The 55,287-nt window shown below is 71.8% G+C and carries 54 protein-coding genes and 2 riboswitches (2 of these 56 running past the window's edge); of the genes, 28 read left to right on the forward strand and 26 right to left on the reverse strand.

Going from position 1 to position 55,287, the window contains the following annotated elements; all coding sequences use genetic code 11:
- The 3 genes from ACFV9T_RS15765 to ACFV9T_RS15775 form a co-directional block, all read right to left on the reverse strand.
- Positions 1 to 643 carry the start of a hypothetical protein gene (locus ACFV9T_RS15765; RefSeq protein WP_385440407.1) on the reverse strand. The gene continues 2,138 nt to the left of window position 1, outside the view, so only the first 643 of its 2,781 coding nucleotides appear in the window; it begins with the start codon at positions 641 to 643; its stop codon lies beyond the left edge, outside the window.
- 188 nt (positions 644 to 831) lie between these two features.
- Entirely contained in the window at positions 832 to 1,794 is a 963-nt protein-coding gene (locus ACFV9T_RS15770) for a zinc-binding dehydrogenase (RefSeq protein ID WP_385440408.1), read from the reverse strand.
- Positions 1,795 to 1,938: 144 nt separating this feature from the next.
- Positions 1,939 to 3,171 carry an NADP-dependent malic enzyme gene (locus ACFV9T_RS15775; protein ID WP_385440410.1) on the reverse strand — a complete coding sequence of 411 codons (1,233 nt, stop codon included), beginning with the start codon at positions 3,169 to 3,171 and terminating at the stop codon, positions 1,939 to 1,941.
- Positions 3,172 to 3,684: 513 nt separating this feature from the next.
- Here ACFV9T_RS15775 and ACFV9T_RS15780 point away from each other — a divergent pair.
- Genes ACFV9T_RS15780 through ACFV9T_RS15790 form a run of 3 tightly spaced genes read left to right on the forward strand, consistent with a single transcriptional unit; the run spans position 3,685 to position 6,392 of the window.
- On the forward strand, positions 3,685 to 4,647 hold the full coding sequence (locus ACFV9T_RS15780; protein WP_385440411.1) for an ABC transporter substrate-binding protein: 963 nt from the start codon (positions 3,685 to 3,687) through the stop codon (positions 4,645 to 4,647).
- Positions 4,648 to 4,696: 49 nt separating this feature from the next.
- The gene (locus ACFV9T_RS15785; RefSeq protein WP_385440412.1) at positions 4,697 to 5,626 is read left to right on the forward strand and encodes an amino acid ABC transporter permease; all 930 of its coding nucleotides are present in this window, start codon (positions 4,697 to 4,699) and stop codon (positions 5,624 to 5,626) included.
- A 4-nt stretch (positions 5,627 to 5,630) separates the two neighbouring features.
- Entirely contained in the window at positions 5,631 to 6,392 is a 762-nt protein-coding gene (locus ACFV9T_RS15790; protein ID WP_385440415.1) for an amino acid ABC transporter ATP-binding protein, read from the forward strand.
- 86 nt (positions 6,393 to 6,478) lie between these two features.
- Here the strand turns inward: ACFV9T_RS15790 and ACFV9T_RS15795 are convergent, their stop codons facing one another.
- The gene (locus tag ACFV9T_RS15795; protein WP_385440417.1) at positions 6,479 to 7,255 is read right to left on the reverse strand and encodes a class I SAM-dependent methyltransferase; all 777 of its coding nucleotides are present in this window, start codon (positions 7,253 to 7,255) and stop codon (positions 6,479 to 6,481) included.
- Between the two features lie 101 nt (positions 7,256 to 7,356).
- On the opposite strand from ACFV9T_RS15795, the gene ACFV9T_RS15800 reads away from it, so the two are divergent.
- A complete protein-coding gene (locus tag ACFV9T_RS15800; RefSeq protein ID WP_385440418.1) occupies positions 7,357 to 7,968 on the forward strand; it encodes a CGNR zinc finger domain-containing protein in 612 nt (203 codons plus the stop codon).
- Here ACFV9T_RS15800 and sodX read toward each other — a convergent pair.
- Positions 7,890 to 8,336: a nickel-type superoxide dismutase maturation protease gene (sodX, locus tag ACFV9T_RS15805; protein WP_385440421.1), complete on the reverse strand. Its 447-nt coding sequence runs from the start codon at positions 8,334 to 8,336 to the stop codon at positions 7,890 to 7,892. The two genes, ACFV9T_RS15800 and sodX, sit on opposite strands and share 79 nt — an antisense overlap.
- Positions 8,337 to 8,513: 177 nt before the next feature.
- Here sodX and sodN point away from each other — a divergent pair, with 177 nt between their 5' ends.
- The 3 genes from sodN to ACFV9T_RS15820 all read left to right on the forward strand — a co-directional run bounded on the left by sodN (position 8,514) and on the right by ACFV9T_RS15820 (position 12,709).
- Entirely contained in the window at positions 8,514 to 8,909 is a 396-nt protein-coding gene (gene sodN / locus ACFV9T_RS15810) for a superoxide dismutase, Ni (RefSeq protein ID WP_385440423.1), read from the forward strand.
- 86 nt (positions 8,910 to 8,995) lie between these two features.
- Positions 8,996 to 11,377, forward strand: a complete 2,382-nt coding sequence (locus ACFV9T_RS15815; protein ID WP_385440534.1) for a SpoIIE family protein phosphatase — start codon at positions 8,996 to 8,998, stop codon at positions 11,375 to 11,377.
- Positions 11,378 to 11,497: 120 nt separating this feature from the next.
- Positions 11,498 to 12,709 (forward strand): serine hydrolase domain-containing protein, encoded by a 1,212-nt coding sequence (locus ACFV9T_RS15820; protein ID WP_385440425.1) that lies wholly within the window; start codon positions 11,498 to 11,500, stop codon positions 12,707 to 12,709.
- 63 nt (positions 12,710 to 12,772) lie between these two features.
- Here ACFV9T_RS15820 and ACFV9T_RS15825 read toward each other — a convergent pair whose 3' ends face one another.
- On the reverse strand, positions 12,773 to 13,804 hold the full coding sequence (locus ACFV9T_RS15825) for a LysR family transcriptional regulator (RefSeq protein WP_385440427.1): 1,032 nt from the start codon (positions 13,802 to 13,804) through the stop codon (positions 12,773 to 12,775).
- Between the two features lie 261 nt (positions 13,805 to 14,065).
- Between ACFV9T_RS15825 and snpA the strand changes: the two genes are divergently transcribed.
- Both snpA and ACFV9T_RS15835 read left to right on the forward strand, forming a co-directional pair.
- Positions 14,066 to 14,734 (forward strand): snapalysin, encoded by a 669-nt coding sequence (snpA, locus tag ACFV9T_RS15830; protein WP_385440429.1) that lies wholly within the window; start codon positions 14,066 to 14,068, stop codon positions 14,732 to 14,734.
- Between the two features lie 241 nt (positions 14,735 to 14,975).
- Complete coding sequence (locus tag ACFV9T_RS15835; protein WP_385440430.1) at positions 14,976 to 15,170, forward strand: hypothetical protein; 195 nt, start codon at positions 14,976 to 14,978, stop codon at positions 15,168 to 15,170.
- 4 nt (positions 15,171 to 15,174) lie between these two features.
- On the opposite strand, the gene ACFV9T_RS15840 is transcribed toward ACFV9T_RS15835, so the two are convergent.
- Complete coding sequence (locus ACFV9T_RS15840) at positions 15,175 to 15,639, reverse strand: STAS domain-containing protein (RefSeq protein WP_385440432.1); 465 nt, start codon at positions 15,637 to 15,639, stop codon at positions 15,175 to 15,177.
- A gap of 222 nt (positions 15,640 to 15,861) precedes the next feature.
- On the reverse strand, positions 15,862 to 16,254 hold the full coding sequence (locus ACFV9T_RS15845; RefSeq protein ID WP_385440434.1) for an STAS domain-containing protein: 393 nt from the start codon (positions 16,252 to 16,254) through the stop codon (positions 15,862 to 15,864).
- 300 nt (positions 16,255 to 16,554) lie between these two features.
- Between ACFV9T_RS15845 and ACFV9T_RS15850 the strand changes: the two genes are divergently transcribed.
- From ACFV9T_RS15850 to ACFV9T_RS15860, 3 genes are all read left to right on the forward strand, one after another.
- A complete protein-coding gene (locus tag ACFV9T_RS15850; RefSeq protein WP_385440436.1) occupies positions 16,555 to 17,193 on the forward strand; it encodes an HAD family acid phosphatase in 639 nt (212 codons plus the stop codon).
- Between the two features lie 143 nt (positions 17,194 to 17,336).
- Entirely contained in the window at positions 17,337 to 18,287 is a 951-nt protein-coding gene (locus ACFV9T_RS15855; RefSeq protein WP_385440437.1) for a beta-ketoacyl-ACP synthase III, read from the forward strand.
- Between the two features lie 66 nt (positions 18,288 to 18,353).
- Positions 18,354 to 18,725, forward strand: a complete 372-nt coding sequence (locus ACFV9T_RS15860) for a VOC family protein (protein ID WP_385440438.1) — start codon at positions 18,354 to 18,356, stop codon at positions 18,723 to 18,725.
- A gap of 5 nt (positions 18,726 to 18,730) precedes the next feature.
- Here the strand turns inward: ACFV9T_RS15860 and ACFV9T_RS15865 are convergent, their stop codons facing one another.
- The 3 genes from ACFV9T_RS15865 to ACFV9T_RS15875 form a co-directional block, all read right to left on the reverse strand.
- Positions 18,731 to 19,465, reverse strand: coding sequence for a helix-turn-helix domain-containing protein (locus tag ACFV9T_RS15865; protein WP_385440441.1), 735 nt, complete (start codon positions 19,463 to 19,465; stop codon positions 18,731 to 18,733).
- An 11-nt stretch (positions 19,466 to 19,476) separates the two neighbouring features.
- Entirely contained in the window at positions 19,477 to 19,701 is a 225-nt protein-coding gene (locus ACFV9T_RS15870) for a hypothetical protein (protein WP_385440443.1), read from the reverse strand.
- An 85-nt stretch (positions 19,702 to 19,786) separates the two neighbouring features.
- Positions 19,787 to 20,698 (reverse strand): glutaminase, encoded by a 912-nt coding sequence (locus ACFV9T_RS15875; protein ID WP_385440445.1) that lies wholly within the window; start codon positions 20,696 to 20,698, stop codon positions 19,787 to 19,789.
- Positions 20,699 to 20,868: 170 nt separating this feature from the next.
- Here ACFV9T_RS15875 and ACFV9T_RS15880 point away from each other — a divergent pair, with 170 nt between their 5' ends.
- Complete coding sequence (locus tag ACFV9T_RS15880) at positions 20,869 to 21,459, forward strand: N-acetylmuramoyl-L-alanine amidase (protein ID WP_385440447.1); 591 nt, start codon at positions 20,869 to 20,871, stop codon at positions 21,457 to 21,459.
- Between the two features lie 39 nt (positions 21,460 to 21,498).
- Here the strand turns inward: ACFV9T_RS15880 and ACFV9T_RS15885 are convergent, their stop codons facing one another.
- On the reverse strand, positions 21,499 to 23,109 hold the full coding sequence (locus tag ACFV9T_RS15885) for a Na+/H+ antiporter (protein ID WP_385440448.1): 1,611 nt from the start codon (positions 23,107 to 23,109) through the stop codon (positions 21,499 to 21,501).
- 61 nt (positions 23,110 to 23,170) lie between these two features.
- Between ACFV9T_RS15885 and ACFV9T_RS15890 the strand changes: the two genes are divergently transcribed.
- From ACFV9T_RS15890 to ACFV9T_RS15905, 4 genes are all read left to right on the forward strand, one after another.
- On the forward strand, positions 23,171 to 23,431 hold the full coding sequence (locus ACFV9T_RS15890) for a UBP-type zinc finger domain-containing protein (protein ID WP_385440450.1): 261 nt from the start codon (positions 23,171 to 23,173) through the stop codon (positions 23,429 to 23,431).
- A 101-nt stretch (positions 23,432 to 23,532) separates the two neighbouring features.
- Positions 23,533 to 24,072 (forward strand): GNAT family N-acetyltransferase, encoded by a 540-nt coding sequence (locus ACFV9T_RS15895; RefSeq protein ID WP_385440453.1) that lies wholly within the window; start codon positions 23,533 to 23,535, stop codon positions 24,070 to 24,072.
- Positions 24,073 to 24,318: 246 nt separating this feature from the next.
- Entirely contained in the window at positions 24,319 to 24,732 is a 414-nt protein-coding gene (locus ACFV9T_RS15900) for an anti-sigma regulatory factor (RefSeq protein ID WP_009715155.1), read from the forward strand.
- 17 nt (positions 24,733 to 24,749) lie between these two features.
- Complete coding sequence (locus ACFV9T_RS15905) at positions 24,750 to 25,676, forward strand: RNA polymerase sigma factor SigF (RefSeq protein WP_385440455.1); 927 nt, start codon at positions 24,750 to 24,752, stop codon at positions 25,674 to 25,676.
- A gap of 337 nt (positions 25,677 to 26,013) precedes the next feature.
- Here the strand turns inward: ACFV9T_RS15905 and ACFV9T_RS15910 are convergent, their stop codons facing one another.
- On the reverse strand, positions 26,014 to 26,520 hold the full coding sequence (locus ACFV9T_RS15910; protein ID WP_385440457.1) for a hypothetical protein: 507 nt from the start codon (positions 26,518 to 26,520) through the stop codon (positions 26,014 to 26,016).
- A gap of 83 nt (positions 26,521 to 26,603) precedes the next feature.
- On the opposite strand from ACFV9T_RS15910, the gene ACFV9T_RS15915 reads away from it, so the two are divergent.
- Together ACFV9T_RS15915 and ACFV9T_RS15920 are read left to right on the forward strand one after the other, a co-directional pair.
- Positions 26,604 to 27,572 carry a diacylglycerol/lipid kinase family protein gene (locus ACFV9T_RS15915; protein ID WP_385440458.1) on the forward strand — a complete coding sequence of 323 codons (969 nt, stop codon included), beginning with the start codon at positions 26,604 to 26,606 and terminating at the stop codon, positions 27,570 to 27,572.
- A gap of 320 nt (positions 27,573 to 27,892) precedes the next feature.
- A complete protein-coding gene (locus ACFV9T_RS15920; RefSeq protein WP_003953983.1) occupies positions 27,893 to 28,150 on the forward strand; it encodes a WhiB family transcriptional regulator in 258 nt (85 codons plus the stop codon).
- A 136-nt stretch (positions 28,151 to 28,286) separates the two neighbouring features.
- On the opposite strand, the gene ACFV9T_RS15925 is transcribed toward ACFV9T_RS15920, so the two are convergent.
- The 3 genes from ACFV9T_RS15925 to ACFV9T_RS15935 all read right to left on the reverse strand — a co-directional run bounded on the left by ACFV9T_RS15925 (position 28,287) and on the right by ACFV9T_RS15935 (position 32,749).
- Complete coding sequence (locus ACFV9T_RS15925) at positions 28,287 to 29,759, reverse strand: sensor histidine kinase (protein ID WP_385440460.1); 1,473 nt, start codon at positions 29,757 to 29,759, stop codon at positions 28,287 to 28,289.
- Between the two features lie 287 nt (positions 29,760 to 30,046).
- Positions 30,047 to 31,117, reverse strand: coding sequence for an SIS domain-containing protein (locus ACFV9T_RS15930; protein ID WP_385440462.1), 1,071 nt, complete (start codon positions 31,115 to 31,117; stop codon positions 30,047 to 30,049).
- Between the two features lie 42 nt (positions 31,118 to 31,159).
- On the reverse strand, positions 31,160 to 32,749 hold the full coding sequence (locus ACFV9T_RS15935) for a glycoside hydrolase family 3 protein (RefSeq protein WP_385440465.1): 1,590 nt from the start codon (positions 32,747 to 32,749) through the stop codon (positions 31,160 to 31,162).
- Positions 32,750 to 33,103: 354 nt separating this feature from the next.
- Between ACFV9T_RS15935 and ACFV9T_RS15940 the strand changes: the two genes are divergently transcribed.
- The 3 genes from ACFV9T_RS15940 to mctP all read left to right on the forward strand — a co-directional run bounded on the left by ACFV9T_RS15940 (position 33,104) and on the right by mctP (position 35,954).
- Complete coding sequence (locus tag ACFV9T_RS15940; protein WP_385440467.1) at positions 33,104 to 33,877, forward strand: GntR family transcriptional regulator; 774 nt, start codon at positions 33,104 to 33,106, stop codon at positions 33,875 to 33,877.
- A gap of 182 nt (positions 33,878 to 34,059) precedes the next feature.
- Positions 34,060 to 34,323 (forward strand): DUF3311 domain-containing protein, encoded by a 264-nt coding sequence (locus ACFV9T_RS15945; protein WP_385440469.1) that lies wholly within the window; start codon positions 34,060 to 34,062, stop codon positions 34,321 to 34,323.
- Positions 34,320 to 35,954, forward strand: a complete 1,635-nt coding sequence (mctP, locus tag ACFV9T_RS15950; RefSeq protein WP_385440470.1) for a monocarboxylate uptake permease MctP — start codon at positions 34,320 to 34,322, stop codon at positions 35,952 to 35,954. The genes ACFV9T_RS15945 and mctP overlap by 4 nt, the downstream gene beginning before the upstream one ends.
- Before the next feature lie 90 nt (positions 35,955 to 36,044).
- Here mctP and ACFV9T_RS15955 read toward each other — a convergent pair whose 3' ends face one another.
- Positions 36,045 to 36,359, reverse strand: a complete 315-nt coding sequence (locus ACFV9T_RS15955) for a DMT family transporter (RefSeq protein WP_385440473.1) — start codon at positions 36,357 to 36,359, stop codon at positions 36,045 to 36,047.
- Positions 36,360 to 36,391: 32 nt separating this feature from the next.
- Positions 36,392 to 36,453, reverse strand: a riboswitch (guanidine-III (ykkC-III) riboswitch).
- A gap of 185 nt (positions 36,454 to 36,638) precedes the next feature.
- Between ACFV9T_RS15955 and phsA the strand changes: the two genes are divergently transcribed.
- Entirely contained in the window at positions 36,639 to 38,507 is a 1,869-nt protein-coding gene (phsA, locus tag ACFV9T_RS15960) for an O-aminophenol oxidase PhsA (RefSeq protein WP_385440474.1), read from the forward strand.
- Between the two features lie 70 nt (positions 38,508 to 38,577).
- Here the strand turns inward: phsA and ACFV9T_RS15965 are convergent, their stop codons facing one another.
- A complete protein-coding gene (locus tag ACFV9T_RS15965; protein ID WP_385440476.1) occupies positions 38,578 to 39,528 on the reverse strand; it encodes an IPT/TIG domain-containing protein in 951 nt (316 codons plus the stop codon).
- 396 nt (positions 39,529 to 39,924) lie between these two features.
- Here ACFV9T_RS15965 and ACFV9T_RS15970 point away from each other — a divergent pair, with 396 nt between their 5' ends.
- Together ACFV9T_RS15970 and ACFV9T_RS15975 are read left to right on the forward strand one after the other, a co-directional pair.
- Positions 39,925 to 40,212 (forward strand): hypothetical protein, encoded by a 288-nt coding sequence (locus ACFV9T_RS15970; RefSeq protein ID WP_385440478.1) that lies wholly within the window; start codon positions 39,925 to 39,927, stop codon positions 40,210 to 40,212.
- Positions 40,213 to 40,449: 237 nt separating this feature from the next.
- Positions 40,450 to 40,944 carry a GNAT family N-acetyltransferase gene (locus ACFV9T_RS15975; RefSeq protein ID WP_385440480.1) on the forward strand — a complete coding sequence of 165 codons (495 nt, stop codon included), beginning with the start codon at positions 40,450 to 40,452 and terminating at the stop codon, positions 40,942 to 40,944.
- Here the strand turns inward: ACFV9T_RS15975 and ACFV9T_RS15980 are convergent.
- The 3 genes from ACFV9T_RS15980 to ACFV9T_RS15990 are packed head-to-tail and all read right to left on the reverse strand — an operon-like array spanning position 40,941 to position 44,004.
- On the reverse strand, positions 40,941 to 42,503 hold the full coding sequence (locus tag ACFV9T_RS15980) for an FGGY-family carbohydrate kinase (protein WP_385440536.1): 1,563 nt from the start codon (positions 42,501 to 42,503) through the stop codon (positions 40,941 to 40,943). The genes ACFV9T_RS15975 and ACFV9T_RS15980 overlap by 4 nt on opposite strands.
- A gap of 47 nt (positions 42,504 to 42,550) precedes the next feature.
- Positions 42,551 to 43,330, reverse strand: coding sequence for a DeoR/GlpR family DNA-binding transcription regulator (locus tag ACFV9T_RS15985; RefSeq protein ID WP_385440482.1), 780 nt, complete (start codon positions 43,328 to 43,330; stop codon positions 42,551 to 42,553).
- Complete coding sequence (locus ACFV9T_RS15990; RefSeq protein WP_385440484.1) at positions 43,327 to 44,004, reverse strand: histidine phosphatase family protein; 678 nt, start codon at positions 44,002 to 44,004, stop codon at positions 43,327 to 43,329. The genes ACFV9T_RS15985 and ACFV9T_RS15990 overlap by 4 nt, the downstream gene beginning before the upstream one ends.
- A gap of 131 nt (positions 44,005 to 44,135) precedes the next feature.
- Here ACFV9T_RS15990 and ACFV9T_RS15995 point away from each other — a divergent pair, with 131 nt between their 5' ends.
- The 3 genes from ACFV9T_RS15995 to ACFV9T_RS16005 all read left to right on the forward strand — a co-directional run bounded on the left by ACFV9T_RS15995 (position 44,136) and on the right by ACFV9T_RS16005 (position 49,448).
- Positions 44,136 to 45,605 (forward strand): FGGY family carbohydrate kinase, encoded by a 1,470-nt coding sequence (locus ACFV9T_RS15995; protein ID WP_385440538.1) that lies wholly within the window; start codon positions 44,136 to 44,138, stop codon positions 45,603 to 45,605.
- 130 nt (positions 45,606 to 45,735) lie between these two features.
- Positions 45,736 to 45,876: riboswitch (cobalamin riboswitch) on the forward strand.
- A gap of 126 nt (positions 45,877 to 46,002) precedes the next feature.
- A complete protein-coding gene (locus ACFV9T_RS16000) occupies positions 46,003 to 48,399 on the forward strand; it encodes a ribonucleoside-diphosphate reductase subunit alpha (RefSeq protein ID WP_385440486.1) in 2,397 nt (798 codons plus the stop codon).
- A 17-nt stretch (positions 48,400 to 48,416) separates the two neighbouring features.
- Positions 48,417 to 49,448 (forward strand): ribonucleotide-diphosphate reductase subunit beta, encoded by a 1,032-nt coding sequence (locus ACFV9T_RS16005; protein ID WP_385440487.1) that lies wholly within the window; start codon positions 48,417 to 48,419, stop codon positions 49,446 to 49,448.
- An 83-nt stretch (positions 49,449 to 49,531) separates the two neighbouring features.
- Here the strand turns inward: ACFV9T_RS16005 and def are convergent, their stop codons facing one another.
- The 5 genes from def to rsrA form a co-directional block, all read right to left on the reverse strand.
- On the reverse strand, positions 49,532 to 50,164 hold the full coding sequence (gene def / locus ACFV9T_RS16010; protein ID WP_385440489.1) for a peptide deformylase: 633 nt from the start codon (positions 50,162 to 50,164) through the stop codon (positions 49,532 to 49,534).
- A gap of 135 nt (positions 50,165 to 50,299) precedes the next feature.
- On the reverse strand, positions 50,300 to 51,286 hold the full coding sequence (locus ACFV9T_RS16015; protein WP_385440491.1) for a tetratricopeptide repeat protein: 987 nt from the start codon (positions 51,284 to 51,286) through the stop codon (positions 50,300 to 50,302).
- 287 nt (positions 51,287 to 51,573) lie between these two features.
- Positions 51,574 to 52,896, reverse strand: coding sequence for an HD-GYP domain-containing protein (locus ACFV9T_RS16020; RefSeq protein WP_385440541.1), 1,323 nt, complete (start codon positions 52,894 to 52,896; stop codon positions 51,574 to 51,576).
- Positions 52,897 to 53,456: 560 nt separating this feature from the next.
- A complete protein-coding gene (locus tag ACFV9T_RS16025; protein ID WP_385440492.1) occupies positions 53,457 to 54,839 on the reverse strand; it encodes an HD-GYP domain-containing protein in 1,383 nt (460 codons plus the stop codon).
- Between the two features lie 183 nt (positions 54,840 to 55,022).
- A protein-coding gene (rsrA, locus tag ACFV9T_RS16030) for a mycothiol system anti-sigma-R factor (protein ID WP_385440495.1) crosses the window boundary here: on the reverse strand, positions 55,023 to 55,287 show its 3' portion. Its footprint extends 62 nt past the window's final position; 265 of the gene's 327 nt are visible here — the last part of the coding sequence; its start codon lies off the right edge, out of view — the gene reads right to left on this strand; it ends in the stop codon at positions 55,023 to 55,025.

Raw genomic sequence — 55,287 nt, forward strand, 5'->3', positions numbered from 1 at the left:
CGGCGAAGAACCCGGGCCCGCCCTCGGGCAGTTCGGCCCAGGCGCGGTACCAGCTGCCCTTGCGGGTCATCCGGCGGCCATGGCGCCGCCCGTACCACCAGCGCGGCAGCAGGCCGAACAGCGGGCGGCGCAGCCAGTACCAGGCGGTGCCCGGGATGCTCGGCGGCGGCTCCTCCCCACCGCTCACGGCCTGCAGGGCGCGCAGGAACACCGATCTGGCGCAGTGCGCCTCGTAGCTCCGGTTGCGCAGCTCGGTGGCCAGCGCGCCGGGCGGGCATCCGGCGAGGTCGGACTCGACGATGCCGCACATCAGCCGGAACTGGGGCAGCCGCAGTCGGCCGAAGCCGCCCGGCCGGTTGCGCAGCAGCTCTTCCTCGATCTTCTGGAACGTCACCCCCACGTGCTCCTGGCGCGGGGCCTCGGCCTCGCCCGCCACTTGCGCGAACGGAACGCGGGCGCGGCCACCCGCGCTGAAGCGCGCGCACAGGCCGTCCGCGATCCGCCCGGCCTCGGGCCCCTCGGCCAGCTGGGTGAGCAGGATCTGCGGCGCCGGGCCACGGCGGCCCGGCGGCAGGGTGACGAGCTGTTCGAACGCGTCGACCAGCAACTCGATTTTGGGCAAAGGCGGTACTGAAGCAGTCATGTGCATCCCCCTGGCCACGATTATCCGCGCCAACTCCGGAGAGCACCAGACCCTTTACTCAGAGTGATGGCAATGCGTCACTCTCGACCGTGAACGATCGAACCAGTGTGCACTTTGCACCAAAAATGACCGCCCGTCAGCCCACCCGTCAGCCCGAAAGCCCGACAGCCCGTCACCCCGCCCGGCGGTCAGACCGTCAGCACCACCTTGCCGAACAGATCCCCACCCGCCATCTTCTCGAACCCCTCGCGCGCCCGGTCCAGCGGCAGCACCGAGTCGATCACCGGCCGCACCCCTCGCGCGGCGCAGAAGCTCAGCAGGTCCTCCAGCTCGTCCTTGCCGCCCATCGTCGACCCGACGACCTTCAGCTCCAGGAAGAAGATCCTGTTCAGCTCGGTGGCCTGCGGGTTGGGGCCGCTGGTGGCGCCCGAGATGACGAGGGTGCCGCCCGGCTTGAGCGACTTCACCGAATGCGACCAGGTCGCGGCGCCGACCGTCTCGATCACCGCGTCCACCCGGCGCGGCAGCCGCTCCCCCGGCTCGTACGCCCCCTCGGCGCCCAGCTCGACCGCGCGCTTGCGCTTCGCCTCGTCCCGGCTCGTCGCGACCATCCGCAGCCCGGCGGCCGCGCCCAGCACGATCGCGGCGGTGGCCACGCCGCCGCCCGCGCCCTGCACCAGCACGCTGTCGCCAGGGCGTACACCCGAGTTGGTGAACAGCATGCGGTAGGCGGTCAGCCAGGCCGTCGGGAGGCAGGCGGCCTCCTCGAAGGACAGCTCCTTGGGCTTGGGCAGCAGATTCCAGGTGGGGACGGTGACCTTCTCCGCGAAGGTGCCCTGGTAGCGCTCGGTGAGGATGGTGCGGGGCTCATGCGGTCCGACGCCGTGACCGCTCTGGCCGATGACCGAGTGGAGGACGACCTCGTTGCCGTCCTCGTCGATCCCGGCGGCGTCACAGCCGAGAATCATCGGCAGCGACTCCTCGCCGAGTCCCACCCCGCGCAGCGACCACAGATCGTGGTGGTTGAGCGAGGCGGCCTTGACGTTGACGGTCGTCCAGCCGGGGCGTGCCTCCGGCTCGGGGCGCTCGCCCAGTTCGAGGCCGCTGAGCGGCTGGTCACGGTCGATACGTGCGGCGTAGGCAGCGAACATGATCCCGACCATAGGCCGCAGCACGAAGCGACGGAACCGTGCCGCGATGTGAGTCACACCGCCCGCCCCACGACAGCGGGCCGGGCCGCCCCGATGGACGACCCGGCCCGTACAGCTGCTCCTGCTCCCGGCGCTGCCGCTGGGTCAGCGGCGCGCCACGCCCTCCGCGCGGGCGGCGGCGGCCACGGCCGCGGTCACGGCCGGGGCGACCCGCTCGTCGAACGGCGAAGGGATGACCTTGTCCGCGCTCAGCTCGTCGGCCACGACGGAGGCCAGCGCCTCGGCGGCGGCGAGCTTCATGCCCTCGGTGATCCGGGAGGCCCGGACCTGGAGGGCACCGGCGAAGATGCCGGGGAAGGCGAGCACGTTGTTGATCTGGTTCGGGAAGTCGCTGCGCCCGGTGGCGACCACGGCCGCGTGCTGGTGGGCGACCTCGGGGTGGATCTCCGGGTTGGGGTTGGCCATCGCGAAGATGAAGGCGCCGGGCGCCATCTTCGCGACCGCTTCCTCCGGCACCGTGCCGCCGCTGACGCCGATGAAGACGTCGGCGCCGTCCATCGCGGTCTCCAGCGAACCGGTGAGCCCCGCCTTGTTGGTGAAGCCCGCCAGCTCGCGCTTGACCTCGGTCAGGTCCTCGCGGTCCGCGGAGACGACGCCCTTGCGGTCGCAGACCGCGACGTCCCCGATGCCCGCCTCGGTGAGGATCCGGGCGATGGCCACACCGGCGGCGCCCGCGCCGGAGATGACGGCGCGCAGCTGGCCGAGGGCGCGGTCGGTCAGCTTGGCCGCGTTGCGCAGCGCGGCCAGCGTGACGACAGCCGTACCGTGCTGGTCGTCATGGAAGATCGGGATGTCGACGCGCTCCTGGAGCTTGCGCTCGATCTCGAAGCAGCGGGGCGCGGAGATGTCCTCCAGATTGACGCCGCCGAACGAGGGCGCGAGCCGGACGACGGTCTCGACGATCTCGTCCACGTCCCGGCAGTCGAGCGCGATCGGCACCGCGTCCACGCCGCCGAACTGCTTGAAGAGGATCGCCTTGCCCTCCATGACCGGAAGGGATGCCTCCGGACCGATGTCGCCGAGCCCGAGGACGGCGCTGCCGTCCGTCACCACGGCCACGACCTGGGACTTCCAGGTGTAGTCATGGACGAGTTCCGGCTGCTCCGCGATCGCGCTGCAGACCTTCGCGACGCCCGGCGTGTAGGCGAGGGACAGATCGTCCCGGTCGCGCACGGGCACGGTCGCCTGGACGGCCATCTTGCCGCCGCGGTGCAGCGCGAACGCGGGGTCGAAGGGCTCTCCGTCGGTCACTCCGTCGGCTCCTTCGCCGCTGTCGCTTGCCTTGTCGCTGCGAGGATTCACCATCTCCGCTGCCACTTTTAGACCCCTTTGTCGTTTTCTGTCGAGGGTAACCGCCCCGGGTTGGGAGCGGGCGGGCACCGCGTCCGGTGCCGCGCGGCGGATATCCGCCACGCGGAATCAGATACGGACGCCGGGCGCGTCGCACTCGCGCCCTGAGCCCCGGATGAGGGGTGTAACCGTCTGTTCTACCGGAAGCGTGTGCCCATAACGAACGGCTTCCGTTGCGGTGGTGTTCGGAAAGTTCTCATAACCGTCGGAAGCGGTCGAAGCGGCTCCGGATATACATGCCGCCGTCACACGTCATTCGCCGCATGATCACAATTTCGTACCGCTCTCCGCACCTGGGCTGTACAGCCCGGTGTCCGTTTCCTGTGCACCACGGGGATCGCCCGTTATCCGATTTTGACACGGAAGCCCACCCGGGCGTGCCCGTCCAGATGGCAAGATGCCCCAATCACACGAGATCGCGACACTCACACGCGTGTTCCCGACCCTCGGACACCCCCTCACCCTGCCGGAGGAACCAGCATGACCGCCAGCTTCACGCGTCGCCGGGTCACCACGAAGTCCCGGACGGCCGCTGTCGGCGCAGTCGCGGTCGTGGGAGCCCTGTTGCTGACGGGCTGTGGCGACCAGACCGACCAGGCGAAAACGGGAGGTTCCGGCAACGCGGCCGAGAAGGGGCCGCTCTTCAGCAAGCTGCCGAAGAAGATCCAGGACGCGGGTGTGGTGAAGGTCGGCTCGGACATCAACTACCCGCCGGTCGAGTTCAAGAAGAACGGCAAGGTCATGGGGCTCGACCCGGACCTGGCGGACGCGCTCGGCAAGGTCCTCGGCGTCCGGTTCGAGTTCAACAACGCCACGTTCGACACCCTGCTGTCCGGTCTGCGGTCGCAGCGCTACGACATCGCCATGTCGGCCATGACCGACAACAAGGGCCGCCAGGACGGCGTCGACCCGGACACCGGCAAGAAGGCCGGCGAGGGTGTCGACTTCGTCGACTACTTCACCGCCGGTGTCTCGATCTACACCAAGAAGGGCGACGACCAGGGGATCAAGACCTGGGACGACCTCTGCGGCAGGAAGATCGTCGTGCAGCGCGGCACCGTCTCGCACGACCTCGCCAAGGCGGAGTCGAAGAAGTGCGAGCAGGGCGGCAAGAAGAAGATCGCGGTCGAGGCGTTCGGCAATGACACCGAGGCCCAGACCCGGCTGCGCGGCGGGGGTGCCGCGGCCGGTTCCAGCGACTTCCCGGTCGCCGCGTACGCGGTGAAGACCTCCGGCGGCGGCAAGGACTTCCAGCTGGTCGGCGAGCAGGTGGACGCGGCCCCCTACGGCATCGCGACCTCCAAGGACAACACCGAGCTGCGCGACGCCCTCCAGCAGGCGCTCGCCCTCATCATCGCGAACGGCGACTACGACAAGATCGTCGCGAAGTGGGGCGTCAAGGAGGGCGCGGTCACCAAGGCCATCATCAACGGCGGCAAGTGACCCCGGCCGACCCTGACGCTCGCGCGCTCGCGCTGAAAGGCACTCATCCGTGACAACGAAGCTCGACAAGACGGGGCCGGCCGGCGCCCCGTCTCCCGCACCGGAGAACATCAAAGCCATCCCGGTGCGGCACTACGGCCGCTGGATCTCCGCGGTCATCACCATCGCCCTGCTGGCGATGCTCGTCTACGCCTTCGCCAAGGGCGATGTGAACTGGGCCGCCATCCCGGACTACTTCTTCGACCAAGAGGTCCTCAAGGGCGTCCGCAACACCATCTGGATCACCATCCTCTCGATGGTGCTCGGCGTGGCCCTCGGCATCGTCCTGGCCGTCATGCGGCTGTCGAAGAACCCGGTGACGTCCTCCATCGCCTGGGGGTACATCTGGTTCTTCCGCGGCACCCCGGTCTATGTGCAGCTGCTGGTGTGGTTCAACCTGGGGCTGGTCTTCAAGTACATCAACATCATGCCGATCTACAAGGACGAGTGGTCGGACTTCATGACCCCGTTCCTGGCCGCCCTGCTGGGCCTCGGACTGAACGAGGCCGCGTACATGGCGGAGATCTGCCGGGCGGGCATCCAGTCGGTCGACGAGGGCCAGACCGAGGCCGCCCAGGCGCTCGGCATGAGCCACGCCAAGACCCTGCGCCGGGTCGTCCTGCCGCAGGCCATGCGGGTGATCGTGCCGCCGACCGGCAACGAGTTCATCAATATGCTCAAGACCACCTCACTGGTGATCGCGGTCCAGTACTGGGATCTCTTGCAGGCCACCTCGGGAATCGGCCAGAACACGGGCGCCACCGCGGAGATGCTCTTCCTCGCCGCCGCCTGGTACCTGATCCTCACCTCGGTGCTGAGCGTGGGCCAGTACTACCTGGAGCGCTACTACGCGCGCGGCACCACCCGGAACCTGCCCGCGACGCCGCTGCAGCGCATCCGGGTCAACCTGCTGTCCGGCTCGAACCGCCAGGGGATGTGAGCGAATGAACGCCATGGTGAAGGCGGAGGGCGTCCACAAGTCCTTCGGCGCCGTACAGGTCCTCAAGGGAATCGACCTGGAGGTCGCCCCGCGTGAGGTGTTCTGCCTGATCGGTCCGTCCGGCTCCGGGAAGTCCACCTTCCTGCGCTGCATCAACCACCTGGAGAAGATCAACTCCGGGCGGCTGTACGTGGACGGCGACCTGGTCGGCTACCGGCAGAAGGGCGACAAGCTCTACGAACTGAAGGACCGCGAGGTCGCCGCCAAGCGCCGCGACATCGGCATGGTCTTCCAGCGCTTCAACCTCTTCCCGCACATGACCGCGCTGGAGAACGTGATCGAGGCGCCGATGCAGGTCAAGCGGGAGACCAAGGCGGTCGCCCGGGAGCGCGCGCTGAAGCTGCTGGACCGGGTGGGCCTCGCCGACAAGGCGGGCAACTACCCCTCGCAGCTCTCCGGCGGCCAGCAGCAGCGGGTCGCGATCGCGCGGGCGCTGGCCATGGAGCCGAAGCTGATGCTCTTCGACGAGCCGACCTCGGCGCTCGACCCGGAGCTGGTCGGGGACGTCCTCGACGTCATGCGCGGGCTCGCGGAGGACGGCATGACGATGATCGTCGTCACCCATGAGATGGGCTTCGCCCGGGAGGTCGGGGACTCGGTCGTCTTCATGGACGACGGAGTGGTCGTGGAGGCCGGACTTCCGCGCGAGGTGCTGACGAACCCGCAGCACGAGCGGACGAAGTCCTTCCTGTCGAAGGTCCTGTAGGTGCTGTAGGCATACGACAGGCGCTCCAGGCCTACGACGCGAGGGCGGTACGGGTGCGATGCCCCGTACCGCCCTCGCGCGTCGCGTTACTTGAGCCCCAGCACCATCGCGTCCGAGACCGAGCACCATACGGACCGCGCCTCGGCGAACCCCGCCTCGCGCAGCGCGTCCGCGTGCCAGGCGGCGGGCTGCACCTCGCCGTCCGCGTGGTCGCCGTCCGCCGGGTTGCCGAAGATCGTGAACCGTTCGGCGACCGGCTCCGCCAGCACCGGGTCCACCGCGGCGGCGCCCCACCAGTCGACCCAGTCCTGCGCGCCCTCGGCCTTGGCCCGCGCCTGCCGCTCCTTGCGGTAGGTACGGTCGGCGTCGTTGAGCCGGGGCGTGTCCGGGTCCGGCATATGGTCGGCGTTCAGGAACACCCCGCCGTCGCGGACGACCCCCGCCACCTGGCCGTACAGCGCCCGGAGTTCATCGGAGCCCAGCCAGTGAAGGGCCGTAGCGGTGAGCACGGCGTCGTACGTGGGGTGCGGCAGCCGCCCCGTCCATCCGGGGTCGCGCAGGTCCACGCTGACGAAGGTGATGCGGCCGTCCCCCGCGAAGTACCCGCGCGCGATGGCCAGCAGCGCGGGGTCCAGATCGACGCCGGTGCTGGTGGCGCCGGGGAATCGGCGCAGCGCCCGATCCGAGATACTGCCCGTGCCGCACGCGAGGTCGAGGATTCTCGGCTCCGGTCCGACCAGCGCCTCGACCGTGTCGAGCATTGCCCGGAACCGCTCCTCACGATCGGGGAGGTACCACTCCTGCTGCCGGTCCCAGCTCCGTTGCCACGCCTGCCAGTCCGCCGCGGCGAGGGTGTCCGTCATCGCTCTCCTCCACGCTGTCGTACGTAATACCCTGGCGCGTAGAGCGCCCATTACCCGACCTGACCAGAACCGACCCTAGACCGCCCCCGTAAGGACCACAAGTGGAACTGGCTTATTACTCAGATCTCGCCGTGCGTCTGGTCAACAGCGAGGAGCCCGCACGCGGCACCGACGCGCTCACCTCGGTCGACGCCGTACGCACCCTCTTCGGGGAGAGCCGCCAGGCGGCCCGGCGCGCGACGGACGCCGACGTCACCCGGCTGCGGTCGGTCCGGGCCCGGCTGCGCGCGGTCTTCGAGGCGGCGGCGGAGGGGGACGAGGAACTGGCCGTGGATCTGCTCAACGCGCTGCTCATCGAGTTCCCGGTGAGCCCGCAGATCTCCGGGCACGAGCTGCGGGACGAGGACGGCCGCCCCAACTGGCACATGCACATCGCCGACTACGCCGCCAACGCCGGTGCCGGATTCGCCGCGACCGCCTCCATGGGGCTCGCGTTCCACCTCACCGAGCTGGGCGCGGACCGGCTCGGCATCTGCGAGGCCCCGCCCTGCCGCAACGTCTATCTCGACACATCGACAAATCGATCCCGGCGCTACTGTTCCGACCGCTGCGCCACCCGCGCCAACGTCGCCGCCTACCGCGCCCGTAAACGCCTCGACACGGGCCGCACCGCGGAGACCGCCCACGACAGCAGCCCGGCCATCGACCGCTGACCCCGGCCCCCGGGCCGCCCCGGCAGCGGCCGCACCCGCAACCACGCGCGGGCCACCACCAGCTCGTCCGGTACGACGCCGAACTCCCGGCTGTCGTTCTTCACGTCCGGGTTGTCCCCCATCACCCACCAGCCGCCCTCGCGCCGCTCCACCGCGCGCTTCACGATGAGCAGGTCCTGCCGGAAGGGATGCCGGAGCACCACCACGTCCCCCGGCCGCACGGGCACCCCGTACCGCACCACCAACTGGTCGCCCGGATACAGCGACGGCCGCATCGACGGGTTGTACACCTCGGCCAGCCCCATCCGCAGCAGGCCGTGCTGCTCGCGGTCCTTCTCCTGCCCGCGATCGTGCAGCTGCTCCTGCATCACGGCACCTTCCGTCCGTACGCCACCGTCCACCCTCACCATCGCAGGTCACCGCCCCAGCCACCCCGGAGTGTCACCGGACTTTTGACCTAAGCCTCCCGGCCCGCCCGAGAAAAGCCTTCCCACACGGAGTAATCTCGCACCTGAGAAGACGATCACGAATGGAAGGACAGCTCTATGCTCTCCCGCCTGTTCGCACGCAAGGTTCAGGTCAGCGCCCACTGCGACCTGCCCTGCGGCGTGTACGACCCGGCCCAGGCCCGCATCGAGGCCGAGTCCGTCAAGGCCGTCCAGGAGAAGTACCAGGCCAACGAGGACCCGCACTTCCGCGCCCGCGCCACCACCATCAAGGAGGAGCGCGCGGAACTGGCGAAGCACCACGTCTCGGTGCTGTGGAGCGACTACTTCAAGCCCCCGCACTTCGAGAAGTACCCGGAGCTGCACCAGCTGATCAACGAGACCCTGAAGGCGCTCAGCGCCGCCAAGGGCTCCACCGACCCGGCCACGGGCCAGAAGGCTCTGGACTACATCGCCCAGATCGACAAGATCTTCTGGGAGACCAAGAAGGCCTGACCCGGCCTCCGAGGCCGACCGACCGGCCCCTCGCCCGCACCCGGACCGCCACCGCGGCCGGGTGCGGTCTTCTTTTAACGCCCATACTGGAACACGTGGACGAAGCGGGCGCGGCGCGGGTCACCGTCGGCGGCGACGCCACGGTGACCGGCTGGAACGACGGTGCCCGGCGGCTGCTCGGATATCCGCCGTCGGAGGTGGTCGGGCGCCCCGCAACGGAGCTGCTGGCCGAACCGGTCTGGAGCGTGGCGGAGCGGGCCCGGGCGGTACGGGCACGCTGGCACGGCACGCTCGCGCTGCGCCGCCGCGACGGGCGGCGGGTGGAGGTCACGCTGCTGGCCCACCGCACCGGCGACGGCTGGCTGCTGATCGCCCCCGCTCCCGCCGACGACCTCGCGGAACCCTCCGACGCGAAACTCCTGACCTGGGCGTACGCCCAGTCGCCCTGCCCCATGGCGATCTACGACACCGATCTGCGGCTGCGCAACGCGAACGCCGAGATGGCGCGCGTCATCGGCCTGCCCGAGGGCGACCTCCAGGGGCTGCGGCTCGCGGACATCGGCGGGAAGCTGCGCAGCGAGGGCCTTGAGGCGCTGATGCGGTATGTGCTGCGGACCGGCGAACGGCGCCATGTGGAGACGTATCCGCGCACCGGGGGCGAGGCGCGGGAGCACGCCTGGTCCGCCCACTTCGCGCCGCTGAAGACCAGGGACGGTGAGGTGCACGGCGTGTGCCTGGCGGCGCACGACATCACCGAGCAGTACCGGGCCCGGCAGCGGCTGCTCCTGCTGAGCGAGGCCAGCGTACGGATCGGCAGCACCCTGGACATCAACCGCACCGCGCAGGAGCTGGCCGACGTGTGCGTACCGCGGCTGGCCGACTTCGTGACCGTCGAGCTGCTGGACCGGCTCGACCAGGACGCGGAGCCGCCGTCCGGCCCGCTCTCCGGCCCGGTCGTGCTGCGCCGCACCGCCCGGAAGTCGGTCATCGAGGGGTGCCCGGAGACGGTGGTCGAGCCGGGGCAGGTGGACACCTATCCGGAGGTCTCGCCGATGGCCGAGTGCCTGGTGGCGGGGCGACCCATCATCTACACCACCGACGACCCCGTCATCAGCGCGTGGATGGCCCTGAAACCGGCCCGCGGCGCCAAGATCGAGGAGTTCGGCATCCACTCGATCATGTCGGTGCCGATCCGGGCCAGGGGAACCACCCTCGGGGTGGCCGTGTTCATCCGCCACCGCAGCCCCGGGCCGTTCACCCAGGACGATGTCCTGCTGGCCGAGGAGATCACCACACGGGCCGCGGTCTGTGTGGACAACGCGCGCCGCTTCACCCGGGAGCGCGACACCGCGCTGGCCCTGCAGCGCAGTCTGCTGCCGCAGGCGGTGCCCCGGCCGTCCGCGGTGGAGGTGGCGTCCCGCTATCTGCCCGCCGGGCCGTACACCGCGGCGGGCGGCGACTGGTTCGATGTGATCCCGCTGTCCGGCGCGCGGGTCGCCCTGGTGGTCGGCGACGTGGTCGGCCACGGCATCCAGGCGTCGGCCACCATGGGACGGCTGCGCACCGCGGTACGCACCCTCGCCGACGTCGATCTGCCGCCGGACGAACTCCTCACCCACCTGGACGACTTGGTGATCCATCTGTCCGCCGAGACCGGGGGCGGGGAGTCCACCGGGGACGTGGGCGCCACCTGTCTGTACGCGGTCTACGACCCGGTGTCGCACCGCTGCACCATGGCCGCGGCCGGCCATCCCGCACCGGCCGTGGTCACCCCCGGCGGGGCGGTGGAGTTCGTACCGCTGCCGGTGGGTCCGCCGCTCGGGGTCGGCGGGCTGCCGTTCGAGGCGATGGACCTCGAACTGCCCGAGCACACCGTGCTCGCCCTCTACACCAACGGCCTGGTGGGCGGCTGGGACCGCGATGTGGACGAGGGGCGCGTGCTGCTGGCCGACGCGCTGGCCCACCCCGCCGCCTCGCTGGAGGGCACCTGTGACTCCGTACTGCGCGCGCTGCTGCCCGAGACCGGTGTGCTGGACGACGTCGCCCTGCTGCTCGCCCGCACCCACGCGCTGGACGCGGCGCACGTGGCCACCTGGGACGTGCCCGCCGACCCGGCCTGTGTCGCCCGGTCCCGCCGGGACGTCACCGAGCGGCTGACCGACTGGGGCCTGGACGAGGCCGCGTTCGCCACCGAACTGGTCGTCAGCGAGCTGGTCACCAATGCCATCCGGCACGCGATCCCGCCCATCCAGCTGCGCCTGATCCACGACCACTCGCTGATCTGCGAGGTGTCCGACGCCAGCAACACGGCCCCGCACATGCGCCGGGCCCGCACCTTCGACGAGGGCGGCCGCGGGCTGCTGCTGGTGGCCCAGCTCAGCCGGCGCTGGGGCAGTCGGCAGACCGCGGAGGGCAAGACCATCTGGGCGGAGCAGCCGCTGCCCGGCGCACCGCCCGAGCTGGGCTGATCCGCCGAGCGCCGGTGGCTGTCAGTGCCGTGTGGGAGTCTTCACGGGCAGCTCTCACCGGGGCGGCCCGTGCCGGGCGGCTCTCACCGGGCGGCTCTCACCGGACGAACGGGGACACGCATGGGCACCGGAGGATTCTCGACCGCGCGGCTGGGCCGGATGCACGACGTCATGGCCCGCCATGTCGAGCAGGGCGAGGCCCCCGGGCTCATCACGGCGCTCAGCAGGCGCGGTGAGACGCATGTCGATGTGCTCGGTACGAAGGCGGTCGGCACCGAGGACGCGATGCGCCGGGACACCATCTTCCGGATCGCCTCGATGACGAAGCCGGTCATCGCGGCCGCCACGATGATCCTGGTCGAGGAGTGTGTGCTGCGGCTGGACGACCCGGTGGACCGGCTGCTGCCCGAGCTGGCCGACCGCAGGGTGCTGCGCCGGATCGACGGACCGCTGGAGGACACCGTCGCGGCGGTCCGCCCGATCACCGTGCGCGATCTGCTGACGTTCCGGCTGGGCTTCGGTCTGCTGACGGCCCCGGAGGACACGTATCCGGTGGCGCGCGCCGCCCAGGAGCTGGGGGTCGGGGTCGGGATGCCGGACCCCACCGAGGCGCCGGACCCCGATGAGTGGCTGCGGCGCCTGGGCACCCTGCCGCTGATGCACCAGCCGGGCGAGAAGTGGCTGTACCACACGGGCTCCCAGGTGCTGGGCGTGCTCATCGCGCGGGCCACCGGCCGCCCGCTGGAGGCGTTTCTGCGGGAGCGGATCTTCGAACCGCTGGGCATGACGGACACCGGCTTCCACGTACCGCGCGAGAAGCTCGGGCGGCTGGCCACCTCGTACCTCGCCGACCCCGAGACCGGGAAGCTCGAACCGTACGACGGGGCCGAGGACAGCCGGTGGGCCGCCCCGCCCGCGTTCCCGGACGGCGGCGGGGGCTTGGTCTCCACGGTGGACGACTATCTGGCGTTCGGCCGGATGCTGCTGGACCGGGGGCGGTGCGGCGATGGCGGGCGCGTCCTGTCCCGGCCGTCCGTGGAGCTGATGACGACCGATCAGCTCACCCCCGCCCAGAAGGCGGTGTCCGGCCTCCTCCCCGGGGCGTGGTCCAACGTGGGCTGGGGGTTCGGGGTTTCGGTGGTCACCGGGCGGGACGGCGTCGCGGCGGTGCCGGGCCGGTTCGGCTGGGACGGCGGGCTCGGCACGTCCTGGGCCTCGGATCCCGAGGAGGAGATGGTGGCGGTCCTGCTGACCCAGCGCGCCCAGTTCCCGGCGTTCTCCCCGGTGTACCTCGACTTCTGGACGCTGGCCTACCAGGCGATCGACGACTGAGAGGGCTGAGGCAGCCGAGGCGGCCGGAGGCGGGGCCGGGCCACCGACGCGGCTTAGGCCCGGCTACGCGCCGTCCGACGGGCCCGCGAGGCCGATGTCGCCCGCCGGGACCGGCGTCCGGGCGTCACGTACGCGCACCAGCGGGCTGTCGTTGCGCACCAGCCACTGGCGGTAGGCGTCGCTCGCCCAGGCGATCTCCAGGTACGCGGTCTCCAACTCGGCGAAGAGCGCGTCGGCATCGGCGGAGACGGCCGAGGCGCCCGCGTCCGGCGCGCGCGAGGCCAGATACAGCCCGACCGACAGCGGATCCCCGTGCAGCGGCCGCACCGCCATGCCCGGACGCGACCGGGCCGTGGGCTGGCACGGGGCCACCACCTCCCCGGAGGCGACCAGGTCGGCGGCGGTCAGATAGTCCCCGTACACCACCCGGGGGTTCAGCCCGGCGGCGGTCAGGACCCGGCGCAGCCCGGTCCCCTCGCCGTCCCCCGCGGGGTCGACCATCCACTGGTCGTCGGCGAGGTCCGTGAGCCGCACCACCGGTGCGGCGGCGGCCGGATGCGTCTCGGCGAGGGCTACGAACTGCGGCTCGCGGGCCAGCAGCACCCGGCGCCGCACCCCCTCGGGGACCCGCAGCGGAACGCCCTCGACCTCGTGGACGAAGGCGGCGTCGAGCTGCTGCGCGGCGACCATCTCCAGCAGCGCGTTCGCGGACACGTCGATGTGGATGGTGGTGTCGGTGTCCGGGAAGCGGGCGCGGAGCCTGCGCAGCCACCCGACCACGGCCCGGCTGCCGGTGCTGCCGACCCGCAGGGCCTCGCCCGCGGTCTGCCCCACCTCCAGCCGGACCTCGCTCACCAGGGCGTTCATATCGGCCACTATGGGCCGGGCCCGGTTCAGCAGGGACCGTCCGAGCGGGGTGGGGCGGCTGCCGGTGACCTCCCGTGAGAACAACCGGCCACCGACGGTGTTCTCGATGCGCCGGAGCTGCGTCGTCAAAGAAGGCTGGGTCATGCCCAGCTGCCGCGCCGCCTTCCGTAGGCTGCCGGTGTCGGCGATGGCGCACAGCGCACGAAGGTGCCTCACCTCGAGCTCCACGGCGGGAGCATAACGGCGCCCTCGCGCGTCACACCAGCCTCTGAAACCGCGCCAATTCCCCTTTCTGCGGGGCGAGTCGGCGCATCGGGCGACCAATCGGCCCGCCCGGACCGGGATATGCCATGGGCCTATCGCCGGTTGGTATCTCCGCGCCACGCCCGATCTCCTCAAGACTCTGCGGCACCAAGAGTGCATCCCAGGGCTCCCACCGCCGCACCCCACACGGCGGCCGGGGCCCGAGGACGATGAGGAGCCCCCCACGTGACACTTCCCAAGCTGGCGCTGTCCGCGACCCTCGGCCTCGGTCTGGCGGCGAGCCTCGCCGCCGTGCCCGCGTCGGCGGCCACGCCCGAGAGCACCCGGTCCACGACGGCCACCACGACCGCCGGGTACGTCCCCGGCGCCGAGGAGAAGGCCGAGACCGACGCCTTCATCAAGGCCGTGATGAAGTCGGCGCTGGCCAAGCGGGCGAAGGCGCCCGGCCTGGCCGCCGCGGTCACCGTCACCTACAGCGCGAGCCAGGCGCCGACCTTCAAGTCGGTGATAGCGCGCAGCACCCAGATATGGAACGCGTCGGTGACCAACGTGAAGCTGCGGGAGGGCAGCAGTCCCGACTTCACCTACCGCGAGGGCAACGACTCCAGAGGCTCGTACGCGAGCACCGACGGCCACGGAAGCGGCTACATCTTCCTGGACTACAAGCAGAACCAGCAGTACGACTCCACGCGGGTCACCGCGCACGAGACCGGCCATGTGCTCGGTCTGCCGGACCACTACTCGGGCCCGTGCAGCGAGCTGATGTCCGGTGGCGGCCCGGGCACGTCCTGCAAGAACTCGCAGCCGAACGCGGCCGAGATCAGCCGCGTGAACCAGCTGTGGGCGAACGGTCTGGCCGCCCTGCAGAAGAAGGACCTGGCCAAGGCCCACTGAGCAGCTGAGCCACCCCGCAGCCCCCTGACTCCCTGAGCCACTGATCAGGGCACGCCGCCCGCACCCGGACCCCCGACGCCGGTGCGGGCGGCCGGTGTTTCCCGAAGGCGCCGCTCATGGATCGGCCACCGCACGCGGGGCGCTCTCGCGGCCGGGCGGAGGTACGGTGTATTCACCAAGGTTTCGCGCATTTCGGCCGGAATACCTCCAGGCCGGGGCCCGGCCCCAGGGAGTGAACACCATGGAGACCGTCGTCACCGTGGCCGTGATCCTGGCGATGATCGCCGTGGGTGCGCTGCTGATCCACCGGGTCAACGCCCAGACCGGCAACAAGATCGAGGCCGAGCGACACAGCGATGTCCCGGCCCGCCATCGCCACCGTCACCGTCACCACCCCCGCCGCCGGGGCCACCGGGTGGCCCCGCCCCGCGTCTGACGCGTCACCCCTCGCCGACCGCGTCCTCCACCGTGGCCACCGGGACGAGCGTGTCGAGCAGCCCGCCCACCCGCAGGGTGCGCAGGATCAGCGGGTCGGCGCACACCAGCCGCAGCCGGCCGCCGCGCTCGGCCACCCGCCGGTGGGCGCGGCACAGCAGCTCCAGCCCGGAGCAGTCGAAGAACGTCGTCGGCGTCAGGTCGACCACGACCTCGGGCACCGGGGCGCCCGTGGCGGCGTCCATCGCCGGGCCGACCGCCGACAGCCCGGCGATGTCGATCTCACCGTGCAGCGCCACGACGGTGAACCCGCCGATCCGGGACGTACGGGCGTACGGAGCCGGGTCCGGGTGGTCCGGTAAGCGGGATAAGCCACCGGCGGCCGCGTCGGACCCCGGCGCGGCGTCCGGCGTCGCGTGCGACGCCCCCTGCGGCATGGGCGCGCCACGGGGAGCGCCTTGCTGCGACATCACGAATTCCCCTCGGAACGGCACACTGCCCCCTTTCACCGTCCTCGGACTCCCGGAAGCGGGCAGAGTGGAGCGTCGGGTGCGATTCCGCCGGGCCCTGGGTGACGTGCAGGCGAGCGTAAGGGGGTGACCGTCGGTTACAGAGAGAGGGACGCGGCATTCCCCTAGCGAAAAACCCTCGTTCGAGTGAAATACGTTTCTTCCTATTGACGCCTGATCAGCTCAGGCGAGCACGTCGCCGCTCCCGCCGCCCGCCGCGTTCCCCGCGCCCGCGACCGCCGGTGTCAGATCCTCCAGCACCTCGAAGGCGCCCTCCAGCCGGACCATCCGCAGCAGCCGCAGGAACCGCGGGTCGACGATGACCAGCCGCAGCCTGCCCTCCCGCTCCAGCACACGGTTGCGCAGCCGGCACAGTAACGACAGCCCGGCGCAGTCCAGGAAGGTGACCCGCCGCAGATCCAGCACCAGATCCGGACATCCCGTACGGGCCAGGGAATCGAGCCGTGCGGAGATCCGTTCCGTGGCGAAGATGTCCAGCTCTCCCGCGACCTCAGCGACCGTGACACCGCCCAGCGCACGCACACGGACACCGAAGGCGGGCCGATCATCGAACATGCAAGCCTCCTCGGCAGGGTGGAGGCGCGCGACACCGGAGCTCTGGGGGTGACACGACGTCCGGGCGGGGTGCGTGCACCGCCGGGTCCAGGCCGGCCCTTCAGTACATGACATACCCATCTAACGGCTGACCAGTCAAAGAACGGCCCGGCACGTGTCGTTGGCCTATTTCGGGCCCGGAAAGCCCGCTGAGCGCGAATCGTTACTCATCAGTAAACGCAGCGGTCTTCTCATGTCCACCGTCGAACGTGAGCATGCCACCCGGGGAAACACTTCGACACGACGACGAGGACGGAACCCATGACTGCAGCACGCTTGCGATCACGACGGCTCGGCGTGACGGCGGTGGCCGTGGCCATCGCCATCGGCCTGGGCGGTACGGCCACCACGGCCACCGCCGCGACCACGTCGGCCGCCACGCCGAGCGCCGCCAGCACCACCGCCGCGAAGGTCGACTACGAGACCTGGAAGCGCGATGTGAAGGCCGTCATCGACCAGGCCCGGCCCTACGTCGAGGAGCGCACCCAGAACCCCGGGGGCCAGAAGCAGGCCATCGTCCTGGACATCGACAACACCTCGCTGGAGTCGGACTTCAAGTTCAGCTACCCGGCGCCCGCCGTGGACCCGGTCCTCCAGCTCTCCCAGTACGCGCAGTCCCGTGGCGTGGCCCTCTTCTTCGTCACCGCGCGTCCGGACATCCTCACCCTGCCCACCCAGTTCAACCTGGAGAACGTGGGCTACAAGGTGGCCGGGCTGTACGTACGCGGGCTCGGCGACCTCTTCATGGAGGTCGGCGCGTACAAGACCGCCAAGCGCGTGGAGATCGAGAAGAAGGGCTACACGATCATCGCGAACATCGGCAACAGCGCCACCGACCTGGTGGGCGGCCACGCCGAGAAGACCTTCAAGCTCCCGGACTACGACGGCCAGCTCTCCTGACGTCAAGGCCATGAACGCGGTGGCGGCCGAGTGCCGGAAGGCCGCCACCGCCTGCTGGAAAGGCCGAATCCTCCAGATCTCGGGCCGATTCGTTGGCACCTGCCCACGCTTCGGACGGGCCCGCGTGCCCCAAGACTGGACTGATGACCGGTTCACGCGTACGGGCGCTCGGGCACTACCAGCCCGCGAAGGTGCTCACCAACGACGACCTCGCCGCCATGGTCGACACCAGCGACGAGTGGATCCGCGCGCGGGTCGGGATCCGCACCCGCCATGTGGCACGCCCGGACGAGACGGTGGACGAGATGGCCGCGGCGGCCGCCGCCAAGGCCCTCGCCCACAGCGGCCTCGCCCCCACCGACATCGACATGGTGCTGGTCGCCACGTCCACCGCGATCAACCGCAGCCCCAACATGGCCGCCCGCGTCGCCGCCCGGCTGGACCTGGCCAGCCCCGCCGCCATGGACATCAACGTGGTGTGCGCCGGGTTCACCCACGCCCTGGCCACCGCCGACCACGCGATACGGGCCGGATCGGCCACCAGCGTGCTGGTCATCGGCGCGGACAAGTTCACCGAGGCCGCCGACTGGACCGACCGCTCCAGCTGCGTCCTGCTGGGCGACGGCGCGGGCGCGGCCGTGGTGACGGCGGACGGGGACGCGGGCGGGAAGCCGGGCATCGGGCCGGTGGTGTGGGGATCGGTGCCCGAGCTGGGCAACGCCGTCCGTATCGAGGGCACCCCGCCGCGCTTCGCGCAGGAGGGCCAGTCCGTGTACCGCTGGGCCACCACCCAACTGCCGCCCATAGCCCGCGAGGTGTGCGCCCGGGCCGGGTACGAGCCGGAGGACCTGGCCGGGGTCGTGCTCCACCAGGCCAACCTGCGGATCATCGAACCGGTCGCCCGTAAGCTCGGCGCGGTCAACGCGGTGATCGCGCGCGATGTCGTGGACTCCGGGAACACCTCGGCGGCCAGCATTCCGCTCGCCCTGTCCAAGCTGGTCGAACGCGGCGAGATCCCCTCCGGGAGCCCCGTGCTGCTGTTCGGCTTCGGCGGCAACCTGTCGTACGGCGGCCAGGTCATCAGCTGCCCGTAGAGGTCCCTCGTGCCGGTGTCCGATTCGTTCAAGACCGGCGGATCACGGGCTGCCTACGCTGCCCGCATGACACCACGATTCGACGCGATCGGCCTGGTCGTCGCGGACATGGCCGCCTCCCTCGCCTTCTACCGCCTGCTCGGCCTGGACATCCCCGCCGGGGCCGACACCCAGCCACACGCCGAGGCCACCCTGCCGGGCGGGCTGCGCCTGATGTGGGACGCGGCCGAGACCGCGCCACCGAGCGGGCCCGGACGGATGGCGCTGGCCTTCCTGTGCGACAGCCCGGCCGAGGTGGACGCGGTGTACGCCAAGCTCACGGAAGCGGGCGTACGGGGCTCCAAGGAGCCCTGGGACGCCTTCTGGGGCCAGCGCTACGCCACCCTCCTGGACCCGGACGGCAACCAGGTCGACCTGTTCGCCCCACTGCCCGCCTGACGGCCCTAGGGGGCATCGCGGCGCTCCTGGGCGGGTCCCAGCAGCCCGCCCAGGGGTACGCCCGCCAGGCCCCGCACCTCGCGGGCCAGGTGCGCCTGGTCCGCGTACCCGGCCAGCGCCGCCACCTCCGCGTACGGCACCCCGCCGCGCGCCAGCTCCAGCGCGCGGTTCAGCCGCAGCACCCGCCCCAGCGTCTTGGGCCCGTACCCGAAGGCCGCCAGCGACCGCCGGTGCAGCTGCCGCGCGCCCAGGCCCACCACCCGGGCCACCTCCGCCACGCCGCGCCCGTCCGAGAGCCCCGCGACGACCTCGCCCACCACCGGATCGGCGGGCTCCGCGTCCCGCAGCCGGTCCAGCGCCACGGCCTCCAGCACCCGCCCCACCTGCCCGGCCTGCCCATCGAAGGCCCGCTCCGCCAGGCGGCGCACCTCGGCCTCCGGCCAGAGCGCGGCCAACGGCACCCGCTGATCGCGCAGTTCACAGGCCGGTACGCCCAGCACGGCGGGACCCGCCCCCGGGGCGAAGCGCAGCCCCACGGCGCGCGTCCCCGCGTCCCCGCCCGCCAGGTGGGCGCGGGTATCGGGCCCGGCGACCAGCAGCCTGCCGTCGGCCCAGATCAGATCCGTACAGCCGTCGGGCAGGACCCGCTGCGGCCCGGCGCCGACGGTGCGGGACCACACCACCGCACCGCCGCCGAGCCGCGACGCCCGCTCCCGGTAGTCGCTTCCGCCATCGCTCAAGGGACCGTCGCTCAAGGGACCTCGCGCAGATACATCGCGCCGCACGAGTGGCAGAAGGGCCCGGAGTCGCCCGTGGCCCACATGTCCGCCGCCTGCGTCTCGGCGTCCGGGGCCAGCTCGCGGCCGCACATCGCGGTCGTGCCGTTGCCCCGGACCATGTGCCAGATCTTGACCGGCGCGCCCGCCACCCGCCCGGAGCTGCCTTCCTCGTACTCCGCGCGCATCTCGTGCTGCATGGCGCCACACCTCCTGCTACCCCTCCATGCTCCCGCCGCCACCCGCCCGGCGCCACCCTGGAGGCCCACGGACGCCGGACAGGGCCTAGAACACCGACCACCCGGTCACCGTCGTGAAGTGGTCCAGCGCCGCCACCCCGGCCACCGAGTTGCCGCGGGCGTCCAGACCGGGGCTCCAGACGCACAGCGTGCACCGGCCCGGGATCACGGCGATGATCCCGCCGCCCACACCGCTCTTGCCGGGCAGCCCCACGCGGTACGCGAAGTCGCCCGCCGCGTCGTACGTCCCGCAGGTGAGCATGACCGCGTTGACCCGCTTCGCCTCGCGCCGCGACAGCAGCCGGGAGCCGTCCGCGCGCTCTCCGTGGCGGGCCAGGAAACCGCCCGCGAGGGCCAGGTCGCGGCAGCTCATCTCGATCGAGCACTGCCAGAAGTAGTGGTCGAGGACGGTCTGTACGGGGTTGTCGAGGTTGCCGTAGCTCGCCATGAAGTGGGCGAGCGCGGCGTTGCGGTCGCCGTGGCCGGACTCGGACTCGGCGACGTCCGCGTCGAAGGCCAGCTCCGGGTTGCCGCTCTCGGCGCGCAGGAAGTCCAGCATGGTGGTGCTGGCGTCGCCGGTGAGGCTGTGCAGCCGGTCGGTGACGACCAGCGCGCCCGCGTTGATGAACGGATTGCGCGGGATGCCGTTCTCGTGCTCCAGCTGCACCAGGGAGTTGAAGGGGTTGCCCGAGGGCTCCCGGCCGACCCGCCGCCACAGCTTCTCGCCGTCCTGCGCGAGGACGAGCGCGAGGCCGAACGCCTTGGAGATGGACTGCACGGAGAAGGGGCGCTCCCAGTCGCCGACGCCGGTGACGTTGCCGTCGACGTCCGCGAGGGCGATGCCGAAGCGGTCCGGGTCGACCGCGGCGAGCGCGGGGATGTACTGGGCCACCTGACCCCGGCCGATGTGGGGCGCCACATGGGCCGCGACCTCGTCGAGTACGTCCTGGTAGTGCATGGTGCGGTGGTTCTCCTGCGCGTCGTCGGGCGGATCAGTCGCACCATAACGGCCGCTCTCCACCACCCCTCAGCCAGGACTCAATAACCCACCGTGTTTTTGGGTAAGCATACGGTGATACAGGCGGGCCGCGACCGGCGCCCGCCGCATGATTCAGAACGGAGGCGGTCATGGCCTCACCCATGTCCGCGGGGGACTTCCTGGCGGGATTGAAGAACGAGGGCCTGCGCGTGGTGCAGGTCGGCGACTGGCGCAACCACAACCGGAACCACAAGGGGCCGTGGGGCAGCGTGCACGGGGTGATGATCCACCACACCGTCACCTCCGGCACCGCACTCACCGTCGAGATCTGCCGCGACGGCTACGCAGAGCTGCCCGGCCCGCTGTGTCACGGCGTGATCGCCAAGGACGGCGGAGTGCATCTCGTCGGCTACGGCCGCGCCAACCACGCGGGGCTCGGCGACGACGAGGTCCTGCGCGCCGTGATCGCCGAAACGGCGCTGCCCGCCGACAACGAGGCCAACACGGACGGCAATCGCGCGTTCTACGGCTTCGAATGCGAGAACCTCGGCGACGGCAAGGACCCGTGGCCCGAGGCCCAACTGGACGCGACGGCCCGGGCAGCGGCGGCGGTCTGCCGCCGCCACGGCTGGACCGAGCGGTCCGTGATCGGCCATCTCGAATGGCAGCCGGGCAAGATCGACCCCCGGGGCTTCTCGATGGACTCGATGCGCGCCCGCATCCGCGAGCGGCTGAAGTAGAAGATCCATCCGAAGTGGGCGGGCCCCGGCCGGAGACGGTCAGGGCCCGTCCTCCGCCGTTTCCTCCCGGTACGCGGCCGCCTCCTCCAGGTCCAGTCGGCGCAGCAGCGTACGGAGCATCTCGTCGTCGATCCGGCGCGCGTCCCGCAGCTTCACGAACACCTCGCGCTCGCTGCCGATCACCTCGCGCGCCAGCCTGCGGTAGGTGTCGTCCGCCGACTCCCCCGTCACCTCGTTGACCGTGCCGAGCCGTTCCCACACCGCGTTGCGGCGCCGCTCCAGCACATTGCGCAGCCGGTCGGCGAGCGGCGGCGGCAGCGCGTTGCGCTCATCGGCGAGGAGTTCGTCCAGCCGGGCCTCGGCCGCCCGCGAGGCATCGGCCTGCGCCTGGGCCTCGGCGAGCGTCTCGGCCCGGAGGTCGGGCCCCGGCATCTTCAGCGCACGGATCAGGGCGGGCAGGGTGAGCCCCTGGACGACCAGCGTCCCGATGACGGTGGTGAAGGCCAGGAAGAGGATCAGGGTGCGGCCCGGGAAGTCGCCTCCGCCGTGCACGGTCTCCGGGATCGAGAAGGCGATGGCCAGCGACACCACTCCGCGCATCCCGGCCCAGCCGACGATGACCGCCGCCCGCCAGTCGGTACCGGGCTCCCGCTCCCGGATCCTGGGGAAGAGCTTGCGCGGTACGAAGGTCGCCGGGAAGACCCAGAGGAACCGCACGGCCACCACGGCCAGGAAGAGGGCGGCCGCGTACCAGGCCGCCTCGCCCGCCCCGAACTCCCCCAGCCCGCCCACCACGAACCGCAGTTGCAGCCCGATCAGCGCGAACACGGCCGACTCCAGGATGAAGGCGATCATCTTCCAGACGGCCGCCTCCTGGAGCCGGGTCGCGAAGTCGACCTGCCAGGAGCGGTGTCCGAGGTAGAGCGCGACCACCACGACGGCCAGCACGCCCGACGCCTCGACCTGCTCGGCGGCCGCGTAGGCGGTGAAGGGGATCAGCAGCGAGAGGGTGTTCTGCAGCAGCGGATCGCGCAGCCGGGTACGCATCCAGTGCAGCGGCACCATGAGGACCAGGCCGACGCCGACGCCGCCCACCGCCGCGAGCAGGAACTCCCACGTGGCATGGGTCCAGGTGGCGCCCTCCCCCACCGCCGCGGCGAGCGCCACCCGGTAGGCGGTGATCGCGGTCGCGTCGTTGACCAGGGACTCGCCCCGCAGGACGGTCGTCAGCCGGGAGGGCAGCCCGACCCGGCGGGCGATGGCGGTGGCCGCCACCGCGTCCGGCGGGGCGATCACCGCGCCCAGCACCAGCGCGGCGGTCAGCGGCAGCCCGGGCACCAGCAGATGGGCGATCCAGCCGACGGCGAGCGTCGCGAACAGCACATAGCCGAACGACAGCAGCGCCACCGGCCGCAGATTGGCGCGCAGGTCCAGATAGGAGCTGTCGAGCGCGGCGGTGTGCAGCAGCGGGGGCAGCACCAGCGGGAGCACGACCTCCGGCTCCAGGGTGTAGTCCGGCACCCCCGGCAGATACGAGACCACCAGCCCGGCCGCCACCAGCAGCAGCGGCGCGGGCACCGGAGTGCGCCGGGCCAGACCCGCGATCGCCGCGCTGCCCGCGACCAGCATCAACAGCGGAGTTACGTCCATGCCCCGGCCCGTCCCGATTCATCGGCTTCGTCGGCTCGCCCAGCGCCTTAGTCTGGCAATCATGAAGGAGTGCCCCCACGTTCCGGCCCTGCCGCGCCCCGAACCGGAGCCGCTGAACGCCACCTGTCCGGAGTGCCGGGCCCTCGACAGCCATCCGGTGCAGCTGCGGATCTGTCTGGAGTGCGGCTATGTGGGGTGCTGCGATTCATCGACCTATCGACACTCCACCGGGCACTTCGAGAAGACCGGGCATCCGGTGATGCGCAGCTTCGAACCGGGCGAGGACTGGCGCTGGTGCTACGTGGACCTGCTGATTGTCTAGCCGCGCCCACCGCCCCGGGCGGGGCGGAGGCGGGGCCCGGGACCTGCCGCGCGGAGGAATCGGCTGCCGCGTTGTCGGTGCGGCGAGCTAGCCTTCACCACATGATCCGATCAGCGAAGCCGTCCGACGTCCCGGCCATCCTCGCGATGATCCGCGAGCTGGCCGCGTACGAGCGGGCACTACCGGAGGCCAAGGCCACCGAGGAGCAGCTGCACACCGCGCTCTTCGGTGCGCATCCGGCGGTGTTCGCGCTGATCGCCGAGGAGACCGGCGACGGCGCGCCCGTGCCGGTCGGCTTCGCCCTGTGGTTCCGTAACTTCTCCACGTGGACGGGCACCCACGGGGTGTATCTGGAGGATCTGTACGTCACGCCGCGGGCCCGCGGCGGCGGCCACGGCAAGGCGCTGCTGGCCGAGCTGGCACGGATCTGCGTGGAGCGGGGCTATGCCCGCTTCGAATGGTCGGTGCTGGACTGGAACGAACCGGCGATCGGCTTCTACGCGTCGCTGGGCGCGGAGCCGATGGACGAGTGGACCGTACGAAGGCTGTCGGGAGAACCGCTGCGGGCACTGGCCGCCCAGGCGCCGGGCATAGCTTCGACCTGCGGTTCGTTGAGTGAGGCGACATCTCTTTCGAATTGAGACCGCAGACCCCTAGCCACGCTGCGTACTCATATGCTTACTATGAGTGATATCGGGAATGTTCATCTCGGGGGTTCACCCGTGACGGGGGCCGTGCTTCGTCCGGGCGACACCGAGTGGCAGATCGCGATAGCGTCGCAGCCGAACCGCACATCGCGCCGGTCCGTTACCCCTCCACCATAAGGGCATATGGCCGACGCTCCAATCAGCTCAGCTCAAACAGCTTGTGTCACCTTGGAGGTGAGGGTGTCCCAGATCGCAGGCGAGCCCGGGACCCAGGACTTCGTGGAAGTCCGGCTGCCCGCTGCGGGGGCCTATCTGTCGGTGCTGCGGACGGCGACCGCCGGCCTGGCAGCCCGCTTGGACTTCACCCTCGACGAAATCGAGGATCTGCGCATCGCGGTCGACGAGGCCTGCGCGATCCTGCTGCAGCAAGCCGTCCCCGGCAGTGTGCTGAGCTGCGTCTTCCGACTGATCGACGACGCACTGCAGGTGACCGTGGCGGCTCCGACCACTGACGGCCGCGCCCCCGAGCGCGACACCTTCGCCTGGACGGTGCTCTCCGCACTGGCGGGCAAGGTGGATTCGACCGTCGCCGAGGACCGTACGGTCAGCATCAGCCTGTACAAGGAGCGCGGCGCCGGCCCCGGACAGCCGTGACGGACAAAGGGGGCTCCGTGAGCACTGCATCATCGCGGGGAGTACGTACCCCGGCCATCCCGCACCCGCCGGCCCGACCGCATCCCGCGGACTCGGAGGCGGCAGGAGACCGACCAGAGCGGGCGGACCACATGGATCAGCACGAGCAGGAGCAGGTGCGTCAGCAGCACGATCCGCAGCCGCACGATCCGCACGACCGGAGCGGCGCGCGGGCGATGTTCGTCGAGCTGCGGGGGCTCCCCGACGGCTCCGCGGAGCGGGCCGAGCTGCGCAACAACCTCGTGCGCATGCACCTGCCCCTGGTCGAGCATCTGGCCCGGCGCTTCCGCAACCGCGGCGAGCCGCTGGACGACCTGACCCAGGTGGCCACCATCGGACTGATCAAGTCCGTCGACCGGTTCGACCCGGACCGCGGTGTGGAGTTCTCGACCTACGCGACCCCCACGGTCGTCGGCGAGATCAAGCGGCACTTCCGTGACAAGGGCTGGGCGGTGCGGGTGCCGCGTCGGCTCCAGGAGCTGCGGCTCTCGCTGACGACGGCCACCGCCGAGCTGTCCCAGCGGCACGGGCGCGCCCCGACCGTCCATGAGCTGGCCGAGCATCTGGCCATCTCCGAGGAAGAGGTGCTGGAGGGCCTGGAGTCCGCCAACGCGTACAGCACGCTGTCGCTGGACGTACCGGACACGGACGACGAGTCCCCGGCGGTGGCCGACACCCTCGGCGCGGAGGACGAGGCGCTGGAGGGCGTCGAGTACCGCGAATCCCTCAAGCCGCTGCTGGAGGATCTGCCGCCGCGCGAGAAGAAGATCCTGCTGCTGCGCTTCTTCGGGAACATGACGCAGTCGCAGATCGCGCAGGAGGTCGGCATCTCCCAGATGCACGTCTCCCGGCTGCTGGCGCGCACCCTGGCCCAGCTGCGGGACCGGCTCCTGGTCGAGGAGTAGCGAGCAGTGCCCGGGGCCACCCCCGGGCACAACCTTGCCCACACGGCCAGCCGCTCCAGCGGAAGAACGGATCCAGGAGCCGGAGCCCCGGCGGAGCCGAGGGGCGAAGCCCGGCGAGGCCCAGGGGCAGAGCCCCAGCGGGGGTCCAAGAGCCGGAGCCCCAGCGGGGTCCAGGGCGGAGCCCGGCGGAGGTCCAGAGGCGAAGCCCCGGCGGGGGTCTAGGAGCCGGAGCCCCGGCGGGGCCCAGGGGCGCAGCCCCGGCGGGGTGTGGGGCGGAGCCCCGGCTCGGGGCCCGGGGGCTTGCCCCCGGTTCGGGAAGGGGCGGGGTGGGGAACTTCTAGGCGTCGCGCGGGCCGATACCCAGCGCCTCCGTCGCGGTCGGGTTGATCAGCATGCCCAGGACGGTGACGGCCGCGATGGCGGTCAGCAGACCGATGATGATCAGCCCGCCGCCGTTCTGCACCAGCGTCCAGGCCACCGGCAGCGCCATCAGCTGAGTGATCATCGCGGGGCCACGGCTCCAGCGGCGCCGCAGCCACAGCCCACGGGCCGCCAGCAGCGGCAGCAGGGCCAGGGCGAGCACGGTGATCCCGAGGGTCTCCGCCTGCTCCGGGCTCTCAGGGTTCCCGGCGAGGCCCATGATCAGGACGTAGACCCCGAACCCCACGAGCACCAGGCCCTCGACGGCGGCCAGCACCGCGGCCACGGTCAGCCGCGCCGGACGGGGCCCGGCGGGCGACGCGTCGGCGGTCTCGGCGGCGGGGGCGGGCGTCTCGGCGGTCTTGGTGGCCTTGGCCGTCTTGCCGGGGGCGGACTTGCCGGGGGCGGGCTTCTTCCTGCTCACCCCAGCAGCGTAGCGGCCGCACGGCCCCGGCGGGTGGGCCCGGGGTTCGGGGGTCGGCCCGGCGGGTCGGTAGGCTGGCGCCCATGCGCGCACTCCTCGTGGTCAATCCGGCAGCAACCACCACCAGTGCCCGCACCCGTGACGTCCTGTTCCACGCGCTCGCCAGCGATCTGAAGCTCGACGTGGCGACCACGGAGTACCGGGGGCACGCACGCGACCTGGCCCGCCGCGCCGTCGACGGCGGCACCCATGAGCTGGTCGTGGCCCTCGGCGGCGACGGCACCGTCAACGAGGTCGTCAATGGGCTGCTGCACAACGGCCCCGCACCGGGCGAACTGCCGCGCCTCGCGGTGGTCCCCGGCGGCTCCACCAACGTGTTCGCCCGCGCCCTCGGTCTGCCCAACGACGCCGTCGAGGCGACCGGCGCCCTGCTGGACGCGCTCCGGGACGGCACCGAGCGCACCGTGGGCCTCGGGCTCGCGGCCGGTACGCCGGGCACCCCGGACGAGTCGGTGCCCGCCCGCTGGTTCACCTTCTGCGCGGGCTTCGGCTTCGACGCGAGCGTGATCGGCCGGGTCGAGCAGCAGCGCGAACGCGGCAAGCGTTCGACCCACGCCCTCTACATACGGCAGATGCTGCGCCAGTTCTTCGGGGAACCGAACCGGCGGCACGGCAGCATCACCCTCGGGCGGCCCGGCCAGGACCCGATCAGGGACCTGGCGCTGTCCATAGTCTGCAACACCTCCCCGTGGACCTTCCTGGGCAACCGCCCGATCTACGCCGCGCCGCGCGCGTCCTTCGACACCGCCCTTGACGTGCTGGGACTCGGCAAGCTGTCGGCGCCCGCGATGACCCGCTACGCAGCTCAGCTGGCGATGTCGACACCCGACCGGGGACCCCACGGCAAGCATGTGGTAGGGCTGCACGATCTGACGGACTTCACCTTGCAATCCCAGGCGCCACTGCCGTTCCAGATGGACGGAGACCACCTAGGACTGCGTACGAGCGTGACGTTCACAGGCGTACGCCGTGCACTGCGTGTGATTGTGTGAGTCAGACCCCATAAAGTCCTTGTAGTCGAACGTTTAGGCTGGGATCCACCCACGGGAAGTACGGCTGTGATACAGCCGACACCAAGGAATCAAAAAAAACTTTCCGGAAGGGGTTGTATCCGCCGCCGAGGTTTGCGAATCTCTTCTTGGCGATCGGGACGGCCGGACGAAAGGCCCCCTTGAGAGCCCGAACCCCCTCCTCAAACCCACGGGAACGCACCAGCGCCCAAACTGGCGGCGTCCCTGTCCTTGTCAGGGGATTCGTGAAAGCGTTCACATTCACAAGCAACAAGCCCGCAATACGAGGAGATGGAGCAGCCATGGACTGGCGTCACAACGCCGTTTGCCGCGAGGAAGACCCCGAGCTGTTCTTCCCCATCGGCAACACCGGTCCTGCGCTGCTGCAGATCGAGGAAGCCAAGGCCGTCTGCCGCCGCTGCCCCGTCATGGAGCAGTGTCTGCAGTGGGCGCTTGAGTCCGGCCAGGACTCCGGCGTCTGGGGTGGACTCAGCGAGGACGAGCGCCGCGCCATGAAGCGCCGTGCCGCTCGGAACCGGGCGCGGAACGCCAGCGCCTGACCCTGATACGCCCCGTGGCCCCCGAGCCGCAGCGCGCAGTAGCCCCGATGCGCACAGCAACGTGAGCTTTTGAGCCCCGGACCATCCCGGTCCGGGGCTCAGTGCGTTGTCCGGCCGATGAACCCGGTGAAGCGGCTCAGGACTTCTCGGCGGCCACCGGTATGTCGAGGACCACACGTGTGCCGCGCTCCGGAGCGGGCACCATGTCGAAGGTGCCGCCCAGTTCGCCCTCCACCAGGGTGCGGACGATCTGGAGGCCGAGGTTTCCGGCGCGCTGGGGGTCGAACCCCTCGGGCAGCCCGCGCCCGTCGTCCTGGATGATCACCATCAACCGGCTCTCCTCGCCGGTGCCGCCGCGCACCGCCGAGACCTCGACCGTGCCCTGCTCCCCCGGCCCGAAGCCGTGCTCCAGCGCGTTCTGCAGCACTTCGGTGAGGACCATGGACAGCGGGGTGGCCACCTCGGCGTCGAGGATGCCGAACCGTCCCGTGCGGCGGCCGGTGACCTTGCCGGGCGATATCTCGGCCACCATCGCCAGCACCCGGTCGGCGATGTCGTCGAACTCGACCCGCTCGTCCAGCGTCTGGGACAGCGTCTCGTGGACGATCGCGATCGAACCGACCCGGCGCACCGCCTCGTTGAGCGCCTCCCGCCCCTGGGCGGAGTCCATCCGGCGGGCCTGCAGCCGCAACAGCGCGGCCACCGTCTGCAGATTGTTCTTCACCCGGTGGTGGATCTCCCGGATGGTGGCGTCCTTGGTGATCAGCTCCCGCTCGCGGCGGCGCAGTTCGGTGACGTCCCGCAGCAGCACGAGCGAGCCGATGTGCACACCCTTGGGCTTGAGCGGGATGGCCCGCAGCTGGATGACGCCGTTCTCGCCGCTCTCGACCTCGAACTCGCGCGGCGCCCAGCCGCTGGCCAGCTTGACCAGGGCCTCGTCCACCGGGCCGCGCGCCGGGGCCAGTTCGGCGGTGGTCTCGCCCAGGTGGTGGCCGACGAGGTCGGCGGCGAGCCCGAGCCGGTGGTAGGCGGAGAGGGCGTTGGGGCTGGCGTACTGGACCACGCCGTCCGCATCGAGCCGGATCAGCCCGTCGCCGACGCGCGGCGAGGCGTCCATGTCGACCTGCTGGCCGGGGAAGGGAAACGATCCAGCGGCGATCATCTGGGCCAGGTCGGACGCGCTCTGGAGGTAGGTCAGCTCCAGTCGGCTGGGGGTCCGTACGGTCAGCAGGTTGGTGTTGCGCGCGATCACGCCGAGGACCCGGCTCTCCCGGCGGACCGGGATGGACTCCACCCGGACCGGGACCTCCTCTCGCCACTCGGGATCGCCCTCGCGGACGATCCGGCCCTCGTCGTGCGCGGCATCGAGCATGGGACGGCGGCCACGGGGAACGAGATGGCCGACCATGTCGTCCTGATAGGAGGTGGGCCCGGTGTTGGGCCGCATCTGTGCGACCGAGACATAGCGGGTGCCGTCGCTGGTCGGGATCCACAGCACAAGGTCGGCGAAGGAGAGGTCGGAGAGCAGCTGCCACTCCGATACCAGCAGGTGAAGCCACTCAAGGTCGGATTCGTCGAGGGCGGTGTGCTGGTGCACGAGATCGTTCATGGAGGGCACACTGCGAGCCTACCCGGACGCGGGATAAGCCGATTCGCACATAAGCGTGGACAGAAGATACTGGTCTAGTCCAGAATGGCCAACGATGCGATCTTCGCTCTCCCCGCACAGGAGGGCGGATCGAGGCACGCGGCGCGCTCTGCCCTGACCGCTCCGTACGCCTCTTGTGGTCGGCTGCTCGGCCGACGAGCTCCGGGCTGCGGTGCCGGGTGGGTTGAGGGTCCCGCCCCGGCGCCGCGGCCCGCGGGTGTTTTCACGGCCTTTACGCAGCAGCCGTCTCAGCGGGTCTCGGTGACCTTCGCCAGCGCGCGCGGCGCGTCCGGGTCCTGCCCCCGGGCGATGGTCACCTCGTACGCCAGCATCTGCAGCGGCAGGATCTCCAGGATCGGCTGGACCTCCTCGGCGACCCCCTCGGTGGGCAGGGCGAATCCGGCGGACGCGCGGTCCACCTCGGCCCGGCTGCCGATCACCACGAGATCCGCGCCGCGGCCGCGCAGCCGCTCCAGGACGGGCTGCAGCGCCTGGCCGCCCTTGCCCTCGGTGACGATCGCGATCACCGGCGAGATGTTGTCGACCATGGCGAGCGGGCCGTGCAGCAGATCGGCGCCGGAGTAGGAGAGGGCCGGGATGTAGCTGGTCTCCATCAGCTTCAGGGCGGCTTCCTTGGCGGTGGGATAGCCGTAGCCCCGGGAGGTGAGGACCATCCGCTCGGCGAACCGGTAGCGGCCCGCGAGCTGCTTCACCTCGGCCCGGCGGTCCAGGATCTGCTGGGCGAGGTCGGGCAGCACCTTGGCGTGCGCGCCATCGCCGCCGCGCAGCCCCTCGACGAAGAGGTAGAGGGCGAGGAGTTCGGCGGTGTAAGTCTTGGTGGCGGGCAGCGCCTTCTCGGGCCCGGCCAGCACGTCGATGTGGAATTCGGAGACGGCGGCCAGGGGCGAGTCCGCGTTGTTGGTCACCGCCAGGGTGATCGCCCCGGCGGCCCGGGCGGCCTCGGTGGAGGCGACCAGGTCCGGGGAGCCGCCGGACTGGCTGACGGTGATCACCAGGACGTCGGTGAGGTCCTGCCGCGCGCCGTACGCGGTGGTGGTGGACATGGAGGTCAGGCCGCACGGCTTGCCGAGCAGCACTTCGAGCAGGTACTTGGCGTACAGCGCCGCGTTGTCGGAGGTGCCCCGGGCGGTGAGCAGGACGAAGCGCGGTGCGCGCGCGGCGATCCGTTCGGCGATCTCGCGGATCTTCGGAGCGCCCTGGTCGAGAATGCGGCGCAACACCGCGGGCTGCTCGTTCATCTCGCCGGACATGATCCGGCCCGGCTGATCTCTGCGCGGGTCCGTCGTCGTGGCGGACATACTGGGTGCCTCCAGTGGGCTGTGCGGGCGATGCGTGGAGTGTCAGTGCCCGGCCTCGTTGCCGGTGGTGACGCCGGTGATGACGCCAGGAGTGATGCCGGTGATGGCTTCCGCGGCCGCCTGCCCGCAGACGCGGGCGGCGCCGTGCGTCGCGATGTGCGGGGCGCCGAGGGGCGGTGCCTGGGGCACGCCCATTTCCACGACGACCGTGTCGGGCCGGGCGGCGAGCAGGGCGTCCAGGACGCCGGCCATCCAGCCGTGGCGGTGGACGTCGCGTACCACAGCGACGATCCTACGATCCGCCGCCGCGTCGAGCATCCGCGTGACCACGGCGGACACCTCCTGCGCCGCGGTGTCCTCGGGGCCATAGGCGGCGGTCGTGGTGCCGGGGAGCAGCCGGGTCAGTTCGGCGGCGACGCCCCAGGGGGTCTGGTCGCCCACCGCGATGCTGGCCACCGGGGTGAGGGCGGCGACGAAGACGGGTCCGGCCGGGGGCCGGTACGCGGGGGCGCCCGCCGCCGGGGTGATCCGCAGGGCGCGGCGGGCGGCGGCGAGCCCCACCTCCGGGGCGGGCGCGATGCCCCGCGCGGCGTCCGGCCCTCCGGCACTCCTCGCCCACTCCCCCAGGGCCCGGACCCGCCCGGCCGCCTCGGCCAGCCGCGCCTCGGGGAGCCGCCCGGCGCGTACGGCCGCGACCAGCGCGTCCCGCAGCCGCAGCACGGTGTCCTCGTCGGCGAGGCCACCGCCGACGCAGATCGCGTCGGCCCCGGCGGCGATGGCGAGGACGCTGCCCCGCTCGATGCCGTACGCGTCGGCGACGGCCCGCATCTCGATGCCGTCGGTGACGATCAGGCCGTCGAAGCCGAGCCCGCCGTCCACGACCGGGGCGCGCAGCAGCCCGTGGAGGGCGGCCGGGCTGAGGGTGGCGGGCAGGGCCGGGTCGAGCGCGGGCAGCAGGATGTGCGCGCTCATCACGGCCTTGGTACCGGCGGCGACGGCCGCGCGGAAGGGCACCAGTTCGCGGGCGGCCAGGGTGTCGGGCCCGGCGTCGATGCGCGGCAGGGCGTGGTGGGAGTCGACGGCGGTGTCGCCGTGCCCGGGGAAGTGCTTGGCGCAGGCGGCGACCCCGGCGCCCTGCAGCCCCTCGATCCAGGCGGCGGTGTGCCGGGCGACGAGCTGGGGCGAGGCGCCGAAGGAGCGGACACCGATGACCGGATTGTCCGGGTTGGAGTTGACGTCGGCGGACGGCGCCCAGTTGAGGTTGATGCCGCAGGCGGCCAGCCTGCGGCCGAGTTCGCGGGCGACGGAGTGGGTCAGCCCGGTGTCGTCGATCGCGCCGAGGGCCAGGTTGCCGGGGAAGGAGGAGCCGCCGCGTACCTCCAGACGGGTGACGTCGCCGCCCTCCTCGTCGATCGCCACCAGCACGTCGTCGCGCTCGGCGCGCAGCTGGGCGGTGAGCGCGGCGACCTGTTCGGGCGAGGCGATGTTGCGGCCGAACAGCGCGACGGAGGCGAGCCCCTCGCCGAGCCGCCGCCGCAGCCAGTCGGGGGCACAGGTGCCGGTGAAGCCGGGCTGGAGGACGGTGAGGGCGTTCCGGGTGAGGGTGGCCGAGCCGTGCGCGAGGGTCGTCATGGACGTGGATCTTCCCTTCAGCGCGCCGGAAGGCAGTCCAGCGACACCAGCGTTGCCGCGACTTCCGTCGCCGCCATGAGGTCACACGTCACGGCGCCCTACTCCCCACATCGCCGATTGAGAGGTTTAATGGTTTAGACCACTTCACTGCAGAGTGTCTCTCGACCTATAGGGGTGTCAAGCGTGGACAACGCCGCTTCGGGGTCCGTTACCGGACCGACATCTCTCGACATCCGGGCAGCGAAGCCACCCCGGACCCAGGGCGTGCCACGATGTGAGCCGCTGAAATCATCAGAGGCCGGTGACGGCAGCACACCAGACGTCGGAAAGGGCGCGATGGAGACCGAGGGGGCAATGGCGGCGACGGCCACGGCGGCCACCGCCGAGAGCGGCAGCAGCTCCGCCGGGACGCGCACCGCGCGCGTCCCGAAGTACTACCGCCTCAAGCGCCACTTGCTGGAGATGACCGAGACCCTGCCGCCCGGCACCCCGGTACCCCCGGAGCGCACCCTGGCCGCCGAGTTCGACACCTCCCGCACCACCGTGCGGCAGGCGCTCCAGGAACTGGTCGTCGAGGGGCGGCTGGAGCGGATCCAGGGCAAGGGCACGTTCGTCGCCAAGCCCAAGGTCTCCCAGGCGCTCCAACTCACCTCGTACACCGAGGACATGCGCGCCCAGGGCCTCGAACCCACCTCCCAGCTGCTGGACATCGGCTATGTCACCGCCGACGAGCGGCTGTCCGCGCTGCTGGACATCGCGACCGGCGGCCGGGTGCTGCGCATCGAGCGGCTGCGGCTGGCCAGCGGTGAGCCGATGGCGATCGAGACCACCCATCTGTCGGCCAAGCGCTTCCCCGCGCTGCGCCGCAGCCTGGTCAAGTACACCTCGCTCTACACCGCCCTGGCCGAGGTGTACGACGTGCACCTGGCCGAGGCCGAGGAGACCATCGAGACCTCCCTGGCCACCCCGCGCGAGGCCGGGCTGCTGGGCACCGACGTCGGGCTGCCGATGCTGATGCTCTCGCGCCACTCGCTGGACGCGGCGGGCGATCCGGTGGAGTGGGTGCGCTCGGTGTACCGCGGCGACCGCTACAAATTCGTGGCCCGGCTCCAGCGCCCGAACGGCTGACCTCGCCCCTCGGCTCCGCTTCTTTCTCATACCGATATGCGGACGGGTAGTGACGGCTGCCGGTCCCCGGGCTTAGATTCCTGCGCACTGCACAAATGATCAGCGTGCATGATCAGCACGTCTGATCAGCGCTGATCACTCAGGTCGCAGGTGATGAGCCGAGGGGACGGGAGCCCGCCGCCATGCCAGACACGTCCGCCACGCCCCCAGACAGGAGACCGGTCGTCACGCTCTCGCGTGTCGTGATCGCGCTCTGTCTCGTCGCGCCCTTCGTGGCGATGCTGTGGGTCGGCTCGTACGCGAAGATCGAGCCCACCTTCATCGGCATCCCGTTCTTCTACTGGTACCAGATGGCCTGGGTGCCCATCTCGGCCGCGCTGACGTCGACCGCGTACGTCCTGGTCCGCCGTGAGAAGCGGGCGCGCAAGGGAGGCGGTTCCGCATGAACGACGGCGTGAACGGCGTCGCGCTCGCCGTCTTCATCTTCTTCTTCCTCGCCGTCACGGTGATGGGCTTCCTCGCCGCCCGCTGGCGGGCCGCGGAGAACTCCGACAACCTCGACGAATGGGGGCTCGGCGGCCGCAGCTTCGGCACCTGGATCACCTGGTTCCTGCTGGGCGGCGACCTCTACACCGCGTACACCTTCGTCGCCGTCCCGGCGGCGATCTACGCGACGGGCGCGGCGGGGTTCTTCGCGGTGCCGTACACCATCCTGGTGTATCCGCTGATCTTCACCTTCCTGCCCCGGCTGTGGTCGGTGTCGCACAAGCACGGATACGTCACCACCTCGGACTTCGTCCGCGGCCGCTTCGGCTCCAAGGGGCTCTCGCTGGCCGTCGCGGTCACCGGCATCCTCGCCACCATGCCGTACATCGCCCTCCAGCTCGTCGGCATCCAGGCGGTGCTGGACGTGATGGGCGTGGGCGGCGGCGAGGACACCAACTGGTTCATCAAGGACCTTCCGCTGCTGATCGCCTTCGGTGTGCTCGCCGCGTATACCTACTCGTCCGGGCTGCGCGCCCCCGCGCTCATCGCCTTCGTCAAGGACACCCTGATCTACATCGTCATCGCGGTGGCGATCATCTACATCCCGATCAAGCTGGGTGGCTTCGACGACATCTTCGCCAAGGCGGGCCACGCCCTGTCGCAGGAGAATCCGGCCACCGGGCAGCCCAAGGGCGCGCTCGCCAGCGGCGACAACCAGCAGTGGGGCTACGCCACGCTCGCCCTCGGCTCGGCGCTGGCGCTCTTCATGTATCCGCACTCGATCACCGCCACGCTCTCCAGCCGCAGCCGTGAGGTGATCCGCCGCAACACGACCATCCTGCCGCTGTACTCGCTGATGCTGGGCCTGCTGGCGCTGCTCGGCTTCATGGCGATCGCGGCAGGCGTGAAGGTGGAGAACGGACAGCTGGCGATCCCCCAGCTCTTCGAGAACATGTTCCCCGACTGGTTCGCGGGGGTCGCCTTCGCCGCCATCGGCATCGGCGCGCTCGTCCCGGCGGCCATCATGTCCATCGCCGCGGCGAACCTGTTCACCCGCAACATCTACAAGGACTTCCTGCGGCCGGACGCCACTCCGGCGCAGGAGACCAAGGTCTCCAAGCTGACCTCGCTGCTGGTGAAGGTGGGCGCGCTGGCCTTCGTCCTGACCATGGACAAGACCGTCGCGATCAACTTCCAGCTGCTGGGCGGCATCTGGATCCTGCAGACCTTCCCGGCCCTGGTGGGCGGCCTGTTCACCCGCTGGTTCCACCGGTGGGCGCTGCTCGGCGGCTGGGCGGTCGGCATGCTCTACGGCACGCTCGCGGCGTACGGCGTGGCCAGCCCGACCCAGAAGCACTTCGGCGGCAGCTCGGACGAGATCCCGGGCATCGGCGAGATCGGCTACATCGGTTTCACCGCCTTCGTCCTCAACATCGTGGTCACCGTGGTGCTCACGGTCGTCCTGCGGGCGCTGAAGGCCCCCGACGGCGTGGACGAGACGTCCGCGTCGGACTACACGGCGGACGCGGGCGAGCCCGGCGTCCAGGCCGACCTGCCCCCGGCGACGGCGGGCGCGCCCGGCGGCCACTGAGATCGATGTTCCACGGCGGGCCGCCGCCTCCTGCGCGGGATTCCTCACGGGATTCCTCGCGGGAGGCGGCGGCCCGTTTCGTCTGTCCGCTCAGTGCAGCAGCTTCAGGCCCACCACACCGCTGACGATCAGGCCCAGGCAGACGATCCGCCCCGCGCTCACCGGGTCACCGAGCGCGATCATTCCGTAGACCGCGGTGCCCACCGCTCCGATCGCGACCCACACCGCGTAGCCGGTGCCGATGGGGATGGAGCGCATCGCGTAGGACAGCCCAGCCATGCTCAGCGCGGCGGCGGCGACGAACAGCAGAGTGGGGCGAAGACGGCTGAAACCGTGCGACGCCGAGAGCGCCGCCGCCCAGACCGTCTCCAGGAGACCGGACAGCATCAGAAGAATCCACGCCATGACAGGAACCTCACGTAGCAACAGACACGCTGACTACGCCGTCTTGTCGTGACCGGGTACGACGCGCTCGTCCGGGGTGCCGAGGGCACCGTGTTCCAACGTAACACCGGACCGGACGCCCCAAATCCACCCTCTTGTTCCGGCCAATTCTGCCCAGAATGGCGTATTCCGCCATCTTCCACGCAACTCCCGTGCGCCCCCTGCCCGTCTGGAAGGGCGAAAGGTGTGACGCCGACGACCAACGGTGTCACGAGGGAAACACACACGGGGGTTTCGCCCATGTCCGACACGCTTGTCCAGAACACTTCTCCTGTCCAGAACACTTCCGAGGAGACGGCGGAGCAGAGCGCTCCGGCCGCGCCCGCCGCGGGGCTGGTGCCCTTCATGGACGCCCTGCGCATACCGCCGCGGCTGCGGCCGGGGAAGGCCAAGGCGCTTCAGGGGATCAACGTCGATCTGCGCGCCACCTGGGTGCGGCTGCACTCACAGCTGCCGCCGACCCGGGTGTGGACCTACGAGGGGCACTTCCCCGGGCCCACCATCGAGGTGCGCCGCAAGCAGCGGCTGCGCGTGGCCTGGACGAACCGGCTGTCCGGCGCGTACCCGGTGACCGCGTACGAGGTACCTCTCGCCACCCCGCCCGCGGTCAACGCGCCGGGCCACGACGAGGCCGGTGCCGAGGAGGTCAAGGGCGTGGCGGAGCTGACCCCGTGGTCGGTGACGCATCTGCACGGCGCCCCGACCGGCGCGGGCAACGACGGGTGGGCGCAGAACGCGGTCACGCCCGGCGACTCCCAGCTCTCCGAGTACCCGAACGACTGCCGTGCGACGGCGCTCTGGTACCACGACCACGCCATGCACATCACCCGGTGGAACGTGTTCTCCGGCCTGGCGGGCATGTACCTCATCCGGGACGAGGAGGAGGACGCGCTGCGGCTGCCGCGCGACGAGTACGAGGTGCCGCTGGTCCTGATGGACCGCAACCTCGACACGGACCCCGACGGACGGCTGACCGGGCGGCTGCTGCACAAGGTGCAGACCGTCGGCCAGGACCCCGAGGGGCGCAACATCACCACGCCGTTCTCCGGGCCGTACACACTGGTCAACGGGGTGATCTGGCCGTACCTGGACGTCGAGGCGCGGTGGTACCGGTTCCGGGTGGTCAACGCGTCCAACGCCCGCTTCTACCGGCTGGCGCTGATCGACGAGGAGACCGGTGAGCAGGTGACCGGGGCGGTCAAGCAGATCGGCACCGACGGCGGGCTGCTGGACCGCCCGGTGGACCTCGACGCCCCGGTGTCCATCTCCCCCGCCGAACGGCTCGACCTGCTGATCGACTTCTCCCGGCTGCGCGGGCGCAGCCTGCGGCTGGTCAACACCCCGGCCGGGAAGCGTCCGGGCGAGGCCGACGAGGCGAGGGGGGTGCCGTATCCGCAGGTGATGCGGTTCCGGGTGGGCCGCGAGCGGGTCCGCGACCGCTTCGTGCTGCCGAAGGTGCTCTCCTCGTTCCAGCGGCTCACCCACGCCAACGCCCCCTCGCACGGGCACCGGGTCATCGCGCTGACCCCGCCCGGCACGGTCGGCGGCAACGGCCACCCGGAGATCTGGGAGCTGGAGGAGGTCCCGGCGTCCGAGGCGACGGCCCCGGGGGACGGGGTGATCCAGGTCAGGAACGACAAGGGCGCGACGGTCACGTACCGGCGGATCGCCCGCTCCTTCGACGACACCATGGGCTTCAGCGTCGAGCTGGACGCCTGGGAGCAGTGGAGCTTCCTGAACCTGGGCGGCCCGACCCACCCGATGCACATCCACCTGATCAGCTTCCAGGCGATGAGCCGTCAGTCGTACGCGGCGACGGGCTTCGACCCGGCGCTGGGCGGAACCCGCGAGGGCACGCCGGTCACGTACTCCGGTGAGCTGGAGGTGGCGCCGAGCGAGCGGGGCTGGAAGGACACCATCCAGGTCGCGGGCGGCGAGATGGTCAATGTCATCGGCCGCTACACCGGGGCGACGGGCCGCTTCATGTACCACTGCCACATCCTGGAGCACGAGGACATGGCGATGATGCGGCCGTTCCTGGTCACCCCGGGGCCGGTGCTCGCCTTCGACCACCACCGGCCGGGCGGCGGCCACCACGGCGCCGTCTAGGACGCGTCGGCACACGTCGGCACCGGCAGCCGGGGCGCCCCGGCTGCCGGTGCCGTACGGCTCATACGCGTCACACGTACAGGAAGCCGCCCGGGACGGTGGCGGTTCCGAAGGCCGTCACCAGGGTGACGGTCGCGGCACCGGCCACTCCGGGCGGGGTGACGCCGGTGACCGTGGTGGCGGTGGCGACCACGCCGGTGGCGGGAACGCCGTTGAACAGCACGCCCAGCACGCCGCCGAGGTTGGTCCCGTTGACGGTGAACGCCGTACTGCCGGCCGCCGGTCCGGTGTTGGGAACGATGTTGACGGGCACCGGCGGGGGCGGAGCCACGAAGTAGGTGAACCCGCCCGGGATGCTGGTGGCGCCACCGGGGCCGCTGAGGACCACGGCGACGGTGCCGCCGCCCGCCGGGCCCGCCGGAGTGATGCCGACCAGCTGGGTCCCGGCGGGGTTCACGGCCAGGATGCTCCCCGGGACACCGCCGAAGGTGATGCTGGTGACCGTGTTCAGGTTGGTGCCGTTGACCACGAACACGGTGCCGCCGGTGGTCGGGCCCACGGCCGGGGTGATGGAGGTGGCGGTGGGCGGGGGCGGCGCCACGTAGGTGTACGGCTGGCTGTTGCTGGTGCCGGCGGTGGTGGTGACGAGCACCTGGACGGTCCCGGCCGCGTGCGGCGGGGCGATCACCACGACGACGTCGGTGGTGGGGTTGGGGTACCCCGGCCAGCCGCCACCGCCGCCACCCCAGCCGCCGCCACCGCCGCCCCAGCCGCCGCCACCGGGCCAGTCGTTGCCCTGCTGGGCGCTGGCGTAGGGCTGGCTGACGATGGTGGCGGGGACGCCGCCGAAGGTCACGCTGATGACGTTGCGCAGGTTCGTCCCGGTCAGCTGGACGAGGTTCCCGCCGCTGGTGGGGCCCGAGTTGGGCACCACGGACAGCAGCAGCGGCGGGCCCACCGGATTCGGGGGCCAGTAGCCCGCGGTGGGTGCGGCGGTGGGCACGAGAGCGGTCGAGGTCATGATGCGTCCTCCCGGGGAAGGGTCAGATGAGGTGCACTGGGCGCACGCAGGCCGACAGCGGAGGAAAGGGAAGCTGGTGGGCCGCCGAGCGGGGCGCAGGAACGGTGCACGAGTGAGGCGGGAGCAACGGAGCGAATTCCCGGCTCCTGAATGGCTGACGAGGTATGGGGCAGCCTCGATGCCACTTTCCAGTTATCCACGCACATCCGTATCGCTCAAGACCTCAGAACACCCATCACTCGTTTGGCGCACACGGGCTCGCACGGTGGCGCATTCATATGACGAACGCTCGGCCATTCGGGGGAATCTTCTGACGGGGTATCGCCTGTTGGGGCCCATCGTGCTTGTAATAACTACATCGCACCGATAGGGATCGCACCATTAGGGAACGATCCGATGAGCCTTGCAGCGTTCCTTCTCGCCCTCGGCGCCACCTGCCGCATCACCCGCTTCATCACCAAGGACACGCTGGCGGCGGGGTTCCGGACCCGGGTCGCCGACCGCTTCGGCGACGATTCCCCGGTCACCTATCTGGTCAACTGCGGCTGGTGCACCAGCACCTGGGTGGCCGTGGCCACCGCCTTCTACGCCTACTCGCTGGACGCCACCGCGTGGTTCCAGATCCCGGCCACCGCCCTGACGCTTTCCTATCTCGCCGGTGTGGCATCGCGGTGGCTGGACTGACGCGACTGACTGGACTGACGCGACGGAAAGGAAGAGCATCCATGGGCTGCAACTGCGGCGGCGCATCGCCGCCGAGAAGTGTCCTTTACCAATTGACGCTGCCGGACGGCACGGTCCGCCGCTACGTCACGTACCAGGAAGCCGAGGCGGCCAACAAGCGCGCCGGTTCCACCGGGGTGATCAGCACCGTCACCCGGTGACGGCCCGGTTGTCGGTGGCGTGCGGCAGACTGCGGACATGGATGTCACGATCAGACGCGCACGGGACGAGGAACTGGACGACATCGGGGAGTTCACGGCGGCCGTGTACCTCGGCGATGGGCTGCTGGACTTCGGGGCCGAAGACCCGTATCTCGACGAGCTGCGCAACGCGCGGAAGCGGGCCACCGGATCGGAGGTGCTGGTCGCTGTCAGCGATGGCGTGGTGCTGGGGGCGCTGGCGTTCGCCGTGCACGGGGGGACGTACGCGGAGCTGGCCCGTCCGGACGAGAGCGAGTTCCGGATGCTCGCGGTGCGGCCCGAGGCCCGGCGGCGCGGGGCGGCCGAGGCGCTGGTGCGGGCCTGTATGGACCGGACGCGGGAGCTGGGGCTCGGGGGCATGGTCCTGTCCACCCACCCCAGGATGACCACCGCCCACCGGCTCTACCAGCGGCTGGGCTTCCGGCGCGCGCCGGAGCGGGACTGGTACCCGGTCCCGGAGGTCGGTCTGTGGGCGTTCACCGTGCGGTTCTAGCGCGGCAGCCAGCCGCGCTCCCGCAGCGCCTCGGTGAACGTGGCGTACGAGGCGTCGAGCGCGGCGTGCTCGCGCGCGTCCGGTGCGACGTCCCGGCCCGGGCGGACCATCGCGGCGGCGCTCGCCGTGAGGTCGGGGTGGAGCGTCCCGGAGGCGGCCAACAGGGCGGCGCCGAAGGCCGTTTCGGCATGCTCGGCGACGCGCAGGGGGCGGTGGAGCACGGTGGCGCGGATCCGGGTCCACAGCGCGCTGCGGCTGCCGCCGCCCGCGGCCCACAGCGGACCCTCGACCGCCACGCCCAGGTCGGCCGCCCGCTCCAGTGCGAGACGTTCCAGGAAGGCCAAGCCCTCCAGCGTGGCGCGGTGCCGGTCGGCGTCGTCGGCCGGAGTGCCGAGGACGAAGCCCCTGGCCGTGCCGCTGACGAACGGGAATCGCTCGCCCTCGCGGCACAGCGGATACGCGACCACGGAGGCCGGGCCCCGGTCCGCCGCGGCGCGGTCGAGCGTGGGCAGCCGGTCGGACGGGAGGTGTGCGAGGGCTTCGCCGCCGGTGTTGGAGGCGCCGCCCGGCAGCCACCAGCCGTCGGGGTGGCGGTGGCTGTAGAGCGCGCCGGAGGGGTCGGCGACCAGGTCCCGGGTGACGCCCTTGAGGACGTACGTGGTGCCGAGGATCCCCACGAACTGCCCCGGCCGCACGGCCCCGGTGGCGAGCTGTCCGGCACAGCCGTCGGTCATGCCGAGCCGGACCGCGCACCCGGTCGGCAGCCCGGTCTCCGCCGAGGCGTCCGCGCACACCGTGCCGACGGCGGTGGCCGGGGGCTGGACGGACGGCAGCCACCGGGCCGGTACGCCGAGCGCGTCGAAGACCTCGCCGGGCCACTCCCCGGCGCGCGCGTCGTAGCCGCTCTTGAGGGCGTGGGACCAGTCGGTGGCGACGGGCCCGCCGGTGAGCCGCCACCCGACGAGGTCGGGGGTGTGGAGGAGGTGGCGGCCGCGCACGACCTGTTGCGAGCGCCGGACGACCTCATGAGCAACATGCCGGTTCCCATGGGCCCGATGCCCAAGGGTATGGGCATGCCGATCCGCATCTGACAGCCCCGGGGCGCCCGCCACCCCCTCCCCACCCGCGAGCCAGGCGATGCGGCCGAGGGCGGCGGTCGGGGCGACCGACAGGCCGAGGGCCCGCCAGCGCTCGGCGCCCGCCTCCTGGGCGCGGGCGTTGAGACCGGCGGCGCGGCGGTCGTCGTACATCAGGGCGGGGCCGAGCGGTTCGCCCCGGCCGTCCGCGAGGACGATCGTGCCGGAGGTGGCGGCGACGGCCACCGCCACGACCTCCCGGCCGCCCGCCGGAAGGGCCCCGGTGGCCTGGCGCAGGGCCGACGCGACGGCGGGCCACCAGGCCGTGGCGTCCTGTTCGCTGCGCCCGCCCTCGCCCCGGCGCGGGGGCGGGAGTTGGGCGCCGCCCCGCGCCCGTACGCGCCCGTGTGCGTCCGTACACACCACCCGCACGGCCGCCGTGGCGATGTCGATCCCCGCGACGACCTCGGCCCGGTCGGACATCACGCATCACGCCTCTCACGTATCGCGTTAAGTTCACACTGGTGACGTTAAGAAGGGCTGGGTGCGATCCTCACATCCGTGCGCTCCCGCCACTCCCCCACCAGCCGGGCGTCCGCCCCGCCGTCCACCACCAGATGGTCGAAGTCGGCCAGCGGGCGCAGCCGGTGGAGCGCCGTGCGCCGGGTCTTGGACGCGTCCATCAGCAGCACCGTGCGGGCGGCGGCGGCGAGCATGGCGCGCTTGACCAGCACCACGTCCTGCTCCTGGTGGTACGTGGTCGTCGCGTCCATGGCCGAGGTGCTGACCAGCGCCAGGTCCACCGAGAGCGCCCCGATGGCCTCCGCGCACGGCACGCCGAGGAAGGAGTCATGGGTGTGCGAGTACTCCCCGCCGAGCCCGATCAGCCGGATCCGGGGCGCCCCGGCGAAGACCTCGATCACCCGCCGGGCGTTGGTCACCACCGTCAGCGGGGTGGAGCCCACCAGCAGCCGGGCGAGCGCGAGGGCGGTCGTGGAGTCGTCCAGCATGACCGACATCCCGGGCTCGACCAGCTCCGCGGCGGTGGCGGCCACCGCCTCCTTCTCGGCCCGGTGGGCACCCATCCGGTAGGCGAGGCTGGACTCGAAGACCGACGACGGCAAGGCCGAGACCCCGCCCCTGAACTTGCGCAGTACGCCGAGCCGGGCCAGCTCGTCCAGGTCCCGGTGCACGGTCATCAGGCTGACCCCGGTGAGGTCGGCCAGCTCGGCCGCGGTGGCGGTGGAGTGCGCGAGGACGTGTTCGGTGATGGCCTGTCTGCGGGCCTCCTGGGAGCGGGCGGTGGTCATGGGCGGGCCTCTCCCCTCATGCCGCCGGTCGTCGGGCCGCCCGTCTGCACGTCACCGGTCGGCACGCCGCCCGTCGGCACGTTCAGGGAGCGCAGCGCCGTGCGGTCGCCGTCGATCCCGATCTCGGTCACCGCCGCGTTGTCCAGCCGGGGGAAGACCGTGCGGTAGCGGCCCACGGGGATGCCGAGCAGCGCGCACAGCGCCACCCGCAGCAGGCTGTTGTGCGCCACCACGAGCACCGTACGGTCCGGATGTGCCGCGGCCAGCCGCCGCAGGGCGGCGACGGCCCGGGCCGCGGCCTCGCCGGGCCGCTCCGAGCCGGGGAAGGCCCCGGCGTCGGGGTCCTCACGGAACGCCCGGACGGCCGCCGCGTCCTCCGCCTCCATCTCGGCGAGGGTGCGGCCCTCGCCCCAGCCGAAGTCCATCTCGCGCAGATCCTCGACGACTTCGGGCACCAGGGACAGGGCGGTCGCGGGCGGTTCCGCGGTGTGCCGCGCCCGGCCGAGCGGGGAGCAGGCCACCGCGTCGATCCCGCGCCCCCGCACCCAGTGGGCAAGGGCCCGCGCCTGCCCGTGGCCGCGCTCGGTCAGCGCGATGTCCGAGGTTCCGGCGTACCGGTTCTCCGCGTGCCACGCGGTCTCTCCGTGGCGTACGAGCAGCAGTCGGGCGGTCATCCGGGGCTCCCCTGTGCGTCGGCCAGCCGGTGTGTCGGCCAGTGCCTGGACCATTGCCTCATCACGTCTCTGATGTTAAATCTAGCATCGCTGATGTGAGGGGACACCGAGGTTCCGGAGGGCAGCAGGCCATGCGCGCGATCATCGGAGTGGATGTCGGCACCTCGGTCACCAAGGCCGTGGCCTTCGGTCGCGACGGGGTCGCCCTCGCCTCCGCCGCCCGCCCCAGCCGACTGGACCGGCTGCCCGGCGGCCGGGTCGAACAGGACCTGGAGGACGTGCTCCGCACGGTCGCCGAGGTGGTGCGCGAGGTCGCCGCCGCGCTCCCCGCGCCACCCGCCGCGCTCGCGCTCACCGGCCAGGGCGACGGGCTGTGGCTGCGCGACGAGGCGGGCCGGGCGGTGCGTCCGCCGATCTCCTGGCTGGACGGCCGGGGAGGGGAGACCGTCGCCCGCTGGCGCGCCGACGGCACGCTCACCGCCCTCTACGCCCTCACCGGCTCCGGACTGTTCCCCGGCTGCCACGCCCCGCTGCTGCGCTGGCTGGCCGAGCACGAACCGGCGGCGCTGGAGCGGGCGTCGGTCGCGGGGTACTGCGTGGACGCGGTGGCCCAGCGGCTGACCGGTGTCATCACCGTGGACGCCTCGGACGCCTCCCTCCCGTTCCTCGACGTCACCACCCGTACGTATGTGCCCGCCGCTCTGGAGCTGTGCGGGCTGGGCGACCACGCCCGGCTGCTGCCGCCGCCCGCCGCGCCCGGCACCGTCCTCGCGCTGGACGACGAAGGCGCCCGGCTGACCGGGCTGCCGCCCGGACTGCCCGTCGTCTCCGGCCCGTACGACCTTCCGGCGTGCGCCATCGGCAGCGGGGTGCGGGACGTGGGCGACGGGCTGCTCATCGTCGGCACCACGCTGGCCTGTCAGGTGCTCACCGACCGCGCCGTGGTGGACCCGGCCGCCGATCCGGCCGGAATGTGGCTGTGCGTCCCGGATCAGGACCGCTGGCTGCGCGCGATGCCCGCGATGGTCGGCACCGCCGCGCTGCGCTGGGTGCTCGATCTCACAGGGACGACCACGGCCGAGCTGGACACCCTGCTCGGCCAGAGCCCGCCGGGCGCGGGCGGCGTGACCGCACTGCCCTTCCTGTCCGGCGCCGGGGAACGCGCCCCCTTCGTGGAGCCCGCCGCCCAGGGCCGGTTGGACGGCCTCGGCCTCGGCACCAGCCGCGCCGACGCCGTACGGGCCGTCTGCGAGGCCGTCGCCTACGCGGCCCGCCACTGCCTGGAGGCGGCCGGGCTCTCGGGGCGGCTCGCGCTGTGCGGCGGGGGCGTGCGCTCCGCCGCGTGGACGGAGATTTTCGCGGATGTCATTGGTCACCCCGCGGCCGTCCCGGACGAGCCGGAAGTCGGCGCGCGCGGCGCGGCGGCGGTCGCCTGGCGGTCCCTCGGCGACCCCGTGGACGCCCCGCACTGGCGCTCCGCGTCCCGTACCGTCGAGCCCCGGGCGGAGCTTCGCGGCGCGTACGAGGACGGCTACGCGGGCTACCGCGACCGCCTCGCCCGTGCCCTGGACGAATGGCGGACGAGCGGCCCGGCGAGCTAGTTTTCCCTGGGATTCCGGCGGGATTCCGGCAGGCTTCCAGGGGGCTTCCGGCGCGGCCAAAGCCTGACGCGACTAGCACATCTATGCGAATCCACCCAGCTGACGACACAACATCTGGGGGCGCGTGCGCAGCGCGACACAAGATGTATGCTCGTGCTCGCTGTCGCCGCAGGGGAATCCGGTGGGAATCCGGAACTGTCCCGCAACGGTGTACGTGTGCGCTTTTGCGCACCCGTGAGTCCGATGACCTGCCGACGGCCGTCTGCATACGTCCGGGCCTCGTGGGTTGGGTCGATGGACGCTGCGCGGTGTGCCCTGAAGCGGAATCGGCATGCCCGTAAGCGGCCATCGCGCACCGCCCTCGCAGGCCCCCAGCCGAGCGAGGGAGAACACTTCAGTGACCATCGCGCCCGCCGATCCGGTTTCAGAGGCAGCGGACTCTATGGCAGCGGCCGACGCGCCCGGGACCGCCCTGCTGCGGACCCTGACCGCGCTCACCGCCGACCTGCCCGCCACCGACCCCGGCAGGGTCGCGGCCGCCGCCCTGCGCGGCCGCCACTCCGGTTCGGACGAGGCGGAGTTGCGCTCCCTGGCGACCGAGGCGGCGGCCGGGCTCATCGGCGAGGAGCCGGAGTACTCCAAGCTCGCCGCGCGGCTGCTGACCCGCGCGATCGCCGACGAGGCGGCCGGGCAGGGCGCGGAATCCTTCTCGGCCTCCGTCGCCGTGGGCCACCGCGAGGGCCTGATCGCCGACTCCACCGCCGAGTTCGTCACCACCCACGCCACCCGGCTGGACGCGCTGGTCGACCAGGCGCTGGCCGACGGCGCGGACGACCGCTTCGGCTACTTCGGGCTGCGCACCCTGCACAGCCGCTATCTGCTGCGCCACCCGATCACCCGTCAGGTGATCGAGACCCCGCAGCACTTCCTGCTGCGGGTGGCCTGCGGGCTCGCCGAGGACCCGTCCGAGCGGGCGCTGGGCGACGTCGCCGAGCTGTACCGGATGACCAGCACGCTGTCGTACCTGCCCAGCTCCCCCACGCTGTTCAACTCCGGCACCCGGCACCCGCAGATGTCGTCCTGCTATCTGCTGGACTCGCCGCTGGACGAGCTGGACTCGATCTACAACCGCTACCACCAGGTCGCGCGCCTCTCGAAGCACGCGGGCGGCATCGGTCTGTCGTACTCCCGCATCCGCGCCCGCGGTTCGCTGATCCGCGGCACCAACGGGCACTCCAACGGCATCGTGCCGTTCCTGCGCACGCTCGACGCCTCCGTGGCCGCCGTCAACCAGGGCGGCCGTCGCAAGGGCGCGGCCTGTGTCTATCTGGAGACCTGGCACGCGGACCTGGAGGAGTTCCTGGAGCTGCGGGACAACACGGGCGAAGAGGCCCGCCGCACCCACAACCTCAACATCGCGCACTGGATCCCGGACGAGTTCATGCGCCGGGTCGAGGCGGACGCCGACTGGTCGCTGTTCTCCCCGGCGGACGCGCCCGAACTGGTCGACCTGTGGGGCGACGAGTTCGACGCCGCGTACCGGAAGGCCGAGGCCGAGGGGCGGGCGCTCAAGCAGGTCCCGGCGCGCCAGCTGTACTCCCGGATGATGCGCACCCTCGCGCAGACCGGCAACGGCTGGATGACGTTCAAGGACGCCGCCAACCGCACCGCCAACCAGACTGCCGAGCCGGGCAAGGTCGTCCACTCCTCCAACCTGTGCACCGAGATCCTGGAGGTCACCAACGACGGCGAGACCGCCGTCTGCAACCTCGGCTCGGTCAACCTCGCCCAGCACCTTGGCGAGGACGGGGAGATGGACTGGGAGCGTCTTGACCGCACCGTCCGCACCGCCGTGACCTTCCTCGACCGCGTGGTGGACATCAACTTCTACCCGACGGAGGAGGCCGGGGCCTCCAACTCCCGCTGGCGTCCGGTCGGGCTCGGTCTGATGGGCCTCCAGGACGTCTTCTTCCGCCTGCGGCTGCCGTTCGACTCGCCCGAGGCGAAGGCGCTCTCCACGCGGATCTCCGAGCGCATCATGCTCGCCGCGTACGAGGCGTCCTGCGACCTCGCCGAGCGCCACGGCCCGCACCCGGCGTGGGCCGAGACCCGCACCGCGCGCGGCGTCCTCCACCCGGACCACTACGCTGACGCGCAGGCCACCTGGCCCGAGCGCTGGGAGGCGCTGCGGCAGCGGATGACGGTGACCGGCATGCGGAACTCGCTGCTGCTGGCGATCGCGCCGACCGCCACCATCGCCTCCATCGCGGGCGTGTACGAGTGCATCGAGCCGCAGGTCTCCAACCTGTTCAAGCGCGAAACGCTCAGCGGTGAGTTCCTCCAGGTCAACAACTACCTGGTGAACGACCTGAAGAAGCTCGGCGTCTGGGACGCCCAGACCCGTGACGCGCTGCGCGAGGCCAACGGCTCGGTCCAGGACCTGTCCTGGGTCCCGCAGGACGTCCGCGACCTGTACCGCACCGCGTGGGAGGTCCCGCAGCGCGCCCTGATCGACATGGCGGCGGCCCGTACGCCGTACCTCGACCAGAGCCAGTCGCTGAACCTCTTCATGGCCGCGCCGACCATCGGCAAGCTCAGCTCGATGTACGCGTACGCCTGGAAGCGCGGCATCAAGACCACGTACTACCTGCGCTCCCGCCCGGCGACCCGGATCGCCCAGAGCGCCCGCGGTGGCGCCGCCACGGCCGCCGTCCCCACCCAGCAGACGCCCGCCGAGGCCGACGCGGTCGCCTGCTCCCTGGAAAACCCCGAGTCCTGCGAGGCCTGCCAGTAATGCCCACCGCATCCGAGATGACCACCGCGAACACCGCGCCGGACAGCACCAAGAACCTGCTCGACCCCGGGTTCGAGCTGACCCTGCGGCCGATGCGGTACCCGCAGTTCTACGACCGCTACCGGGACGCGATCAAGAACACCTGGACCGTGGAAGAGGTCGACCTCCACTCGGACGTCGCCGACCTCGCCAAGCTCTCCCCCGGTGAGCAGCACATGATCAGCCGACTGGTGGCGTTCTTCGCGACCGGCGACTCGATCGTGTCCAACAACCTGGTGCTGACGCTCTACAAGCACATCAACTCCCCCGAAGCGCGGCTGTACCTGTCGCGGCAGCTCTTCGAGGAGGCCGTGCACGTCCAGTTCTATCTGACCCTGCTGGACACCTACCTGCCCGACCCGGACGACCGGGCGGCGTCCTTCGCGGCGGTCGAGAACATCCCCTCCATCCGCGAGAAGGCGGAGTTCTGCTTCCGCTGGATGGACTCGGTGGAGAAGATCGACCGCCTGGAGTCCAAGGCCGACCGGCGCCGCTTCCTGCTCAACCTGATCTGCTTCGCGGCGTGCATCGAGGGCCTGTTCTTCTACGGCGCCTTCGCCTACGTCTACTGGTTCCGCTCGCGCGGCCTCCTGCACGGCCTGGCGACCGGCACCAACTGGGTCTTCCGCGACGAGTCCATGCACATGGAGTTCGCCTTCTCGGTCGTGGACACCGTCCGCGAGGAAGAGCCCGACCTCTTCGACGACGAGCTGGAGCAGCAGGTCATCGACATGCTGAAGGAGGCCGTCGAGGCGGAGCTCCAGTTCGCCCACGACCTGTGCGGCGACGGCCTGCCCGGTATGAACACCGCGTCGATGCGCGAGTACCTGCAGTGCGTGGCCGACCAGCGCCTGAAGCGCCTCGGCTTCCCGGCGGTCTTCGGCTCCGAGAACCCGTTCTCCTTCATGGAGCTGCAGGACGTCCAGGAGCTGACCAACTTCTTCGAACGCCGCGCCTCGGCCTACCAGGTGGCGGTCGAAGGCTCGGTCTCCTTCGACGACGACTTCTGAGCCTCTGCGTCTCGCGAACACAGAACAGGGCCGGACTCCCCGAGAGGGGGTCCGGCCCTGTGCCGTGCTGTACGGAGGTGCGCTCAGTCGTTCGGGACCGTCTCGTAGCGGGCGGTGCCCTCTGCCATCTGCCGGAGCACGTCCTTGCGGTCGCGCTTGGAGAGGCGGTCGATGTAGAGGTAGCCGTGGAGGTGGTCGGTCTCGTGCTGGAGGCAGCGGGCGAAGTAGCCGGTGCCGCGAACCGCGATCGGGTTGCCCTCGGCGTCCTGGCCGCGGACCACCGCGTAGTCCGGGCGGGCCAGCTCGCAGTAGGCGGTGGGGACCGACAGGCAGCCCTCGTTGGAGTCGTCGAGGACGCGGCGGTCGGCGGGCAGCTCCTCCACGACCGGGTTGCAGACCACGCCGACGTGGCGTACGCCCTCGTCGTCCAGGCAGTCGTAGACGAAGACCTTCAGGTCGACGCCGATCTGGTTGGCGGCCAGGCCGACGCCCTCCGCCGCGCGCTGGCTGGCGAACATGTCGTCGATCAGCGCCGCGAGCTTGTCGTCGAAGGCGGTGACGTCCTGGCACTCCTTGTGGAGCACCGGATTGCCGACGACGGTGATCGGGCGGGCGGTGCCGCGCTCGCGGTACGCCCGCTCGCGCTCCTCGCAGTCCTCCGTGTCCACGACGAACTCGTCGTCCACCTGCTGCTTCGTGGTCCCTTGCTGCGACATCGTCCGCCGTACGCCTTCCTTCAACCCTGATGCGTCGCCCTACAGGGTACGGCCCGCCCGGAGGGCCGGGGGATCAGCGGCCCTTCCGGGGCCTTTCCGGGGCCTTCCGGCGCCTTTCCGGGGCTTTGCGGGCGTTCAGCAGACCTCTTCCAGGTCCCGCCACTCCCGGGTGTCCGGGCTGTCGGCGACCCAGCCGTCCAGCAGCCCCCGCACCAGCCCGCTGGGCGCCGCGATGCCGCATTCGCGCTCGGCGACCCACAGGGAGCCCGAGCCCGCCGTACGGTGCCCCAGCGGGCCGGGGTGGCCGGGCTCGCTGTGGTCATGGGGGTCCAGGTGCTCGCCCTCGCCCTCGTCGCTCGGCATGCGGCTCTCCGAACAGGAACGGCACAGCAGCCGCACCGACGACGACCAGTCCTCGGCGGCGAAGCCCGCGTCCGCCGCGAGCCGCTCCAGGGCGTCCCGGTCGGCCTCGGTGGCCGCCTCCAGCAGCACCACCCAGGTCGGTACCGGCGACGGCGCCCACAGCTCGATCTCGTCGAAGACGGGGTAGGCCGGGCCCGCGGAGGTCACCCGCTCACCGTGCGGGACGCCGTCGTGCAGCACCACCTCGCCCCAGCGCCGCCCGGAGGACGGCAGCGGGATCGACAGCACCTCGATGCGGGCCGGGTCCAGGCGGCGGCCCCACACCACCTCGGCCTCGCCCTCGGGCGACAGCCGCACCGCCGCGCTGCCCAGCTCCATACCGAGCGGCTCACCGGACGCGGAGGCCTCGCCGGGCACCTTCAGCCCGTACGCCTGCCAGGCGCGGCGGGCCAGCGGCCAGTCCTGGAGGGCGGTCGCGGCGATGCCCACGTTCCACCAGTCGGGGGCGCCCGCCTCGCGGTCCAGCAGCGCGACCGCGCGCAGCCCGGCGGCCCGGGCCTGCTCCCAGTCGTGCCGGAACTTGTGCAGCAGCGCGAGGTTGAACCAGGACTCCGACAACCACGGCTCCAGGTCGGCGGCGCGGGTCAGCAGCGCGCCCGCGTCCTCGTACCGGCCGTCGCCGATGAGCGTGAACGCACGGTCCGTGGCCTGCCGCCATGAGGCGGACGGCCGGTGCCGTACCTTGCCGAAGATCTTCACGATTCCCGCCTGCCGGTATCGAAGTAGTCCCGTACCAGAGCCTTACGCGGACGGCGTCGCCCTCCCTGGAAGACAACCTGCCACACATCCGCGGACATCTCAGCCCAGCCCCTCACCCTTCGGCCGGGAGACGATGCCCACCTCACCTCCTTGCCACCGGCCATCGGCCCGACACCCCTCTCTCGCATCCAACCATGCCTCTTGGGAGACCCGCTCATTACCCGCGAGTTCCTAGTTACTCACCGAGTTGCCCGCCCTGTTCCCCGGCGGATTACTCACCGGATTCCTCACCGGGGGCGGTCGTACGCCGGGCGGGACAGCACCGTCGCCAGCGCTTCGACCACCGCCGGATCGAAATCCCGCGCGGTGGCCAGCCGCAGCCGCTCCAGGGCGCGCAGCGGGGCCGCACCCCGCTCCGCGACGGCCTGTCCGGCGGCCTGTCCCGTGGCCGCCGGGCCGCCCGCCGCCTCGGTGTACGCGTTCACCGCGCGCACGATACGCGCGGACAGCGGCTGTTCGCGGTACGGGGCCGCCTGCTGTTCGACGATCAGCGCGACCTCCGCGGGCACCCCCGTCTGCCGTACCACGGCACCCCCCAGCAGCGCGATCCGGCGCTGCTCGGCGCGGGGCAGCGGCTCGGTCGCCCCGGCCGGGACCGGGTCCACCAGGGACAGCTGCCCGATGTCGTGCATCAGCGCCGCGTATTCCAGCACAGTCAGGGCGGGCTCGGAAAGCCCCAGCTCACGGCCGACCGCCCGGCTGAGCCCGGCCACCTTGCGGGCGTGGCCGACCGGGGTGTACCCGGCGATCTCGGTCGAACGGGCCAGGGAGGCGATGGTCTGGCGGCAGGTCGCCCGGATCGCGGCGTAGCGGCGGAACGAGTACTGGATCAGCAGCGGCGGCAGCGCCAGCACCGGCAGCGCCCACAGCCCGGCGACCGCCACCGTGAGCGCCATCACCACCCCGGTCGCGCAGATCGCCGACCCTATGCCGCCGAGCGCCCGCAGCTCGTCGCGGAGCAGCGGCCCGTACGGCCACCCGGTGCGGGCGCGCGCCAGGGCGGCCGCGAGCACCGCGTCGCACAGCGCGGTCAGCGCCAGCACGCCCAGCAAGTAGCCGACGAGGGCGGGGCCGTGCCCCAGCCAGGAGCCCAACCGGCCGGTGTGGTGCAACGGTTGGAAACAGGTCGCCGCGAACCCGACGGTCAGCACGCGGCGGGCGGTGTGGCCCGGGTCGGCCGGGCGCCCGAGCGCCATGCGCGGCACCAGGCCGGTCAGGGACGCCGCCACGACGACGGTGACGACCTGGAGCACCCCATGGCTGGTGGGCTCCCCGCCCAGATGCCCCAGCAGGGCGTACCCGAGGGCGCCCGCGGCGGCGAGCGGCGCCGGCTCGCCGCGCTGCTCGTGCGCCCCGCTCGCGCGCGGGAGCGCGGCCGGGGCGTCGCAGCACCGGATGGCTTCCCCGAGGGCGATGAGCAGCCCGAAGGCGAGCGCCGCCCCCGGCTCGCGTATGCCGTGCCACTCCGTCCAGGCGAGCGCCACCACGGCGAGCGCCCCGGCGGCCCCGTACACCGCCCCGAGAACCCCCCGGCCACCCCGCCGCCGCACCACCGGGCCCGATTCCCGTGCTGCCCGGGCCCGCCGGACCGCCCGTGCGTGCCGCTCCGCGAGCCGCTCCAGCCCGCCGGAGAGCCCCTCGGCGCGGCCGGGCACACGTCGGATGTCCCGGTCCCGGCCGTCCGGGTCGGGCGCCGGGACCGGGCCACCGCCCTGGCGGCCCTCGGCCGGACCGGAGCCACCGGACGACCCGGAGTCGCCTCCACTCCGTGCCCGGCCGGTTCGGGGCGGGCCACCGGACCAGGTCTCCCGCGAGCCGCGGCCCCCCTCGACACCCCCGCCCGCCTGCCTCGCGGCCCACTCCGCCGCACTCCGGTCCCGGTCCAGGTCCAGGTCCAGGTCAGGGTCTCGGCCCGGGCCACCGGGTGCCCGCTCCGCGGAGGCACCTGGGCCGTCGCCACCGGGCGCCCCGGGGTCCTGATCCGTCGCCGGGCGGTCGTCCCCATCACGCGCCCGGGCGCCCGGCGGGCGCGGGCCCCCGCCGGGCGGGGTCCGGCGGGGGCCAGGCGCTCGGGGGCCCTCCGGGCCGGGCGTGCCGCCGCGCCGGGCGGTCACGAGCCGCCGCCGGGGCGCGAGCCGTCGGGCGGCGGGGCGGCGGCGCGTACGAGTGGAGCGGGCTGGGGCGGCGGGACGTTTCCGCGCTCGTCGGCGGCGTCCGCGCGGGCGTCCGCGGTGACCGCCGCGTGCCAGCCGTGGCGGTCCAGGGCGCGGGCCAGGGCCCGCACCATGCGGGGGTCGAACTGGGAGCCCGCGCACCGCTTCAGCTCCTTGACCGCCGTCTCCACCGGCCGGGCCCGGCTGTACGTACGCGTCGAGGTCATCGCGTCGAAGGCGTCCGCGACCGCCACCACCCGCGCGAACTCCGGGATCTGCGCACCGGCGAGACCGTACGGATAGCCGCTGCCGTCCAGCCGCTCGTGGTGGTGGAGGATGGCCGTCCGCGCCTCGCCCAGGAAGCGGATGCCGCGCACCATCTCGTGGCCGTATTCGGGGTGCAGCTCGATGACGCGGCGCTCCTCGGGGGTCAGGGGGCCGTTCTTGCGCAGCAGCCGGGTGGGGACGCCGAGCTTGCCCACGTCGTGGAGGATGCCCGCGATGCGCAGGGCCTCCAGCCGGTCGCCGCTCATGCCCAGCTCGCGGGCGATCATCACGGAGGCGCGGCCGACCCGTTCGCTGTGGCCCCGGGTGTAGCGGTCCTTGATGTCGACCGCCTGGACGAGGGCGCGGATGGTGGCCTGGTGGGCGGCGCGCTCGCGGTGGCAGAGCGCGAAGACGCAGGCGCAGACGTACATCGGCAGCAGCACCAGCAGGGCCGCCGCCGGGCCGTACGGGCTGGTCCACAGCACCGCCATGGCGAGCCCGGCGGGCCCGTGGACCAGCTGGGGCGCCAGCGCGCTCAGGTGCCGCCCGCGCCAGGCGGCCCGGGCCGAACGGCGCTCGGCGAGGACCAGCACCGCGCCCTCCAGGGCGACGGTGACCAGCCCCAGCACGAGCCCGGCGGCCGGTACGGCGGCCAGGGCGCGCGGAAAACCGGGCACACCGGGGTTCTCGGCGGCGCGCAGGGCGGAGGGGCCACTGAGGGCCCGGAAGGCGTACGCGGCGGCCCAGACGGCCAGTGAGAGCTGCGCGGCCCGCCAGGCGCGCCGGACCGGCGCGGGGTCCCGCTCGACCCGGCCCAGCAGCGCCCCGGGCACCGCGACGAGCGCCGCGGCGGCGGGCGGCAGCAGAAAAGCCCCGGCCAGAAGGACGGGGCTGCACCATTCGGGGGACGGGGCCCGCACCGTGCGCGACCCCACCGCGTACACCGCGGCGAGCAGGATCACCGTGGCCCACGGGACGGCCGCCTGGGGCCTCAGCACCGGGGCGGCACACAACGCCCCCGCGAGCACGGCGCTCACCACATAGGCGCGCGCGACGAGAGGAAGTGACCGCAACGACCGCCCTCCTCCCCATCCGCATCCGGATCGCCGCCCCCGTCAGGGGCGGGTCAGATTGGGGAGAATAGGGCCGCATGCGGCGGGCGGGACCGGATGGTCCACCCGATTGCACCCCTTCGGGTGATGATCGGACCGCTTCGGTGAACACCGTGTGCGGCCCGGGGGCGGCCCGGGGGCGGCTCACTCCTGGGCGGACGCCTCGCCGGTCGTGTCCACGGCCTCCGTGGTCAGCTCACGCTCGGGCACCGCGTGCCCGGAGCGGATCAGCTCGATGCGGCCCATGACCTTCGAACGGAGGTCGGTGGGCACGTCGTCATGCCCGCAGCACCGCTTGACCAGCTTCTTCACGGCCTGCTCCAGGCCGTACTTCTCCAGGCAGGGGGAGCACTCGTCGAAGTGCACCTCGAACTTTGCGCAGTCCCCGTCGGGCATCTCGCGATCGAGG

Source organism: Streptomyces sp. NPDC059850 (assembly GCF_042731515.1).
Classification (GTDB): Bacteria; Actinomycetota; Actinomycetes; order Streptomycetales; family Streptomycetaceae; genus Streptomyces.

Coding starts and splice junctions, on each gene's coding strand:
- ACFV9T_RS15770 (WP_385440408.1), bottom strand. CDS start 1,794: ATGTTCGCTGCCTACGCCGCACGTATCGACCGTGACCAGCCGCTCAGC.
- ACFV9T_RS15780 (WP_385440411.1), top strand. CDS start 3,685: ATGACCGCCAGCTTCACGCGTCGCCGGGTCACCACGAAGTCCCGGACG.
- ACFV9T_RS15790 (WP_385440415.1), top strand. CDS start 5,631: ATGAACGCCATGGTGAAGGCGGAGGGCGTCCACAAGTCCTTCGGCGCC.
- ACFV9T_RS15795 (WP_385440417.1), bottom strand. CDS start 7,255: ATGACGGACACCCTCGCCGCGGCGGACTGGCAGGCGTGGCAACGGAGC.
- sodX (WP_385440421.1), bottom strand. CDS start 8,336: ATGCAGGAGCAGCTGCACGATCGCGGGCAGGAGAAGGACCGCGAGCAG.
- sodN (WP_385440423.1), top strand. CDS start 8,514: ATGCTCTCCCGCCTGTTCGCACGCAAGGTTCAGGTCAGCGCCCACTGC.
- ACFV9T_RS15820 (WP_385440425.1), top strand. CDS start 11,498: ATGGGCACCGGAGGATTCTCGACCGCGCGGCTGGGCCGGATGCACGAC.
- ACFV9T_RS15835 (WP_385440430.1), top strand. CDS start 14,976: ATGGAGACCGTCGTCACCGTGGCCGTGATCCTGGCGATGATCGCCGTG.
- ACFV9T_RS15840 (WP_385440432.1), bottom strand. CDS start 15,639: ATGTCGCAGCAAGGCGCTCCCCGTGGCGCGCCCATGCCGCAGGGGGCG.
- ACFV9T_RS15845 (WP_385440434.1), bottom strand. CDS start 16,254: ATGTTCGATGATCGGCCCGCCTTCGGTGTCCGTGTGCGTGCGCTGGGC.
- ACFV9T_RS15850 (WP_385440436.1), top strand. CDS start 16,555: ATGACTGCAGCACGCTTGCGATCACGACGGCTCGGCGTGACGGCGGTG.
- ACFV9T_RS15855 (WP_385440437.1), top strand. CDS start 17,337: ATGACCGGTTCACGCGTACGGGCGCTCGGGCACTACCAGCCCGCGAAG.
- ACFV9T_RS15860 (WP_385440438.1), top strand. CDS start 18,354: ATGACACCACGATTCGACGCGATCGGCCTGGTCGTCGCGGACATGGCC.
- ACFV9T_RS15870 (WP_385440443.1), bottom strand. CDS start 19,701: ATGCAGCACGAGATGCGCGCGGAGTACGAGGAAGGCAGCTCCGGGCGG.
- ACFV9T_RS15875 (WP_385440445.1), bottom strand. CDS start 20,698: ATGCACTACCAGGACGTACTCGACGAGGTCGCGGCCCATGTGGCGCCC.
- ACFV9T_RS15880 (WP_385440447.1), top strand. CDS start 20,869: ATGGCCTCACCCATGTCCGCGGGGGACTTCCTGGCGGGATTGAAGAAC.
- ACFV9T_RS15885 (WP_385440448.1), bottom strand. CDS start 23,109: ATGGACGTAACTCCGCTGTTGATGCTGGTCGCGGGCAGCGCGGCGATC.
- ACFV9T_RS15890 (WP_385440450.1), top strand. CDS start 23,171: ATGAAGGAGTGCCCCCACGTTCCGGCCCTGCCGCGCCCCGAACCGGAG.
- ACFV9T_RS15895 (WP_385440453.1), top strand. CDS start 23,533: ATGATCCGATCAGCGAAGCCGTCCGACGTCCCGGCCATCCTCGCGATG.
- ACFV9T_RS15915 (WP_385440458.1), top strand. CDS start 26,604: ATGCGCGCACTCCTCGTGGTCAATCCGGCAGCAACCACCACCAGTGCC.
- ACFV9T_RS15920 (WP_003953983.1), top strand. CDS start 27,893: ATGGACTGGCGTCACAACGCCGTTTGCCGCGAGGAAGACCCCGAGCTG.
- ACFV9T_RS15925 (WP_385440460.1), bottom strand. CDS start 29,759: ATGAACGATCTCGTGCACCAGCACACCGCCCTCGACGAATCCGACCTT.
- ACFV9T_RS15930 (WP_385440462.1), bottom strand. CDS start 31,117: ATGTCCGCCACGACGACGGACCCGCGCAGAGATCAGCCGGGCCGGATC.
- ACFV9T_RS15935 (WP_385440465.1), bottom strand. CDS start 32,749: ATGACGACCCTCGCGCACGGCTCGGCCACCCTCACCCGGAACGCCCTC.
- ACFV9T_RS15940 (WP_385440467.1), top strand. CDS start 33,104: ATGGCGGCGACGGCCACGGCGGCCACCGCCGAGAGCGGCAGCAGCTCC.
- ACFV9T_RS15945 (WP_385440469.1), top strand. CDS start 34,060: ATGCCAGACACGTCCGCCACGCCCCCAGACAGGAGACCGGTCGTCACG.
- mctP (WP_385440470.1), top strand. CDS start 34,320: ATGAACGACGGCGTGAACGGCGTCGCGCTCGCCGTCTTCATCTTCTTC.
- ACFV9T_RS15955 (WP_385440473.1), bottom strand. CDS start 36,359: ATGGCGTGGATTCTTCTGATGCTGTCCGGTCTCCTGGAGACGGTCTGG.
- phsA (WP_385440474.1), top strand. CDS start 36,639: ATGTCCGACACGCTTGTCCAGAACACTTCTCCTGTCCAGAACACTTCC.
- ACFV9T_RS15965 (WP_385440476.1), bottom strand. CDS start 39,528: ATGACCTCGACCGCTCTCGTGCCCACCGCCGCACCCACCGCGGGCTAC.
- ACFV9T_RS15970 (WP_385440478.1), top strand. CDS start 39,925: ATGAGCCTTGCAGCGTTCCTTCTCGCCCTCGGCGCCACCTGCCGCATC.
- ACFV9T_RS15975 (WP_385440480.1), top strand. CDS start 40,450: ATGGATGTCACGATCAGACGCGCACGGGACGAGGAACTGGACGACATC.
- ACFV9T_RS15980 (WP_385440536.1), bottom strand. CDS start 42,503: ATGTCCGACCGGGCCGAGGTCGTCGCGGGGATCGACATCGCCACGGCG.
- ACFV9T_RS15985 (WP_385440482.1), bottom strand. CDS start 43,330: ATGACCACCGCCCGCTCCCAGGAGGCCCGCAGACAGGCCATCACCGAA.
- ACFV9T_RS15990 (WP_385440484.1), bottom strand. CDS start 44,004: ATGACCGCCCGACTGCTGCTCGTACGCCACGGAGAGACCGCGTGGCAC.
- ACFV9T_RS15995 (WP_385440538.1), top strand. CDS start 44,136: ATGCGCGCGATCATCGGAGTGGATGTCGGCACCTCGGTCACCAAGGCC.
- ACFV9T_RS16005 (WP_385440487.1), top strand. CDS start 48,417: ATGACCACCGCGAACACCGCGCCGGACAGCACCAAGAACCTGCTCGAC.
- def (WP_385440489.1), bottom strand. CDS start 50,164: ATGTCGCAGCAAGGGACCACGAAGCAGCAGGTGGACGACGAGTTCGTC.